Source organism: Nocardia sp. CA-151230 (assembly GCF_050942175.1).
GTDB lineage: Bacteria > Actinomycetota > Actinomycetes > Mycobacteriales > Mycobacteriaceae > Nocardia.
Map to the genome: position 1 here is coordinate 8,366,168 of NZ_CP192061.1, position 57,671 is coordinate 8,423,838.

Here is a 57,671-nt window from a genome sequence, read left to right on the forward strand (position 1 = left end):
TGGTGATGGGCAGGTCCCAGACGGGCTGCTCCTCCCCCGCCGCCAGGAAGCGGTCGAAGAACTCCAGGAACCGCGCGTGGTGACGCTCGGTCTCGTCCTCGGAGTACAGGTTGGGGTTGGTCTCGAAATCGATGTGATTCCGGGTGCCCTTCACCGACTGGTAGAAGTTGACGCCCAGATCCTCGATGGAACCGGTGGACAGCACGCTGTATTCACCGGTGATGTCACCGAGCACGACCTCGTTGTGGAACAACATGATGTTGACCCACGGGCCGAAGAACTGCGAACCCACCTCGCCGCCGGTGAATTCGCCGGTCGAGTCGCGACGAATGTCCTCGGCGCGGTAACGCTGGTGACGCAGCGCACCCGAGACCTCCACCTGCACCTGCTTGAGCAGATCGGTCACGGTCACGCCGTGGCCGACGCGCAGGCGCAGCGGCACGATGTTCGAGGCCGCGCCGCCGGAGCGGCGCATGATCGCGGTGGTGCGCGCGGTCACCGGCAGGCTGAGGATGACGTCCTCGCTGCCGGTCCACTGCGCGAGATAGGCGGCGAAACCGGCGATGAGCAGACCCGCGGGCGACGACTCGTGGCGCGCCACAGCATCGTCCAGCAGCGAGGACTGGTCCTCGGTGAGCGCTCCTGTGGCGATCCGGTTGATGGCGGCCGGCGGCGCGGAGCGGCCGACCAGGCTGGTGCCGTCCTCGAGCCCGGCGACCCGCTCGGCCCAGTACTCCTTGTCCGACTCGAAGCGGCTGCTCTCGCGGTAGGCGAATTCCTGCTCGACCAGGGTGGGCAGGTCGGTCAGCTTGTGCGGTGCGGGCTCGACGCCCAGCACGTACGCGGTGTACAGCTCGGCGACGCGGGTCATGTAGGTCACCGCGCCGAAGCCGTCCAGCACGATGTGGTGGATGCGCGCGTACCAGTAGTAATGGCCGTCGGCCAGCTTCAGCATGGCCGTGCGGATGAGGCGGTCCCGGGTGAGGTCCAGCGGGGCGCTGTAGTCGGCGCGCATCCAGGCCTGGGCCGCGGCGGCCGGATCGGCCTCATCGCTCAGATCGACGTGGTAGATGGTGCGGTCCAGTGAGTGGTCCACCATCTGCATGGGCTCGCCGTCACGCTCGACGATGCGCAGGAAGCCCGATCCGAACTCCTCCGAGCCGTGGACCATGGCGCGTTCCAGCAACTCGAGGTCGAGTTCGCCGCGCAGTTCCACGTACTGGGCGATATTGATCGGGACCTGCGGGTCCAGGTGCTGGGCATACCAGATGCCGAGCTGCGCCGGCGACAGCGGGAAAAGTTCGCCCGATCCCGGTGCGATTTCGCTGCCAGCTTCGCCGATGCCGCCGAAATCCAGCCGGTCCAACCCAAACCTCGCTTCCGGAACACCACGACACGCAGCGCTCCCCGCCGAAAACCCGAACAAAACGCCACGCTTGCTTCAGCGTGGCGTCCGGTGTTCGGGGCTCACTTCACCGTAAATTGAGACTCCCTGGGGTATCCCCCCAGCTGGCCGATCTTGTTACATGGGCGCGACCACACCCGTCGGCCGCTGCAGGGCAGCCACAGTCGCAAACTTGGTGACGGACACTCGGTCCAATCTACCGTCAGCGCGCAAGCGACAATACGAAAGGGCCATAGCCCTTAGCTATCATCGCATTTCGTACCTTCAGCCAGTGATGTGCGACCTATCGCGAGCAGGATCGTACAGATGCGACTGGGCACAGTTCAGGGTTTCGGCCAACGCGGGACCGACGAGAATCACAGCCGCCTGCCGCAGTCCGGCCGCCTCCACGCGATCGGCGATATCGGCCAAGGTGCCCCGGAGAACCTGCTGTTCAGGCTGGGTCGCGCGGTAGACCACGGCCACCGGGCAGTCCACGCCGTAGTCGGGAACCAGCTCCTGAGCGAGGGTCCGGATCCGGGTGATGGCGAGATGCAGGATCAGGGTCGCCCGGGTGCGCGCGAAATTTGCCAGCGCCTCCGATTCCGGCATCGCGGTGGACCGAGCCTGTGTGCGGGTCAACACAACCGACTGCACCTGCTCCGGCACGGTGAGCTCCGCACCCAGCAGCGCCGCGGCGGCCGCGTACGCCGGCACCCCGGGCGTCACGTCCCAGGGGATTCCCAGGGCGTCCAGCCTGCGCTTCTGCTCGGTGAGCGCCGAATACAAGGAGGGATCGCCCGAGCACAACCGTGCGACGTCCTTGCCCTCGGCGTGCGCCCGCGCACAGTGCGCGATGATCTCGTTCAGATCCAGCCGCTGCGTATCGATCAGCTCGGCATCCGGCGCGCAGTGCCCCAGCACCTCGGGATCCAGATAGGTCCCCGCGTACAGGCACACCGGCGACCGCCGCAGCAGCTCGACCGCTCGTACCGTCAGCAGATCCGCCGCCCCCGGCCCGGCCCCGATGAAGTGCACTGTCATCGGCCGAGTCTCGCACACCCGCTCAGGCGAACCGCCCGGCCGCCACCGGCACCGCGATCAGCCGCTGACCGAGAAGTCGGTGAGGATCTTGGTGGGGCGGAGGCGGACCACGAGTTCGCCGGGGACGGCATTGCGCTTGCCGAATTCGTCGGCGCGGTCGAGGCCCATGTAGCGGGCGGCGATGTCGGTGGCGGTGCGGAGGAGTTCGTCCGGGTCCTCGGAGATTTCGGCCACACCCTGGACCTGAACGAAGGAGTACGGAGGTTCGGACACGTCGACGCAGAGGGTCAGGCGGCCGTCGCGCCGGATCGAGCGGCCCTTGGCCGTGTCCTTGCCGGTGTTGAAGACGATCTCGTCACCTTCGAGGATGAACCAGACCGGCGCCACCAGGGGGCGACCGTCGCTCGCCACGAAGGCGAGCTTGCCGGTCCGGGTGCCCTCGGTCAGGAAGTCGCGTACACGCTGATCGGACAGTGAGGCCATGGGCGACACCGTACGACCTCAGATGGCCCCGCGCTCGCGAGCCCGGGCCACGGCGGAGGTTCGGGATTTGACGCCGAGCTTCGAATAGATATGGACCAGGTGGGATTTCACGGTGGTCTCGGAGAGGAACAGGCGCTTGCCGATCTCCCGGTTGGAATGGCCGTCGGCCACCAGACGGAGGACCTCGATCTCGCGGGGACTCAAGGTGGTGTCGGGCTTGCGGACTCGCGTCATGAGACGCGAGGCGACCGAGGGTGACAGGACGCTCTCCCCCTCGGCGGCCGAGCGGACGGCGGCCAGCAGTTCGGCGGGCGGGGTGTCCTTGAGGATGTAGCCGACCGCGCCCGCCTCGATCGCACCAAGGATGTCGGCGTCGGTGTCGTAGTTGGTGACCACCAGGACATTCGGCGGATTCGGGAGATCGCGCAGGGCAGCGGTGGCGTCCGCGCCGGACTTGCCGGGGCCGAAGCGCAGATCCATCAGAACCAGGTCGACGGGGGTGGTGGAGCAGAAGGCAACGGACTCTTCGGCCGTCGCCACCTCGCCCACGACTTCGATGTCGTCGGAATCGGTTTCGGCGACGCTGGAGTCCAGCAGCGCGCGCAGGCCCGCGCGGACGATGGCGTGGTCGTCGGCGAGGAGAATGCGGATCATTTCTGCTCCGAGGGGAAGGTGGGCTGCTCCTCCAGGGGGAAGGAGACGGTGACCGCGGTGTGGCCCGGCTCGGATTCGACATCCATGGTGCCGCCCTGCTGCTCCACCCGGCTGCGCATGGCATTGAGACCGAAACTGCCGGAAGGGGATTCGGCCAGCACCGCGGGATCGATACCGACCCCATCGTCGACCACGTCGAGATGCACGGCGTCATCGGCGTAGGTGAGGGTGACCCGCATGCGCTGAGCGTGGGCGTGCCGCACCACATTCGAGACCGCGCCCTGGGTGATGCGGACCAGTGCGGCCTCCATGGACATGGGCAGCGCCTGCGGCTCCCCCTCGACGAGCACCTGGGCGTCCAGGCCGGGCGCGGCGGCCCGCTCGGCAATGCGATGCAGCGCACCGGCGAGGGACTGGCCCTCGAGTGCGGCGGGTGTGAGTTCTGCTATGAGCTGGCGGGTTTCGACCAGGCTGTCGGCGGCGGTCTCGCGGGCCAGCCGGATCTTCTCCAGCGCCGGATGATCCGGGGCGGCGCGCTCGACGGCGTGCAGCAGCAGCTGAATACTGCTGAGGCCCTGGGCAACCGTGTCGTGGATCTCCTGGGCCAGGCGCTCCCGCTCGGCCATCTTGCCAGCGGTGCGTTCCTGTTCGGCGAGAGTGTTCCTGGTGGCGAGCAATTCGTCGATGAGGCGCTGACGATCGGCGGCCTCCCGGAACAGCGCCTGATAGCCGAGTCCGATGGCCACCGCGACCAAGGCACCGAGCAGCGGGCCGATCACACCCGCCACCGTCCAGCCGCGGTGCGCGGCGAACCCGACCACCGACACCACCGTGGCCGCGGTCACCGCGAGCAGCCCCCAATTGCGCGGCAGCAGATGCAGATACAGGAAGAACAGTCCGAACACCAGGTACACCGCCAGCGGGGCCACGATCACCAGGCCCAGCCACAGCAGCGTCAACAGGCCCAGCCACACCCGGGCCGCGGGAAGATTGCGGCGGAACCGGCCGCCGGCGAAGTAGACGCCGAGGAAGACGCCGGCGAGCACCACGACGAGCACCCGATGCGAACCCGTCAGGAACTCCTGCACCGCCACCACGATGGTGAGCGCCACCACCATGACATGCAGTCCCGCCTGCAGGGCGGAGAAGACCGGGGTGAGAGGCGAGCGGTGCACGCGACCAGCTTATGCCCGGCTATTGCCGCGGCATCCATCGAAAGTAGGAAACGCCACCCCACCCTTGGCTGGTCCGGGAACCGTCCTGCTCGACGATGGTTTCCGGGGTCCGCGACGACACAGTGGAATCATGTTCGTCGCACTCAGAGATCTGCGGGCCGCCCGCGGCCGCTTCCTCCTCATTTCCCTGGTGGTCACGCTGGTCGCGCTGCTGGTGAGCTTTCTCAGCGGCCTGACGGCCGGTTTGGCGCACCAGAACATTTCCGCCATTCAGTCCCTCAACACCAGCACGGTCGTCTTCTCCGACACCGGGTCCTCCCCTTCCTTCGACGCCTCCACCTTGAGCACCGACCAGGTGCAGACGTGGCAGGCGGCGGGCGGCACCGTCGATCCGATCGGCATCAGCCGCACCCGCGCCACCCTCGACGGCGCGTCGCCCACCCAGGTGGCACTGTTCGGTGTCCAGGGCACGCCTTTCGGCAAGCGTGTGGCAACCGAACCGGGTTCGGTGATCCTGTCCAAGGCCGCCGCCAAGGACCTCGACGCCAGGACCGGCGAGACCGTCGAGCTGGGCTCGGCCTCCTACACCGTGCAGGGCGTGACCGATGACGACTGGTACGCGCACACCCCCGTGGTGTGGATGACGTTGGCGGACTGGCAGTCCCTCAACCCCCACGCGGGCGCGGCCACCATCCTCGCGGTGTCCGGCGTGAGCGACCAGTCCGCGGTGAACGCGACCGCGCACACCACCACGACCAGCAGCAAGGACTCACTGTCCGCGATGTCGTCGTACCAGGCCGAGAACGGGTCGCTGACCCTCATGACCGTCATGCTGTTCGCCATCTCGGCGCTGGTGATCGGCGCGTTCTTCACGGTGTGGACCGTGCAGCGACAGCCGGACATCGCGACGCTGAAGGCGCTGGGCGCGACCACCGGGTCCCTGATCCGGGATGCCCTGAGCCAGGCGCTGATCGTGCTGCTGCTCGGTGTCGGCGTCGGTGTCGGCCTGACCGCCGTGGCGGGCGTATTCATGGGCGGTGCAGTGCCTTTCGTTCTCAGTGTGAGCACGACGCTGTTCCCGGCCGCGGCGCTGATCGCGCTCGGTCTGCTCGGCGCGGCCTTCGCGCTGCGATTCCTCGTCACCACCGATCCACTCACCGCCCTCAACCAGGCCCGCTGATGACCACACTCCCCTTGCCTCCCAGGAGCATTGCGATGACCAACGCACTGACCGTCTCCGATCTGACCCTCACCTTCCCGGACGGCACGGATCGCATCACCGCCCTCGACCACGTGAACCTGCGTGTGGGTGGCGGCGAGATCGCGGCCATCACCGGGCCGTCCGGCTCCGGCAAGTCGACCCTGCTGGCCACCGTCTCCACCCTGCTGCGCCCGGATTCGGGGCGGGTGGAGCTCGAAACCGCCACGGGCACCATCGATCTCGCCGCGCTGAGCCGACGCGATGCGGCCACCCTGCGTCGCAACTCGATCGGCATCGTGTTCCAGCAGTCCAATCTGGTCCCGGCGCTGACCGCCGTCGAGCAGCTCGAGGCCATGGTGCACCTGGGGCAGAGCTGGTTCGTCTCACCCGCCAAGCGGCGCACAGCTCGGTCGCGCGCACGGGATCTGCTGGCGGCCGTGGGACTCTCGGGGCACGAGAACAAGCGGCCGGCTCAACTCTCGGGTGGACAGCGGCAGCGGGTGAACATCGCGCGAGCCCTGATGAACGACCCGTCCCTGCTGGTCATCGACGAACCGACCAGTGCGTTGGATCAGGAGCGCGGGGCGGCCATCATCGATCTGATCGTCGGCATCGTGCGCGAGCATGGAGCGTCGACATTGCTGGTGACGCACGATCTGTCGCATTTGGATCAGATGGATAGTGTGTATCGAATGGTGGACGGTGTTCTTACACAACGGAACACAGCACTGGCTGCTTGAAATATGTAGCGATACTGGACAATTCGGGTTCCAGCGCTATTGTGGCGGCGATAGAATAGAGGTATGAATTCGAAGGGGAAAGCGCTGGAGAGCTGCGGCATCGCCGAATTGGCGACCGCAGTCCAGACCCTGTCGAACACCAGCCTGAAGCAATTCTCCGATGCCGATGTCGTGGAATTGATGCAGCGGCTCGAAACCTGCAAACGCCAGCTGTCCGCGCTGGATTCACGCCTGATCATCGAAGCCGCGAATCGCTCCCTGCCCGAAACCAGCGGAGCCCGGGACCTGGTGCCGTTCCTGCGCCAGACACTCGGGTTGTCGAAGTACGACGCGTCGGTGCGAGTGAAGATCACCCGCCAGTGCGGAGAATTCTTCGAACCCACCGGACACCTGCGCCCGCCCACCTTGGCCGCGACCGCTGAAGCCTATGAGGCAGGCAATATCTCGCGTGATCATGTCCGCAACATCGTCGATGTCATGAACCATCTGCCCGCCGATATCCCCGCTGGGACGCGCGCCGAGGCCGAGCGCATCCTGGTCGGCCATTCCCGTATCGGGTGGCCCGACGATCTGCCCAAGATCGGTCGCGACATCCTCGCTCGTGTCGACCCGGACGGCAAGGTCGTCTCCGACGCCGACCGCCGTCGCAAGCGCGGAATCATGCTGTGCCGACCCGGCATCGATGGCATGTCCTGGATCGAGGGCTGGATCACCCCCGAACTGCGGGCCCTGCTCGATGCCGTCTTCGCCAAGTTCGCGCGTCCGGGCATGTGCGACCTCGAAGACCCCGAAAGCCCCACCGCGACTGGCGGTGTCGTTGATTCGAAAGTGCTCGAGGCCGCCGCCCGTCGCGACCGTCGCGATGCCGGGCAGCGCACCCACGACGCCTTGTTCGCGCTCCTGCAGCCCGGCGTCGACCCCGCCAAACTCGGCTCACACCGAGGCCTGCCGGTACAGGCCATCCTCACCATGAACCTCGCCGACCTCGAGCGTGGGGCCGGAGTCGCGACCACCGCCTCCGGCGGCCACGTCTCGATCAACGAGGCATTGAAGCTGGCCGAGGGCACCCGCCCGGTGCTGGCCGTCCTCGACGCGAACGGGCTGCCGCTGTACCTGGGTCGCTGCGAGCGCCTGGCCACTCCGGCGCAGCGGTTGGCGTTGATCGCCCGCGACAAGGGCTGCACCCGACCAGGATGCGACGCACCCGCGAGCATGTGCGCGGTGCACCACGTCACCGACTGGGCCACAGGCGGGCCCACGGATCTGAACAACCTGACCTTGGCATGCGACCACTGCCACGCGCTCGTGAATGACAGTCTCGACGGCTGGAGAACCGTTGTCATGGGCAAAGATTCCCCGTATCGGGGGCGGACCGGATGGATTGCTCCGAAACGTCTTGACCCCACGGGCACCCCACATGTGAACGATAGACATCACGTGGGGCAGTGGGTCGCTGCTGCGATCGATTTCAGTTGCCGAAGGTGGGGTTCACGGGCAGCGTGATCCCCGGACCGTTCGTGTGCTGCTGGTGTGCGCAGGGACGGGGAGGTGTGGTTGCGTCGCCTGCCCTACCGGACTTGAGCTGACGCCGAGTTCGGGAACCGTCTCCCGCCGATCCCGGCCCACGGACTGCACGCATCACCTTCTACAGACAACCCCACCGCAAACCCCCCACTGATCCCCGAACCCACACGTCCACAGCAATATTGCCGCCGCCGCGCTCGGCACGGCCATCGCCCCTACAGCCACCATTTGGACCGCAATTACCGCCGCGACCGTAACCGCCCGCAACCAGCCCCGGGCCACCGCCAGCTCACCGGGTATCTCCGATCCCGAACGCCCGCACAGACATTCCTGCCACCGCCACTGCCTCCGCGACCACCGCCGCCACTGCCAGTGCTTCTCCGATCCCAACCGCCACTGCCACCACCACGACGCCGACAACCATCATGTGCCGACCCCAACCCCGTGATCTGAAGGAATACCTCCTGCAGCAACCCCACATGCGGCTTCAAAGGTGAGGGGGCCGGTAGGCGCAGGCGTGGACGTCAGCCCGGCCCCCTCCCTTCTCCAGGCGTCTTTGTCCTTTGTTCTTTTGATCTTTTGGGTTTTGGCTCTTATCTTTTGGCTTCTATTGCGCGGGCGGCGCGATCGCGGATCTTTCGCAGCTCGTCTGTAAGTTCTCGAGGGCTGTGCACTTCGAATTCGACGCCCAGCTCCAGGAGACGGTGTGCTACCCATTCGGGGAGGTCGTCTCGGGACATGTCGAGGGCGCAGGTGTTTGGTCCGCGCGAGATGATGTCACCGGCGCTCTCGCCCAGGCGGCCGATTACGGCTTCGGCGGAGGCGGCGATGTCGACCTGGAAATGCAGTGTCGAGGTGCCCCAGTCGGTTCGCTCGCCGGTTACGTAGGCGGCAGGATTGGCGGCGGGGAGATCACGTGGGGTGAAGCGGGCGCCGGTCGGGTGGAGGCGGTGGATTCGGTCGGCGCGGAAGACCCGCCAGTCGTTGCGATCGAGGTCGAACGCGGCCAGGTACCAGCGGTGTCGGTGGGGGACCAAGCCGACAGGCTCGGTGTTGCGGCGGGTTTCGGTGCCGTTGGCCGCTTCGTAGGCGAACCGTATTCGCTCCTTGTTGGTCACGGCCGCGGCCAGGGCGGTGAGGAGCTCCGGGTCGACGGGGGTCGCGTCGGCGCGGGGCGGGACGGTGGCGGTTCCCAGGACTCGCACCCGGCGGCGCAGTTTGGCGGGCAGTACCTGTTCGATCTTGGCCAGGGCACGGACAGAGGCTTCCTCGATGCCGGCGATGGCGGAGCCTGCGGCCGCCCGCAGGCCGACCGCGATGGCCACGGCCTCCTCGTCGTCGACCAGGAGTGGCGGCATGGCGGCCCCGGCGACCAGGCGGTAGCCGCCGGTGGCGCCCATGGTGGCCGCGACGGGGTAGCCGAGATCGCGGAGACGGTCGATGTCGCGGCGGACGGTGCGATCGGTGACGCCGAGGCGTTCGGCGAGTTCGCTGCCGGGCCATTCGCGCGGGGTCTGCAGCAGGGACAGCAGCCGCAGCAGTCGTGCCGACGTGTCGCTCATACCGCCATCCTCCGCTCGAAGTAGGACGAGAATAGTCCTATATGACTCCTACCGTGATCAGTGGATCGTTCGCCCGACGTCAGGAGTCACGATGACCAGCACCGATATCCGCCCGTTCCGAATCGACATCCCGCAGTCCGATCTCGACGACCTCCTCGACCGGCTGGCGCGAGCCCGCTGGACCCGGCAACTCCCGGGACAGGGCTGGGAGCGCGGCGTCCCGGTGGCCTATCTGCGCGAGCTGGCCGAATACTGGCGCACCGAATTCGACTGGCGCGCACAGGAAGCGGCGCTCAATGAATTCCCGCAGTTCCTGACCGAGATCGACGGGCTGGACGTGCACTTCCTGCACGTGCGCTCGGACGACCCGGACGCGCTGCCGCTCATCCTCACCCACGGCTGGCCGAACAGCTTCGTGGAGTTCACGAAAACCATTCCGCTGCTGACGAATCCGCGTGCACACGGCATGGAGTCGGCGCAGGCGTTCCATGTGGTGATCCCTTCGGTGCCGGGTTTCGGGTTCTCGGCGGCGCCGCCCGAACCGGGCATGCGGCCGCGGCACGTGGCGCGCATGTGGGTGGAGCTCATGGCCCGCCTGGGTTACGACCGCTACGGCGCGCAGGGCGGGGATCTGGGTGCGTACGTGGTGCAGGAGATGGCGATCGCCGCTCCCGGCCACCTGGTCGGCGTGCACATCGACGGTGGCATCGGCCTGCCCACCGAGGCGGACGTCCCCACCATGACGCCCGAGGAACGCGCCGAGTGGGATCTCATGCAGAAGTGGCAGTCCGGCGTGAATCACCATGTCCTGCTCCGCCAGGCGCCGCAGACCTTCGCGCACGCCTGGACCGACTCCCCCGTCGGCCTGCTCGCGTGGCTGGTCCACAAGTTCGACGAGTTCTCCCCGCTGGCCGACCAGCTGGAGGACGCCGTGGACCGCGACCAGCTGCTGACCAATGTCAGCGTCTACTGGTTCTCCGATACCGCCGCCACCTCGTCCTGGCCCATGTACAACGGGCTGGGCGACCATGGTTTCGCGTGGCCGTCCGGCCAGAAGCTGGTGCCGGTGGGCGTATACGCCGGGGGCTCGCCGCTCATGCGCCGGCTCGCCGACCGCGACAACACCATCGTGCACTGGCCCGAGGGCAACACGGGCAACCACTTCCTGGCCATGGACGTTCCCCGGGCACATGTGGCCGATATTCAGGCCTGCTTCGGCAAGATCCACCAGGCCCGCAATATTTGACCGATTGGTCTTGAAAGTCGTAGTGTCCCCGCTGTGGCGAGGACCAAGGATTTCGATCCGGACACCATGCTCCGCCGCGCTCTCGAATTGTTCTGGGAGCGCGGCTATGAGGCGACGTCCATGTCGGATCTCGTTGAGCATCTTGGGATTGCCAGGGCCAGCATCTACTCGACCTTCGGCGGCAAGCGCGACCTCTACCTGAAGGCCCTCCAGCGCTACCTCGAGACCACCGATCCGGTGATCATGGACGAGTTGTCGCAGCCGGGCCCGGTCCTGCCCGCGGTGCGCGGACTCGTGCAGCGGTTCGTGCGCGAAGCATCCAGTCCCGATTCGTTTCTGGGCTGCATGGTCGTGAACAGCGCGGTCGAGTTGGCGCACTGCGACGAGGCGGTGGCGCGGCTCGTGGAGTCCAGCTGGGCACACCTCGAAACGACGTTGACTTCCGCGCTGCTGCGCGCCCGCGCACAGGGCGAACTGGACGCGGACGCGGACCCGCGCGCACTCGCCCGATTCCTTCTCGTCTTCTTCCAGGGAGTCCGCGTCATCGAGCGCACGCCGGATTCGGCTGCACGCCTGCGGGATGCGGCCCGCGTGGTCGTATCCGTGCTCGGCTGAACAGGTTTCCCATTCATCCACAGCCTTCCCCACTGCCCACATTCGAGAACGATCATTCTTCAAAGGAGCTGCGCACCGTTATGAGCACCCGATTCGATGACAAAACTGTGCTGATCACCGGTGGCGCGGGCACGATCGCGGGCGCGACCGCCCAGGCCTTCGCCGATCTCGGCGCCACGGTGGTGCTGGCGGGCCGTGATGCGCAGCAGCTGGCCGACGCGGCCGGACGAATTCGGCCGGCGGGCGGCGCGGTGGACCGGGTGGTCGCCGACGTCACCGACGGCTACCAGGTGGCTGCCATGGTCGAGGAGGTCGTGCGCCGGCACGGCGGCCTGCATGTGGCCTTCAACAATGCCGGAATCCTGGGCACGCCCGCCCCGGTCGGCGATCTGGAGGATGCCGACTGGCACCGGGTGCTGGATGTCAACCTGACCGGCGTCTTCCTGTCCATGAAGCACGAGATCGCCCATATGCGCGGCAATGGCGGCGGCGTCATCGTGAATATGGCCTCGAATATCGGCACGCACGGCCGTCGTCCGGGTCTGGCGGCCTACGCGGCATCCAAAGCGGCGGTCAGCGTGCTGACCCAGACCGCCGCGCGTGACCATATCGGTGACGGCATTCGCATCAATGCGGTCAGCCCCGGTGCGACCGATACGAGAATGTCCTTCCGACCGGGCGAAACTCGCGCGGATCGCGATGCGCGCGTGGCACCGGCAATTCCGCTGGGCCGGGTCGGGGATCCCGCGGAGATCGCGGCCGCCGTGGTCTGGCTGGCCTCCCCGGAATCCGCATTCGTCATCGGGCACGATCTTGTGATCGACGGCGGCGCTACGGCTTGATCTCACCGTTTGCCCAACGGGTACGGCGAGGTTCCAATAGCGGAATTGAAGTGGGGTGTTGAACCGGCAGACACGTCCCTGTCATCTGCGCTGACTAACGTGCTGGGAATTCGCAGGCGCGTTATAGGAGTCGCGATGAGGGATACACTGCCATCCAAGAACCAGGTCCTTGAGGCTTGTCGAGGTTCTGGTCAGCCCGGTCATCCACTACTACGCGCGGCGCACGACCTGACCGCGCTGCACGAGCGCCTGCTCAGTGCCGAACCGGCCCAGCTGATCGAACTCGACACCATCCGGACGGACCTGGTGCATCAGATCGACTGCTGGGTGACCGCGCAGTTGCCGCCGTCGCACGGCGCGGCCCGGGTGCACACCGAAACCCTGGGCGCGGTCATCGATCGCCTGGCCCGGTTCACCGCCACCGCCTACGCGGCGCTGGCGCGCGAATCCGGACGGGAACTCACGATTGCCTGGGAGCACCTGGCCGAATTGGCGGTCGGCTACGAGGATTTGGCGTCGGAAGTGTGCACCGGGCGTCGTCGCCTGCCCGGTGCACACTGACTCGCCTCAGTTCGGCTTGCGCGCGGCGTACCAGTCCAGGAGTTCGGGGACGTCGACGGCAGTGGGGGCCACCACCGTGGACACCTCGGCGCCCTGGAACAGTTTCTTGATCGGGACTTCCAGTTTCTTGCCGGTGCGCGTGTGCGGAATACCGGGAGCCGCGATGATTTCGTCCGGCACGTGTCGCGGGGACACTTCGGCGCGAATGGTCGCATTGATGCGGGATCGCAGCTCGTCGGTCAATTCGGTCCCGGGGGTCAGCACCACGAACAACGGCATCCAGTAGCCGCCGTCCGGTTGTTCGGCGCCGATGACCAGTGCCTCGGCGATTTCCGGAATGCGCTCCACCGCCTGATAGATATCGGCGCTGCCCATCCGGATGCCCTGCCGATTCAGGGTGGAATCGGAGCGGCCGTGCACCACGATGCTGCCGCGTTCGGTAATGGTGATCCAGTCGCCGTGCCGCCATACTCCGGGGAACATCTCGAAATAGGCGTCGCGATAGCGGGAGCCGTCGGGATCGTTCCAGAACGACACCGGCATGGACGGCATCGGCTTGGTGATGACCAGCTCGCCGACTTCGTCGCGCACCGGATTGCCCTGTTCGTCCCAGGCGTCCAGGGCCACACCGAGATACGGGGCGGACAGCTCACCGGGCCAGACGGGCACGGTGCGGACGCCGCCGATGAAGGCGGACACCACATCGGTGCCACCGCTGATCGAGGCCACCGGCACCCGCTCGCCGACATTGTCGCGCAACCACAGCGAGGACGACGGGGGCAGCGAGGAGCCGGTGATGCCGACCAGCCGGAGGGCGGACAGGTCGTGGTCGGTGCGCGGCACGGATCCGGCCTTGGCGCAGGCCAGGACATAGCCGGGGCTGGTGCCGAGGACCGTCGCGCCGGTACGGGAGGCCAACTGCCACAGCGCATCCGGCGTCGGCGCGGCGGGGCTGCCGTCGTAGCAGACGATGGTCGCGCCCACCAGCAGACCGGCGACCTGGAAGTTCCACATCATCCAGCTCGGGCTGGTGTACCAGAAGAACGTGTCGTCCGGACCGATATCCGATTGCACGGCAACGGCTTTGAGGTGCTCGAGCAGCACGCCGCCGTGCCCGTGCACGATGCCCTTGGGCTTGCCGGTGGTGCCGGAGGAGTACAGCACCCACAGCGGGTGCGCGAAGTCCACCTCCTCGATCGGGAGCACGACGAACTCGTCACCGGGATCGACGCTCTCCCAGGCCAGGGTGTCGGGCACGGCGAGGCCGAGGCGGGGCACCAGCACGGTCGCCGCCAGTGAGGGCAGTCCGGCACGCAGGGCGGCGATATCGGCGGTCTTGTCGTGCGCCTTGCCGCCGAACCGGTAGCCATCGGCGGTGACCAGCACCTTCGGTTCCAGCTGCCCGAGCCGGTCGAGCGCGGCCTGGGCGGAGTAGTCCTGGCCGCAGGCGCTCCAGACGGCCCCGATGCTGGCGGTGGCCAGGAAGGCGATGACGGCCTCGGGGATGTTCGGCAGGTACCCGGCGACCCGGTCGCCCGGTCCGACGCCCAGCGCGCGCAGGGTGTGGGCGAAGGCGGCTGCGGTGGCGATCAGTGCGGCCCAGGAGATCTCGGTGATCTCACCGGTCTCGTCGACGGACAGGATGGCGGGCCGGTCGTCGCGGACCTGCCGCATCACCTGCTCGACGTAGTTCAGCGTGGTACCTGGGAACCACTGTACGCCGGGCATTTCCGTGGTCCCGAGCACTTCGTCGGACCGCTCGCCGAGATCGAAATAGTCCCAGATCGCGCCCCAGAAGCCGGGCAGGTCGTCCACCGACCACTGCCACAGGGCTCGATAGTCCGGCAGGGACAGCCCGGTGCGCTTCTCGACGAACAGCGCGAAGCTCGTCACCTGTGCCTCGGCGATGTCCTGATCGCTCGGCACCCACTGTGGTTCCACCGCAATACCTCCTACGATGCGAATCCCGCGCTGCCGGCCGTGGCGGCCCGCTGCACGATTCGCTCGGCATGCCGGATGACCGGCATGTCCACCATGCGCCCCTCGAAGGTGAAGACACCCCGATGGTTCGGCGCTTCCGCCAATAGTCTGCGCGCCCAGTCGACTTCGCCGGGCGTCGGCGCGTAGGCGGTCCGGATGACCGGCACCTGGCTGGGGTGGATGGCCACCTTGGCGTCGAAGCCGATGGCGACAGCGTCCTCCGATTCGGCCGCCAGCCCGCTCAGATCCGGAATGTTCAGGTACACCGAGTCCAGCGCGAACTTGCCGTACGCCTTGGCGGCCAGCAGGGATTGGGAGCGCACGTGCCGCGCCACATCCCGGTAGCCGCCGTCGGCATGCCGGCTGGAGTTGCCGCCGAGCGCGGCGACCAGATCCTCCGCGCCCCACATGACGCCGATGGCATTGCGCACCATGACCGCCCGCCCGACCGCGAGCGCGCCCAGCGGGGATTCGATGAGCGCGATCACCTCGTAGTCGGTCAGCCGCGTGATCTGTTCGGCCGATTCGCATTTGGGCAGCATGATGCGGCGGTACTCGGTGCGCACCAGGGCGTCCAGGTCGAGCATGTGCTCGAAGGTGCCCGCGGCATTGACGCGGACGATGGTGCGTTCCGGGTCCAGCGGGGTGGCGATGAGCGCCTCACGGGCTGCCGCCTTGTCGGCCTCGGCGACGCCGTCCTCGAGGTCGAGGATGACCACGTCGGCCGCGGCGAGAGCCTTGCCGTAGCGCTCGGGCCGGTCCGCAGGACAGAAAAGCCAAGCGGGGCCGGGCATTTCCCAACTCATGCCGGTTCCTCCAGCGGGCCGGATGTCGGGCTCCGTCTCACCAGAGTTTTCCGGGTGGCGGTGGCCACGATGTCGCCGTGCTGATTGCGCCCGGTGTGCGCGAAGGTCACGATGCCCTCGCCCGGGCGGCTCTTGGATTCCCGCAGGTCGGTCACCACGGTCTCGGCGTACAGGGTGTCGCCGTGGAAGAGCGGCTTGGGGAAGGCGATCTCGGAGAAGCCGAGGTTGGCCACGATGGTGCCCTGGGTCAGCTGCGCCACCGACAGGCCCACCAGCGTGGACAGCGTGAACATGGAGTTCACCAGCCGCTGATGGAACGGCGGCAGGGCATCGGAGAACGCCGCGTCCAGGTGCAGAGCCTGGGTGTTCATGGTCAGCGTCGTGAAGAGCACATTGTCGGCCTCGGTGATGGTGCGGCCGGGCCGGTGCTCGTACACCACGCCGATCTCGAACTCGTCGAACCACAAGCCGCGCTGGACGACCCGCTTCACCTCGACGGTGCCCGTTTCTCGCTCGCTTCGCTCGCTCACAGGCCGAGCTCCCGACCGATCAGCATCAACTGCACCTCCGTGGTGCCCTCACCGATTTCCAGGATCTTGCTGTCGCGATAGTGCCGGGCCACAGCATATTCGTTCATGAAGCCGTAGCCGCCGAAGATCTGCGTGGCGTCGCGGGCATTGTCCATGGCGGCCTCGCTGGCGACCAGCTTGGCGATGGCGGCCTGCTTCTTGAAGGGCTTGCCGGACAGCATGAGCGCGGCCGCGTCGTAGTAGGCGGTGCGGGCCATGTGGGCGCGCGCCTCCATGCGGGCGATCTTGAAGGCGATGGCCTGGTTGCTGCCGATGGCGCGGCCGAAGGCCTCGCGCTCCTTGGCGTAGCGCACGCTCTCGTCCACGCAGCCCTGCGCCGCGCCGACCGACAGCGCCGCGATGGCGATCCGGCCCTCGTCGAGGATGCGCAGGAAGTTGGCGTAGCCGCGGCCGCGTTCGCCGAGGAGGTTCTCGGCGGGCACCCGGACGTCGTCGAAGCTGAGCGGGTGGGTGTCGGAGGCGTTCCAGCCGACCTTGTTGTAGGCGGGTTCGGCGGTGAAGCCGGGAGTGTCGGTCGGCACGATGATCGTCGAGATCTCCTTCTTGCCGTCCACTCCCCCGGTGACCGCGGTGACCGTCACCAGCCGGGTGATGTCGGTGCCCGAGTTGGTGATGAACTGCTTGGAGCCGTTGATGATCCAGCTGTCGCCGTCCAGCCGCGCCGTGGTGCGGGTGCCGCCCGCGTCACTGCCCGCGCCGGGCTCGGTGAGGCCGAATGCGCCCAGCGCGCGCCCGCTGGCCAGCAGCGGCAGCCACTCCGCCCTCTGCTTGTCGTTGCCGAAGCGGTAGATCGGCATGGCGCCCAGGGAGACACCGGCCTCCAGGGTGATGGCCACGCTCTGGTCGACCTTACCGAGTTCCTCGAGGGCCAGGCACAGCGCGAAGTAGTCGCCGCCCATGCCGCCGAACTCCTCGGGGAACGGCAGGCCGAACAGGCCCATGTCGGCCATGCCCGAGACCACCTCGTACGGGAAGCTGTGCTCGGCATCGTGCTTGGCGGCGACCGGGGCCACCACCTGATTGGCGAAATCGCGGACGGTGAGGGCGAGTTCGCGGTACTCGTCCGGCAGGGTTCCGGTGGACAGGAAATCGGTCATGACTGGGTGTTCTCCTCGGCGATGATGCGAGCCAGCGGCTGTTCGAGTTTCACCTGCGTGCCGGGCTCGACCAGCAGTTCGACGCGGCCGGCAATGGGTGCGGTGAGGGTGTGTTCCATCTTCATGGCCTCCACGACCACGATGGGCGTGCCGGCGGCGACGATCGCGCCGTCGGCGGCAGGCGTGGCGATGACCGAACCCGGCATGGGGCTCTGGATTTCGGCGTCGCCGACATGGGCGTCGCCGCCGCGGACATCGGCCTCGGCGACCTCGCGCAGCAGCGCGGTGCCGGTGCGGTCGGCGACCCAGATCTGACCGGACCCGGTGGCGACCCGGAAGCGGGTGCGCAGGCCGTCGAGGGCCAGCATCAGCGAGTCACCGTCGGATTCCACTGTGAGGACGTGCTTTTCGTCGCCTTCGACCCAGGCCGTCGCCTGCTCCGGGGTCCCGGACAGGTAGACGTGTGCCGTGCGGTCGCCGCCGATGAGGCGGATGCCGACGGGTGCGTGCGCGCCGACCCGCCAGCCGGTGGGCTGTTGCCACGGATCGACCGGGGCGTCCGGCCAGCGGCGCAACCAGAGTTCGGCCGCGGCCGCGATGAACTGCTCGTCGCTGACCGGTTCCGGCGTGAAGTCCACGGCGCGGCGGTCCAGCAGACCGGTATCCAGCCGTCCCGCACGGACATCCGGGTCGGCGAGCAGGAAGCGCGCGAAATCGGTATTGGTGCGCACGCCGAGGATCTGCGTGTCCCGCAGGGCCGCATCGAGTTTGGCGATGGCGGCGGTGCGGTCGGCGGCGTGGGCGATGACCTTGGACAGCATCGGGTCGTAGTCGCTGCCGACCACGGTGCCCGCGCGCAGGCCCGAATCCACCCGCACGCCGGGGCCTTCCGGCTCCGACAGCGCGAGCACGGTCCCGCCGGTGGGCAGGAAGTCGCGGCCCGGGTCCTCGGCGTAGACGCGCGCCTCGATGGCGTGGCCGGTGAGGCGGATGTCGTCCTGCGCGGCCGCGAGCTTCTGCCCGGCCGCGATGCGCACCTGACATTCCACCAGGTCGACGCCGGTGACCAGCTCGGTGACCGGGTGTTCGACCTGCAGGCGGGTATTCATCTCCATGAAGAAGAACTCGTCCGGCTGGTCGGCGGACACGATGAACTCGACCGTGCCCGCGCCGACATAGTCGACACTGCGCGCGGTATTGCAGGCGGCCGCGCCGATCCGGGCCCGGGTCTGCGGATCCAGCAGCGGCGAGGGCGCTTCCTCGATCACCTTCTGGTGGCGGCGCTGCAGGCTGCACTCGCGCTCGCCCAGGTGCAGCACGTGGCCGAACTGGTCGGCCAGGATCTGCACCTCGATGTGCCGGGGCCGGGTGACGAAGCGCTCCAGGAACAGGGTGTCGTCGCCGAAGGCCGCGCCGGCCTCGCGGCGGGCGCTGACCAGGGCCGCGGGCAGGTCGGCCGGATCGTCGACCCGGCGCATGCCCTTGCCGCCGCCACCGGCGGACGGCTTCACCAGCACCGGGTAGCCGATCTCCGTTGCGGCGTCGATCAATTCGGCGTCGGTGAGGCCGGGCTTGGCGATGCCGGGCACCACCGGAACGCCGTATTCGGCCACCGCGTTCTTGGCGGTGATCTTGTCGCCCATCACCTCGATGGCGCGGGCGGACGGGCCCAGGAAGGCGATGCCGGCTGCCTCGAGTGCGGCCGCGAAGACCGAGTTCTCGGACAGGAAGCCGTACCCCGGGTGCACCGCCTGCGCGCCGGAGCGCACGGCGGCCGCGACCACCTTGTCGATGCTCAGGTAGGACTCGCGCGCGGGGGCGGGGCCGAGGCGGACCGCGGTATCGGCCTCGCGCACGTGGCGGGCATCGGCGTCGGCGTCGCTGTAGACCGCGACCGATCGAATTCCCATGGCGCGCAGGGTGCGAATGACCCGCACAGCGATCTCGCCGCGATTGGCGACCAGCACGGTGTCGAAGGCGACGGGTTGCGCCTTGTCGGAGATAAAAGAGGACGCTTTGTCGGAGACAGAAGTGGACACGGTGTTCATCAAGGTCATCACATCCGGAAGACGCCGTAGGAGACGGGCTCGAGCGGGGCCTGCGCGCAGACCGAGAGGGCCAGGCCGACAACGGTTCTGGTGTCGGCGGGGTCGATGACGCCATCGTCCCAGAGGCGGGCCGTGGAGTAATACGGGTTGCCCTGGTGTTCGTACTGCTCCCGGATCGGGGCCTTGAACGCCTCGAGGTCCGCCTCGGACTGGTCACCGCGCACGGTGGCCAGCACGGAGGCCGCCTGCTCGCCGCCCATGACCGAGATGCGCGCATTGGGCCACATCCACAGGAAGCGCGGCGAATACGCGCGCCCGCACATGGAGTAGTTGCCCGCGCCGTAGGAGCCGCCGATCACCACGGTCAGCTTGGGCACGCGGGCACACGCCACCGCGGTCACCATCTTGGCGCCGTGCTTGGCGATGCCGCCCGCCTCGTAGTCGCGCCCGACCATGAAGCCGGTGATGTTCTGCAGGAACAGCAGCGGGATCTTGCGCTTGTCGCACAGTTCGATGAAATGCGCGCCCTTCATCGCGGATTCGCTGAACAGCACGCCATTGTTGGCGACGATGCCGACCGGGTGGCCGTGGATGCGGGCGAAGCCGGTGACCAGCGTCTTGCCGTATTCGGCCTTGAACTCCTGGAATTCGCCGCCGTCGACCATGCGGGTGATGACCTCGCGGACGTCGTACGGGGTGCGCAGGTCCACCGGGACCACGTCGTACAGCTCATCCTGCGGCGCAATGGGATCCACGGTCGGCGCGACATCCCACGGGGTCGGGGTCTTCGGGCCGAGGGTGGCCACGATATTGCGCACGATGCGCAGCGCGTCCTGATCGCTCTCGGCCAGATGGTCGGTGACACCCGAGGTGCGCGAGTGCAGGTCGCCCCCGCCCAGCTCTTCGGCAGTGACCACCTCACCGGTGGCCGCCTTCACCAGCGGCGGGCCGCCCAGGAAGATGGTGCCCTGATTGCGCACGATGACGGTCTCGTCACTCATGGCGGGCACGTACGCGCCACCGGCGGTGCAGGAGCCGAGCACCGCGGAGATCTGCGCGATGCCCTTGGCGCTCATGTTCGCCTGGTTGTAGAAGATGCGGCCGAAGTGCTCGCGATCGGGGAACACCTCGTCCTGGCGGGGCAGGTAGGCACCGCCGGAGTCGACCAGATAGATGCACGGCAGGTTGTTCTGCAGCGCCACCTCCTGAGCGCGCAGGTGCTTCTTGACCGTCATCGGATAGTAGGTGCCGCCCTTGACCGTCGCGTCATTGGCGATGATCACGCACTCACGCCCGGAGACGCGGCCGATGCCGCCGATGACACCCGCGCCGGGTGACTCGTCGTCGTACATGCCGTTGGCCGCCAGCGGCGACAGCTCCAGGAACGGGCTGCCGGTGTCCAGCAGCTGGTCCACCCGCTGGCGCGGCAGCAGCTTGCCGCGCGCCAGGTGCCGTTCCCGGGCCCGTTCCGGTCCGCCCAGCGCGCTGACGGCCAGCCGCTCTCGCAGCTCGTCGACCAGCGCCAGATGCGCGGCCCGGTTCCCGGTCCGCGTGCCTTCGGTCAGCGTCATTCGCTCCGCCTCCCCGTTCGGCCGATCCGGCCGCTCGGTTAGTCACCAATAACTGGAAAATAAGATAATCTTCACTAACTGAGTTGTCCAGCACCGGCGAGAGGGAGCCACGGTGAACACTGCGGAAACCGTCACGCTCACCCGTCGTGAGCAGCTCAAAGCCCAGCGTAGGCAGCAGCTGCTGGAGGCGGGGGCGCGGCTCATCGCCGATCGCGGATTCCTGGGCATGCGGCTCGACGACCTGGGTGCGGCGGCCGGGATCAGCGGGCCCGCGGTGTATCGGCACTTCCCCAACAAGGAGGCGCTGCTGGTCGAGCTGCTGGTCGGCATCAGTCAGCGCTTGCTCGACGGCGGCCGGACCGTGGCCGAGCAGGCGGTGTCGCCACACGAGGCGCTGAGCGGGCTGGTGGATTTCCACCTCGACTTCGCCCTCGGCGAGCCCGAACTCATCCGGATCCAGGATCGCGACCTGGAGAACCTGCCGGAGTCCGCGCGCCGCCAGGTGCGGCGCACCCAGCGGCAGTACGTGGAGGTCTGGGTGGCGGTGCTGCGTGAACTGCGGCCCGAGCTACCCGAGCAGGCGGCGCGCGTACAGGCGCACGCGACCTTCGGCCTGATCAACTCCACGCCGCACAGCGCGCCGGCCAGCGCGACCCGTGCACGGCCGGTGCTGCGGCGCATGGCGCTCGCTGCCCTGGAGTGAGGCCGGCACCGGGTCGAAATTTGCGCTGAGCTGAATTCCGCTGGCGCGGTAGTGATGTGGCGCAGGCGACCACGCCGCGGCGCGGGGCACACGCGGCGGCGGGCCGAATCTCCCTGAGCGCGGTCAGGGACAGCGGCGCGGGCGGATGCGAATCTGCCCGCGCCACCGGGTTTCTCAGTGCTTCGAACCGGTGATCCGGGTCTGGGCCGCGGCCAGGCGCGCGGCGAATTCCGGGGATTCCAAGGAGGCCAGCTGCGGCACCACCTCGGTATTCACCGCCTCGGCGTGTGCGGCCAGGGCGCGGGTGGCGCGCATGGTGCGCTTGGTGGTGATGAGCAGCTCGCGCGGGACTTCCGCCGTGGCGGAAGCGAATTCGACGGCGGCGGCCACCAGGGCGGCATGATCGCCGTCGACGACACGGTGCACCAGACCGGCCTGCGCGGCGGCCTGCGCGTCGAGCACCTCGCCGAACAGCGTCATGGCCGTGGCCTGCTGCGGACCGACCGCGCGCTGCAGCATCCAGGTCATGCCGCCGCCCGGGTGGATGCCCAGGCGCAGGAAGCGAGCGTCGAAGCGCGCCTTGGGATTCGCGAACCGCATGTCCGCGGCCAGGGCCAGGTTCAGGCCCGCGCCGACCGCCGCGCCGCCGACCGCCGCCACGGTGGGCAGCTTGCAGCGCGCCACCGCCAGGAAGCCCTCGTAGATGGCCCGCAGGCCCTCCTCTTTCGCCTCACCCAGGGCGGTCAGGTTCGCGCCCGCACAGAAGGCCGGGGGCGTGCCGGTGACCACCAGCGCGTGTACCGAGTCGTCGGCCTCCGCGTCCGCCACCGCGTCCGCGAGATCGGCGGACAGGTCCAGCGTCAACGCATTCCGCTTGTCGGGGTCGTGCACCGTTACGAGCGCCACTGAGTTCAGGCGCTCCACCTTGATCTCCGCCATGGCCCCAGATGGTAACCCGCGTCACCGCCCGCCCAACTCGCGCTCCGCGGTTCGCAGCACCATGACGAAGCCGCCGCGCACCACCGGCAGGAAGATCCGCGTCCACAGCGGCGCGAGCACGGGCGCGGCGATCTCGAAGGTGGACGACCAGCGCACCCGGGTGCCGGACGCGACCGGCGCGCAGGTGATGGATCCCTCCTGATGCCGCAGGGGCGGAACGGAATTCAGCAGTCGGTAACGCATGAGGCGGGGCGGATCGTATTCCACGATCTCCTCGGTGAGACGCAGCAGCGGGGTCACCACCAGGCGCACCGCGCCGGCGCCGTTGCCCGCGGTATCGCCGGGACGCACCAGGGTGACGCGGCGGACCATCGGGACCCGTTGGTAATTGGCGACATCGGTGAGCCAGTCGAAGACGTCGGGCGGCGCTGCCGCGATGGTGCGTTCGACATCGACCGTGCGCATGCCGGCTCCGTTCTGATGGACGCGGATCCTGTGGGCAGCCTACGAGATCGGCGGCGCGGCGTCGACGGAAATGCCTGGTGACTACCATTGCGAATATGACCGTCGAGGAGCAGCCGCAGCGCGTGATCCGCCGCCGCCCGAAGAACCGGCGCGCCCAGATCGCCGCCACCTCGGCCGCCGCCTTCGGCTCGCTCGGCTATCACGGCGTCAGCATGGAGGACATCGCCACGCGACTCGGCATTTCCTCGGCCGCTCTTTATCGCCACTATCCGAGCAAATACGCCCTCTTCCGCGAGGAGTTGCTGCGGCTGGCGCGGCTGACCGCGGAGGCCGCCACCCCGCCCGACGAGTCCGAGGGCCTGTCCCCGCGCGAACGGCTGGACCGGGTGCTGGACCGGTTGATCGCCGAGACCATCGCCAATCGCGCCACGGTCACCCTGGTGCGCTGGGAGCGCCGCTACCTCGACGACACCGACCGGCAGACCCTCGAGGAGCAGTTCACCGCGGCGCTCACCACGCTGCGCGCGCTCATCGCGGATGTGCGGCCCGAACTGGACGGGCACAGTCGCGCGGTACGGGCGGTGTCGATACTCAGCGTCATCTCCAGCATTGGCGACCATCACGCCACGCTGCCCGCGAAATCGCTGACGGCCCTGCTACATTCGGCCTGCGACGCCATTATCGCGACCGAGCTGCCGCCCGAGGGCACCGTCGCCGAGCCGCCGCGGGCGGTGGAGATTCCGCAGAGCTTCAAGCACGAGCTGCTGCTCAAGAAGGCCGTCGAGCTGTTCCACGCGCGCGGCTATCCGAACGTCAGCGTGGAGGACATCGCGGCGGCGGCGGATCTGTCGGCGGCCTCGGCGGTGTACCGCTACTACCGCAGCAAGGGCGATCTGCTGGCCGCCGCGTTCCGCCGGGCGGCGGATCGGGTGTCGGGGGCGATCGGGCCGGCCGTGGCGTCCTCGTCGAGTCCGGCCGAGGCGATGAGCAAGCTGGTGGACCTTTATGTCGCGGGGTCGTTCGCCGAGCGCGAGCTGACCTTCGTGTACTACGCCGAATTCGGGCACGTCGCGGCGGAGGAGCGCACCATGCTGCGCAATGTGCAGCGGCTCATCGTGACCGAGTGGGTGCGACTGCTGGTGGCGGTGCGCCCGGAACTGTCCGAGGGCGAGGCGCGCATCCTGGTGCAGGCCGCCTTCGGTCTGGTGGTGGACCTGGGCCGGGAATTCGGCGGGTATCCGGCGATCTGCCCGCAGCCCAGGGTGGTCCGGCTCATGGAGGTCACCCTCTTCGGAGCCGGCACGCCGGAGTCCTGAGGGCTAACCGGTCAGGGTCTTCAGCGGGGTGAACGGCGCGTAATCGCACACGTGCCCTTTGTCCCAGTCCCACAGCGAGATCGGATCGACGGCGACGCCGCTCTGCAGGATGAGCCGCCAGCCGGCGTCCTCCCGCTGCCAGATGTCGCCGTCGCGGTCCCAGTAGAGGCCGATGGTGTTCGGTTCGACCGTGTCACTCCGACTCATGGTCTTCCTCTCATAGCTACCCGTCAGCGATTGCGTGACTCCGGGCGGCCGGCCTCCGGCGCGCATGATCGCGGCCGGCACGGCCTCGTAGTCCTCGCTCCTGCTCATTACGGTCACCATTGGCAATCCCGGTGTAGCGGTCATGCCGAAAAGCATTCGCCGCCACGCTTCCGAGACTCTTTCGTGGTGATTAGGGCTTCTCTTCTGAGCAAATATATTTGCCAAACATTCGCCGATGGTTGAAGCTGCACGCGCGAGTCGAATTCACTCACCGGTTTCCGCCGTTTGCGGCCGCGGCGCGGCGGAATAATTGCCGTCCTATGGTCGAACCGATTCACGTACTCGGCCCGATCCAACTCAGCATAGAAGACCACGCGGTGGGCGAGACCTCGCGGACCGAGCCCCACCACGCCGCCGGGTCCTACCGGACAGGACACCTCACGGGCGCCCCATCCGGTTCTGCCGGGGCAGGATCAGGAACGTCGTCGATCGTTGATGCGGGAGACCCACGCGGCCGGTAGATCGTCGGAAAGGACCGGTGCGCCGAGAATTTCATCGTCGAGGCCGAACGCGTCCAGCAGCGTCGGTAGGTTGTCGGCCAGGTTGTCGATGGCGAGGCGGAGCTGCTGCTTGATCGTCTTCACCGCGTCGATGTCGAGCAGGCCGCGGGTGAGGTACCACGTGGCGTGCTGATCGAGGTAGCTCAGTGCGAAAACGTCACGCACGGCGATGATCTCGGGATGATCGGAATACTGGTGGAGCAGCTGCAGTGCCTCTTCGGCGCTGTATGCCTCGGCCAGCTCGAGCGCCTCCGGAATGATCGCCAGCCGGGCTTCGAGCCCCGGTGTCGTCAGATAGTGCTGCGCCTCCTCCACGATCGTCAGGGTGCGTGCGCTGAACAGGCTCATGCGGTCGCCGGAATCTGCGCCGTCGTGCACGCGGACCTCGGGGACCGGCTTCCCGGCCAGGTGCTTGGCCAGGACGCGACCGGCCACGGAGCCGAGCACGTGGCAGTCGCCCTCGCCGGTGATGGCCGCGTGACAGACACCGAGATAGTCGGCGACCCGGTTGGCGCTGAACATGCCCTGGGCGGCCATCTTGAGGCGGCTGTTGGTCACGGTCTGCAAGGCGTGCGGCTGGATGTAGTGCTTGGCCAGCATCACCGAGACGACGGTGTCACGACTGGTGAGATCGCTGCCCGCGAGCGATGTCTTGATCGCGTTCCCGTAGGTCGTGCGGGCGACGGTGCCGGCCAGATCGGTCAGCAGGGTGTCGCGCACGTGCGGGATATCGGCCATGAGCGGACTGTCGAACGGTGTCAACGGCACCACCCGCTTGGAGGCGTAGCGCAGCGCGATGTAGAGCGCGGCGCGGGCGGAGGCGTTCAGGCAGGACGAGAGCGCCAAGCGTCCCACGGTGAGCTGGCTGATCGCCGAGGCGAATGCCCGCTTCTGGCTGGTCTCGTCGCGCCAGGTCAGCACGCCGTCGTCGTCGATGGTGGCCAGGTCGTTGCTCAGCCAGGCGCTGCGCTCGACCCGGAGATTGTCGAAGCCGATCACCGAGTTGTCCATGATGACCAGCGGCTGGTGGTCGAGCTGGGTGATCGTCACGCCGGGCGCCGGTTCGCCGTCGGCGCCGCGCAGGCGCGCCGTGAACAGATGCACGCCCTGATCGACGCCCGCCGAGTCGATGTAGCGGGCGCCGACGACGCAGACCCGGGACACCGGGATACCGACGCTGGGCATGAACTTGCGCGCCCGCGGGTTCGGGGTGTTGATCACGAACCCGTCGCCGTCCCAGGTCGCGCGGGTCTGCATGAACTGGATGTTGGAGCCGCACCCGTACTCGGTCAGCAGCATGACGCCGATGGCGGAGGCGTCGTCCAGATCCTCCAGATACGGTGCGGCCGAATCGGAATCGGTCAGGGTGGCGAGGCTGCCCGAGGCCAGGTTGTAGTGGCCCGAGATCAGCGGAATCAGGTCCGTCGCCAGCACTGCCGCCCAGTCGAAGACCGCGAACAGCTGCGGGAGGCTGGTAGCGACATCGCTGGTGCTACCGATCTCCTGGACCAGGTATCGCAACTGGTCGTAGGCGTTCTGCCGGCGCTCCGCCTGGCTCTGCTGCTCCGTGACGAAGTAGTCCGGGTTGCTGAGCACCTTCTGCAGATGCTGGTCGAATGCCAGGTCACCGTGCCGAAGCAGCTCGGCCAGCGATGTCCCTTCCTTGCGCCCGTGCGTATCCATAACGGCCTCCTACTCATTCACGATCCCAGCGGCGATTCGTCCACCGCCGGGCATGCGAGACGATCGCTGCCGAACTTCGATGCACCGGGGGCCACCGTTGACGCACGCTCATGCGGACACCGCGGGGACCGGAAGAAAGGAGCCGGGCGATCACCTGTCAAAAGCTCGTCGCACCACACACCTTCACGTGAGGTTCCCGCGGGGACGGTCTCCCGATCTGGTCCTGTCGCCGGGGTGGTAGGTGTGTTCGTACCGGTTGGGCAGCAGCGCATACACGCTGATGAGCCGACGTCGCGGCCGCGTCGAACTGCGGCAACACCGTTGCCGCAGAACTACCTTCGACCGACTGTGTCATGAATTGTATTGTTACACAAATCGTGTCGCGGCTCACGGTGAACAATCACAGACCACCGGCGGCCACAGGGGTCCGAGGCGCCGGAAGCTACACCTACGCAGCGGGAAACGGCCTGGTCGGCGGGAACACCACGGGCAACTCGGTCAGCGCCCGGTGGAACGGGCCGGGCCGCCACACGAGATCGTCTGCGGCGACCGCCAATTGGATTTCGGGGAGGAAGTCCAGGAGCTGATCGATGACCTCCTGCGCGAGCAGACGCCCGTACGACTGGGCGTGCACGGGGCAGGCGTGATCGCCGGAGCTGAACGCCAGGTTCCATGCGTTGCCGAGGGATTCGCCCGGGTTCAACTCCGGATCGGTGTTGCAGGCGGCCATGCTGATGATGACGGGCTGATCGGCCGGCAGCCACACGTTCTCGATCAGGGTGGGCTGCCGCGGGTAGGTGATGCAGTAGTTCGCCATGGGCGGGTCGGTGGCGAGCCGCTCGCCGATGGCGGTGCTCGTCGGCAGCGGAATCCCTTGTACGGCACTGGTGAAGCGGTTGTCGGTCATCATCAGCAACAGGGTGTTGGCGATGAGATTCAGGGGCGGTTCGACACCTGCCGCGAACAGCAGGACCAGCTGATGCACCATCTCCTCGTCGGACAGCCCGGCGGGATGCTGGACCAGTCTGGTGGTGACGTCGTCGCCGGGCTGAGCCCGCTTCAGCAGCGTGAGGTCGAGCAATGCCTCGCCCATGCTCGCGTTCACGGTCTCCGTATCCACGCCGTCGAACATCGCGGCACTGGCGGCCGCGACGCGCTCACCGATGTCCGGTGGACAGCCGAGTGACTGGCAGAAGACCGAGAAGACCAGTGGGAGGGCGTACTGGCTCAGCACGTCGGCCCGTCCGTCCGCACAGAACGTGTTGACCACGGGAATCGCGGTGCGCTCCACCATGGATCGCACCGAGTTCAGGTCGATCCCGGCCAGTGCGTCGGTCAGCGCCTTGCGGTAGCGAGTGTGCACCGGGCCGCTGGTGCGAATCGCGTTGGGCCGGTACTCGACCATCGGCATGATCGGGATATCGGCGGGCACGGACCGCTGCCAGGCACTCGGATCAGACGGAAAATGAGTGGAGTCGTTGAGAATACGCACCGCGGTCGCGTATTTGACGACCAGGGTCGCGGGTACTCCCGGCCAGATCTCGACCGGAACCAGCGCGCCATAGTCGCTGCGCATCCGACGGTAGTACCCGTGGGGATCGGCGGCGAATTCCGGGCTGTAGATCGGGATTCGCGGACCCATGTCCTCGACCGGCGACTTCGAGCTGGCGGTAGCACCCTGTTGCGTGTGCTGCGGATACACGTAGTCTCCTTGGAATCGGTTGCGGCAGAATAGTACCCAAGGCACGGTCGGCCCCCAAGGGCCCGCAGGTCCGAAACTGCCGGTTAACGAGGTTTCGGGCGGGTAAACAAATCGGGCCGGAAGGCGTTGTGTCCATGAGAATTATCGCGAAGATCGCCGCTGTCGTCGCGGGGGCGGCGGTGCTGTCGATGGGAACGGCGCAGGCTGCGCCGGATACCGGGTCCGGAAGCCGGACGCTCTCGGCCGGGGACACCATCGAGCCGGCCATCGATTGCGCGCCGACGGCCGCACACCCGGATCCGGTGGTGGTGCTGCCGGGCGGGGACGGCAGTCCGGAACAGACCGCCGCGCAATGGGACACCATGGTCGGGGCGCTGCGCGGGGCCGGGTACTGCACCCTGGTGTTCCAGGGCGGGATCGTGAACGACAAGCGGTGGAACGGCGACATGCCCGGCGAGGCGCGGCAAATCGCGGACTTCATCGCGAAGGTTCGCCAGGCCACCGGGTCCGACCGGGTCGAGATCGTGGCGCACTCGGCGGGGACCATCGTGTCGAACTACTACCTGAAGCTGCTCGGCGGAGCGCCGACGGTGAGCCACGCGGTCTTCATCACACCGGAGGCGCGCGGGTGCGATGGGGCGGGCGTCCTCGGCCTGAAGAATCCACCGATCACCCCGGTGCAGCTGCTGACCTCGGTGCCGTGGCTGCAGTCGCTGCTGGCCGCGAGTTCGCCCGATATGGCCACCGCCATGCAGATGATGCCGGACTCACCCGTGTACCGCGCGCTGTTCGACACCGCGGTCACCCAGCCGGGCGTCACCTACTCGGTGATCGCGACGCGCAACGATCAACTCGCCACCCCCGCCCCCGCCTGCTCGACCCTCGACGAGCCGGGTGTGGTGAACGCGGTGTACGAGGATCTCTTCCCGGGCGCGGAGCCGGTGGACCACTCGCTGATCCGATCCAGCTCCGAGACCGCGGGCTGGGTCCTGCAACAGCTGCAACGCTGACCCTCCGCCCGGCGCTGCCCGGGCGGGCCGGTCAGAACATGGCGCCGTTGGCGCGGACGGTCTGGCCGGAGACCCAGCCGGCCTCGGCGGAGAGCAGCCAGCCGACCACGGGGGCGATGTCGGCAGGATGGCCGAGGCGCTTGCGGGGGCTGTGCAGGGCCGCTGCGGCAATGGATTCAAGGGTTTCGGCGCCGCGGTAGAAGTCGTCGTCGACGGGGCCGGGGGCCACGGCGTTGACGGTGATGCCGCGATCGCCGAGCTCCTTCGCAGCGGCCACCACCATGCGCTCGACAGCGGCCTTGGAGCCGGAGTACAGGCCGTAGGGGCCGGTCATGACAGCGGTGAGGGTGGTGGAGAGGACCACATAGCGGCCGTCGTCGGCCAGGTGCCGGGTCGCGGCGCGCAGGGTGTTGAAGGCGCTGCGGGTGTTGCGGTCGATCAGGTGGTCGAAGTCGTCGTCGGTGAATTCGGCCAGCGGCTTCTTGATGACCGCACCTGGGGTGTGGACCACGATGTCCAGCTTGCCGTGGCGGGCAACGACATCGGCGAAGAGCGCGTCCACCTCTGCGGAGACGGTCGCGTCGGAGCGAATGACCTCCGCAGTCGCGCCCAACTCCTCGAGCGCGGCCAGCGTCGCCTTCGCCGCGCCCCCGTCACCAAGGTAGGTGATGATCGTGATCGCCCCGCGCGCAGCCACATTCGACGCGAACGCGGCCCCCTGATTGCGGCTCCCGCCGATGATCAGCGCGACCTTCCCTGCGAGATCCTGTGCCACAGAGGCCATCGCGAGCTCCTTACTTTGTGCGTACTCGATTCCGAGTGTCGCGTTCACCCCTGGCAGTTCGCTGGCAGTCCTGCGGCGGCAGCGAAGCCGTGGACCAGGGCCGCTACGGCGAACTCGAAACGGGTGTGGTCGTCGGTGCCCGCGCCGGTGCGGGCCGCCTGCAGGATCAGCGGGAATTCCTCCGGATCGAGGGTTTTCAGGTAATCGACCGATCCGGGATCGCCCGTTTCGTTGACGGGGGCGGTACGGGCTTCGGAATTGGCATGGGCCACCACGAACAGGGTGAGCGCGTTCAGGGCGTCGAGGGCGGGGCCGAGGTCGAAACCGGCCTCCACCAACAGTTTCAGGCCGCGTTCGGCGGTGTGCAGGGTCTTCGGGGTCACCGCGGGCCGGGTCGCGACCAGCGGCAGCGCGCCGGGATGCGCGAGCAGCGCGGTCCGTAGGGCGCGGGCGTAGTCGACGAGGACCGATTGCCAAGGGCCGTCGGTGAATCCGGCGTCGGCCTCGGACATGACGCGCTCGACCATGCCGTCGAGCAGGGCGTCCTTGTTCGGGACGTAGTGGTACAGGGTCATGGCTTCCACGCCGAGTTCGGCGCCGAGCTTGCGCATGGACAGCGCGGCCAGGCCGTCCCGATCGGCGAAGGCGAGCGCCGCGTCGAGCACCTGATCGCGGGAAATGCCTGCTCGTTCGGCTCGGGTGCGCTTGGCGGCCATCGGGTTTCCTTCCGGTGTTGACAACTCTTACGTCGTAAGTGAATCATAGTCCACAGCAACGAACTCTTACGACGTAAGAGTCATCGGAAAGGGGAAACACATGACCACCACTACCGTCGCCGACAACAAGACCGTCATCACCGCGTTCATAGACGCGCTCAACCACGGCCTCGAGGGTGGGACCGAGTGGGTCCGTTACCTGTCCCCGCAGGTGATCGACCACAACAAGGTGATCTTCGGGGAGGAGGACGCACCGGGCGCCGCCATCGAGGGCTTCCGTCAGCAGCTCGCGGCCTTCAGTGCGATCGACGAGCAGGAGAGCGGAATCCTGGTGCAGGAGTTGATCGGTGAGGACGATCGGATCGTGGCGCGGCTGCGGGTGATCGGCCGCCACACCGGCGCGCACGCCCGGATGCCGGAGCCGACCGGACGTACCTGCGACGTCGAGCAGATCTGGATCTTCACCCTGACCGACTCGCGCATCAGCGAGATCCGCGCGGTCAGCGACCGGCTGGGCATGTTTCTTCAGCTGGGCTGGGACTGGCCGGCCGTCGACTGAGCACCGACGGCCGGACGTCGCGGGCCCGGGGCCGCCAGGACCGGAATGTCCTGGCGGCCTTCACACCTGGCCGACCGCTACGCAGTAGTCGTGGTCTGCGGCGGGAAGGTGTACGAGGAGCCGGTGCCCAACGCCTTCGCCATCATCGCGAAGAGGTCGTTGATTGCACTGCCGCTGAACATCGCGCCTCCTAGACGACCGGCGGCGTGGTGGTGCCCCCGCCAGGCTGGGTGATCGACGTCGACGATCCAGAAGTCACGAGGTGAGCGAAGGCGAGCAGGAGGTCGGTGAAGCCGCTGCCTGTGTAGATAGGCATGGGGTGAATCCTTTCGAGATTGTTTTCTTCAGTGCGAATCTCTTCGCGAAGCGGCAATGCGAATTACTTCGCGTTGCGGCGCTTGCCCTTCGGTCCCTTGGGGTTGTAGCTCGCGGTGGAACCAGCGCCGAGGAACTGCAGCACCTGGGTCATCAGAGCGCCGATGTCCACAGTGGTGCCGCCGCCGGTTGGGGGAGGAGTGGTGGTCATGGTGTTTCCCTTTCTTTCACGACGCGGACAGACCCCCTCGATTGATGGTTTCTTCTCGGGACCGCCGCACGAGGCCATGAGCGGCCTCGGGTTCAGGTGCGGAGCTGTTGTTTCCGCGGGTTATTCGGGATCGACCGCCATCGCCTCGATGAGCGATTTGGGCCGCATGTCCGTCCAGTGCGCCTCGACGTAGTCCAGGCACGCCTGCCGACGGGAAGGGCCGTGCGCGACCGACCAGCCGCCGGGGATGGCGGCGAACACCGGCCACAGCGAGTGCTGTTCTTCCTCGTTGACCAGCACGTAGAACTGCGCGTCTTCATCGTCGAAGGGATTGCTCATTGCGGTTTACCTTTCTAGGCACGGTCTTCCGAGCCGGCTGCGGCATGCAGGCCGGGTTCGTTCGAGAGCTGCCCGTTCAGGGCGTCGGCGACCACGGCGAGCGCCTCCGGGCTCGCCATCCGCCAGTGGGTGGCCCACACCGAGTGGTTGCGCAGTTCGCCGTCGATGGCGTCGGGCCAGCCCGAGATGCCCAGGGTTCCGGTCGGATCGTCCAGGGCCGCCGTGAAATACAGCAGGTCGCCGTGGAAGGGGCGAGGCCGGTAGCGGCCGATGAGCTCGAGCGAGGCCACGCCGCTGTCGATGATGCGAGCCAGGCGATCCGCGCCGACCGACGCGAAGGGCTCGGGCAGCGCGGCCAGCCGGTCGGCCAGAGCAGCCGGGTCGAGACCCTCGAGGTCGGCCGAGTCGCCGAGCAGGCCGCCCAGCATCTCCCCGATCGGCACGGTGACCGACTGGGCCCCGGCGTCGACCATGGGGCCGTCCACATCCAGCGAGCTGTCCAGCATGGCCAGCGTCGCCACCCGCTGCCCGTCGTCCTGCAGCCGCACCGCCACCGCGTGCGCGATGACGCCGCCCAGCGACCAGCCGAGCAGGTGGTACGGCCCCTCCGGCTGCACCCGGCGGATCTCCTCGACGTAGCGGTCGGCCCATTCCTCGATCGAATCCGGCAGCGGCACCGCGCTGCCCAGCGTCGGGGACTGCAGACCGTAGATCGGCCGGTCCGCCTCCAGGTGGGCGGTCAGGCCCGCGAAGGACCAGGCCACGCCGCCGATGGGGTGGATGCAGAACAGGGGCGCGCCGGTACCCTCGCGCAGCGGCAGCAGCACGTCGAAGGCGCGGTCCACCGCGAACTCCCGACGGCGCACCCGCGCCGCCAGGCCGCCCGGGGTGGGGTCGGTGAACAGCGCCAGTACCGGCACCGTGGTGCCGAAGGCCGTGCTCAGCTCGGCGGCCAGCCGCACCGCCAGCAGCGAGTTGCCGCCCAGCTCGAAGAAGTTGTCGTCCAGGCCGATTCGCTCCGCACCGAGCACCTCGGCGAAGACGGCGCACACGGTGCGCTCCACTTCGCTGGTGGGAGAGCGGAATTCGCGGGCCGCGAACACCGGTTCCGGCAGCGCGGCGCGGTCCAGCTTGCCGTTCGCATTGAGCGGCAGGGTATCCAGGACCATGAAGGCCGAGGGCACCATGTAGGACGGCAACCGTTCGCGTAGCGCGGCCGCCACCCGGTCGGTGTCGAGCGCGACGCCCGCGGCCGGGACCAGGTAGGCCACCAGGGTGCCGCCCTGCGCGCCCCGGTCCAGCACCAGCACCGCGGTCCGCGCGATCTGCGGCAGCGCCAGCAGCGCGGCCTCGATCTCGCCCAGTTCGATGCGGAAGCCGCGCACCTTCACCTGGAAGTCGGTGCGGCCCCGGTATTCCAATTCGCCCTCGGCGTTCCAGGCCACCAGGTCGCCGGTGCGGTACATGCGGTCGCCCGGTTCGAAGGGGTTGGCCACGAAGCGATCCGCGGTCAGTTCGGGGCGACGGAAGTAGCCGCGCGCCAGCTGCGCGCCCGCGAGGTACAGCTCGCCTTCCACCCCGGCGGGGACCGGCCGCAGCCGGGCGTCGAGGACGTAGACCCGCGAGTTCCACTCCGGTGCGCCGACCGGCACCGTGACCTGATCGTCCTCGGTCACATAGTGATTGGTGATCGAGACAGCGGCCTCGGTGGGGCCGTACAGGTTGTACAGCTCGGTGTCGGGCTGCGCCACGCGGAAGCGCTGGGCCAGCGGCGCGGGCAGCGCCTCACCGATGGCCAGCACCCGCCGCAGCGGCAGCTCGGGCAGGTCGGCTCCGGCGCTGAGCAGCGCGTCCACCATGGACGGCACCGCGTGCAGGGTGGTGACCCGCTCGCGGACCATGAGCTCGCGCAGGTAGGCCGGATCGCGCTGCCCGTCGGGGCGGGCGATGACCAGCCGGCCGCCGGACGCCGCCGCCGACCAGAACTCCCAGACCGACAGGTCGAAGGTGGCGGCGGTCTTCAGCAGGGCGGCGTCGTCATCGCCGAGCGCGAATTCCGAGGTCTTCCAGAGCAACTGGTTGACGATGGCCGCGTGCGGCACGGCCACGCCCTTCGGCCGTCCGGTGGAGCCGGAGGTGAAGATGACGTAGGCGGTGTGCTCGGGCCGCAGCCGGGCGCGACGCTCGGCGTCGCTGACCGGCTCGTCGGAGTATCCGGCCAGATCCAGCAGGTCGATGCGGACCTGGGCGGTGTCCACCGACAGGTCGGTGCCGGAGGTCAGCACGGTCACCGGGTCCGCGGTCGCGAGGATGTACTCGGTGCGGTCGGCGGGCTGGTCCGGATCCACCGGCACGTACGCGCCACCGGCGACCGACACCGCGAACATGGCGACCACCAGGTCCACCGAACGCCGCAGCGCCAGCGCCACCCGGCTCTCCGGGCCGACACCCAGCGAGATCAGGTGCCGGGCCAGGCGATTCACGCGCTCGCCGAGTTCGGCGTAGGTGACGGTAACCCGCTCGTCGCCGTCACTTACGAGCGCGATGGCGTCCGGGGTGTCGGCGATGGTGCGGTTCAGCAGGCCCGGCAGGGTGAGGGTGCGATCGGTCCGGTACCCGGTCTGGTTCCAGGACTTCAGGATTCGCGACCGCTCGGCCGTGGCCAGCAGTTCCAGGTCGCCGACCGGGGTCGCCGGGCCGGCCACGACCGCGTTGAGCAGGCGGTTCAGGCGTTCGGCGAACCCGGTAGCGGTGCCCTTGTCGAACAGGGCCGTGGCGTAGGTGAGCTGGGCGCTGAGTCCGGCCGGAGCGCCGTCGGCGGCGTAGCGGTCGGCGATCACCAGGTGCAGGTCGAACTGCGAGATGACGGTCTCGAAATCGGCCGCGCCGACCCGCAATCCGTCCAGTTCCAGCTCCGGGGACTCGACATTGTTGAACGAGAAGCCGACCTGGAACAGGGCGTGGCGAGCGGTGGAGCGGACCGGGTCGAGTGCCTCCACCAGGCGTTCGAACGGCACGTCGGCATGCGAGAAGGCGGTCAGGTCGGCTTCGCGCACTCCGGCCAGCAGGTCGGTGAAGTCGGCGGCCGGATCCACCGTGGTGCGCAGCACCAGGGTGTTGACGAACATGCCGACCAGATCGTCGAGGGCCTCGTCGCCGCGGCCCGCGACCGGTGAGCCGACCGCGATGTCGGTGGTGCCGGACAGCCGGGCCAGCAGCAGCGCCCAGGCCGCGTGCAGCACCATGAACAGGGTCGCGCCGTGCGCGCGGCCCAGTTCGGTGAGCCGCCGGTGCAGGTCGGCGTCGAGTTCGAACTCGACCGCCGCGCCCTCGGTGGACAGCACGGCCGGGCGCGGCCGATCCGACGGCAGGTCCAGCTGATCGGGCAGGCCCGCCAGCGCGTCGCGCCAGAAGGTGAGCTGCCGTGACAGCAGCGACCGCGGATCGTCCGCACTGCCCAGGCGGGCCCGCTGCCACAGCGCGTAGTCCGCGTACTGCACCGGCAGCGGCGTCCAGGCCGGGGCCTGGCCCGCGTGCCGGGCGGCGTAGGCGGCCATCACGTCGCGGGCCAGCGGGGCCATGGAGGCACCGTCGGCGGCGATGTGGTGCACCACCACGACCAGCACGTACTCGCTCTCCGTGCCCGCTAGCGCGAACAGGCGACCGCGCAGCGGGATACCGCTGGTGACGTCGAAGCCGGCCGACACGAATTCGGTGATCACACCGAACAATTCGCTCTGCTCTACCGAGATCGGTTGCAGCGACGGCAGTTCCACCTGCTCCATGGGCTGGATCACCTGCACCGGACCGGACTCGGTGAGCGGGTACACCGTCCGCAGCACCTCGTGCCGGGCCGCCACATCGGCCACCGCGGCCTCCAGGGCGGGGATGTCCAGCGTGCCGGACAGCCGGATCGGAATCGGCATGTTGTAGGCCGAGGAGTCGCCGTCGAAGCGGTTGAGGAACCACATGCGCTGCTGCGGCAGCGACAGTGGCACCGGCCCGGAGCCGGTGCGCGGGGCCAGGATCGGTTCGTCGGACGGCCGCACCGCGTCGGCGTCCACAGTGGCAGCCAGACCGGCCACGGTGGAGTGCTCGAAGACGGTGCGCATGGCCACGTCCGCGCCCAGCCGCGCCGACAGGCGGGCCGAGAGCTTCACCGCGCTCAGCGAGTTGCCGCCGAGGGCGAAGAAGTCGTCGTCCAGGCCGACCCGATCCGCGCCGAGCAGTTCGGCGATGGTGTCGGCCACGGCGCGCTCGACGACGGTCTCCGGGGCGCGGAACTCCGCGGTGCGGAAGACCGGCTCCGGCAGCGCCTTTCGGTCCAGCTTGGCCATCGGGGTCAGCGGGACGGCGTCGATGACCATGATCACGGCCGGGACCATATAGGCGATGAGCGAGCGGCCCACGAAGGCGCGCAGCTCCTCGGTGTCCACCACCCGCCCGGCGGCGGGCACCACGTAGGACACCAGCGACACGTCGCCGGTGCGGCCGGTGTGGCCGACGGTGACCGCGAATTCCACGCTCTCGTGGGCGATCAGCGCGGCGTCGATCTCACCCAGCTCGATACGCAGGCCGCGCACCTTCACCTGGTCGTCCGAGCGGCCCAGGTACTCCAGGGTGGGTTCGGCGGAGCCCGGGATGGGGCTGCGCACCCAGCGCACCAGGTCGCCGGTGCGGTAGAGACGGCCGCCGGGCGCGCCGTACGGGTCGGCCACGAAGCGGTCGGCGGACAGGCCCGCACGGCCGTGGTAGCCGCGCGCCAGACCCGGTCCGCGCAGGTACAACTCGCCCGCGGTGCCGTCCGGGACGGGCCGCAGCCGGTTGTCGAGCACGACCGCGGACTGACCGTCCACCAGGTCGCCGAGCACCACGCGGCCGTGCGGCGACAGCGGGTAGCTCATGTGGCTGATGATGGTGATCTCGGTGGGGCCGTATCCGTTGTACAGCTCGCGGGTGCCGCCCCAGCGGTCCACCAGGTCCTGACCGAAGCCCTCGCCACCGACGGTGAGATACGGCATGCCGCGCAGGGTTTCGGGGTCGAGGGTGTTGATCACCGCGGGGGTGAACACGCCGTGAGTGACGCCCTCGGACTCGATGAGCTCCTTCAGCTCCGCTCCGCCGATGATCTCCACCGGGGAGATCACCATGGCCGCGCCCACCGGGAACGCCATCAGAATCTCCAGGATGGAGGCGTCGAAGCTGGGCGAGGTGCGGTGCAGGACACGGGAACTCGACGTGGTCGGCGAGTGCCGGTGGTGCACGCCGGCGATGCCGATGATGCCCGCGTTGCCGACCACCACGCCCTTGGGGCGGCCGGTGGAACCGGAGGTGTAGATCATCCAGGCGGAATTGTCGGTGTGCACCGGACGCACCAGCTCGGCGGGCGTCGGGCGCGCACCGTGCAGCGCGGCCAGCCGTGCCGCGGTGGCCGGGTCGTCGAGTACCAGCCAGGCGCAGGTGCCGTGCGGCAGCCGGTCGGCGTACTCGGCGATCGTGATGCCCACGGGCGCGCCGGAATCCGACAGCATGAAGCCGATGCGGTCGGCCGGGTAGGTGGGGTCGACGGGCAGGAACGCGGCCCCGGTCTTGGCGACCGCGAACAGCGCCACCACCGAGTCCACCGAGCGCGGCACCGACAGGGCCACGAAATCCTCGGCCCCGACGCCATATTCGATGAGCAGTCGCGCCAGGCGCGAGGACCGCTCGTCGAGTTCCCGGTAGCTGATCTGCTCGCCTCGGTACACGAGCGCGGTGGCTGCTGGGTTGAGATCCACTGCCGCGCGCAGGATTTCGGCCAGCGACATCGGTTCCAGCGCCGCCGGGCCGCGGCGGGCCAGGATGGCGCTCCGCTCACCGGGCGAGAGCACCTCGACGCCGCCGAGGGGGCGGGTCGGGTCCGCGGTGACGGTGCCCAGCACCCGGCCGAAGCGGCGCAGCAGGTCGCGGGCGGTGTCCTCGTCGTAGAGATCGGTGGCGTAGACCAGTTCGACCACCAGGTTGCCGTCGACGTCGAGGTCCTGGCCGACGGAGAAGGTGAGGTCGAATTTGGCGACGGTGTCGTCGAAGTCGACCGGTTCCAGCACCAGGCCGGGCACGGCGTGGGTGCCGTTGTCCAGGTCGAGATAGTTCAGCGACACCGTGAACAGCGGATGCCGGGAAGTCTCGGGGGTCACCTCGAGAGCGCTGACCACCTGCTCGAACGGGACAGCGGCGTGCGCGAAGGCAGCCAGATCCGCCGCCCGGGTCTCGGCCAGCAGTTCGGCGAAGGTGCGGTGCGCGGCCGGTCGGGTCCGCAGCGCAAGGGTATTGACGAACATGCCGACCGCGCGATCCAGCACGGGTTCGTCCCGGCCCAGTACCGGTGTGCCGACGACGATGTCGTCGCTGCCGGACAGCCGTGCCAGCAGCGTGGACAACGCGGCGTGCAGCACCATGAACGGAGTGGCGTGTTGCCGGCGCGCGATCTCGCGCACCCGTTCGCCGATGCCGCCGCCGATGCGGCCGCGCACCACCGCGCCCCGGAAGGAGGCGACAGCCGGGCGGGGACGGTCCGCGGGCAGGGTGATCTCGTCGGGGACGCCGGCGAGAGTCGCACGCCAGTAGTCCAACTCGGTCTCGCCGACCGCCTCCAACACCCGGTGCCGCCATAGCGAGTAGTCGGCATGCTGGACGGGCAGAGGCTCCCAGGCGGGCTCGTTCCCGGCGGTGCGGGACAGGTAGGCCAGCACCACGTCGGCCAGCAGCGGATCGGTGGACGCACCGTCACCGGCGATGTGGTGCAGCACCGCGACCAGTACGTGGCTGGTCTCGGATTCGCGCAGCAGCATGGCGCGCAGCGGCAGTTCGGTGGTGACATCGAAACCGGCGGCGGCGAATTCGTAGAACCGCTCCACCACCGACCCGGTGACGAACTCCATGGGCAGGTCGATGAGGGTGCCCACGGGCAGGATCACCTGGTGGCCCACGCCCTCGGCGTCCATCGGGTAGACCGTGCGCAGCACCTCGTGCCGGGCCATGACATCGGCCATGGCCGCCCGCAGCGCCTCGAAGTCGAGGTCGCCGATGAGCCGCACCGCGAACGGGATGTTGTAGGCGGGCGAGGCCGGATCCAGCCGGTTGAGCAGCCACATGCGGGTCTGAGACGGCGACAGGGGGATTCGCGTCGGGCGCTCGACCGCCACCAGCGGCGGCAGCGTGCGCCGGCCCGCACCGGTGACCACCGGGGCCAGCAGGGCCACGGTCGGGGCCTCGAACACCGTGCGCACGCCGAGATCGCAGCCGAAGGCGGCATTGATCCGGGCGACCAGGCGCATGGCCAGCAGCGAGTTGCCGCCGCGTTCGAAGAAGTCGTCATCCGCTCCGATGGGGTCCGCGCCGCCTCCCCGCGCTTCCCCGAGCAGCTCTCCGATGAGGTCGGCCAGCAGTGTTTCCGCCCCGGGGTTCGGGAGGCGGTAAGCCGTTGCCGCGGCGGTGAATTCGACCTTCGGCAGGACGGACCGATCGAGCTTGCCGACGCTGGTGCGCGGCATGTCCTCGAGCACCACCAGGTGCGCCGGAACCATGTAGGAGGGCAACCGATCCCGGGCGTGGTCCAGGACGGCCGCAGCGGAAAGGCCGGGACCGGAGACGTATCCGATCAGGCATTCGGTGCCCGCGCTGTCGCGGTCGAGCACCACCACGGCATTGGCGACATCGGCGGCCGACAGCAGCGCGGCCTCGATCTCGCCGAGCTCGACGCGCTGGCCGCGCAGCTTCACCTGGAAGTCGTTGCGGCCCAGGTACACCAGGTTCCCGGCGCGGTTCCAGCGCACCAGGTCGCCGGTGCGGTACATGCGCGCGCCGGGCACGCCGAACGGGTCGGCGACGAAGCGTTCGGCGGTGAGCCCGCCGCGCGCCTGGTAGCCGCGCGCCAGCTGGGTGCCCGACAGGTAGAGCTCGCCGATGACGCCGGTCGGGACCGGCCGCAGGCGGGCGTCGAGCACGTAGACGCGGGTGTTCCAGTTGGGCAGGCCGATGGCGACCTCGTAATCCGGGTCGGCATCGGTGAACTCGTGGTACACCGCCGAGATGGCCGCCTCGGTGGGGCCGTAGGCGTTGTGCACCGCACCGGAGACGTGGGCGCGCAGCGCGCCCAGCAGTTCGGCGGGCAGTGCCTCACCACCGGTGTGCAGGTGGCGGAACGACCGCAGTGCCTCGCCGTGGCCCTCCGCGACCAGCGCGGCCAGCACCGACGGCACGTGCTCGGCGATGGTGACGCCGTGCTCGCGCATGCGGGCAGCCAGGTAGTCCAGGTCCTGGTGGCCGCCGGGCCTGAGCAGCGCCAGCGGCGCGCCGGTGAGGGCGGGCAGGAAGCACTCCCACACCGAGACGTCGAAGGCCAGCGGCGCGCGCTGCATGATGCGGTCGGATTCGGTGACGCCGTAACGGTTCTCGAGCCAGCGCAGCTGGTTCATGATGGCGCGGTGGCTGGTGCCGACGCCCTTCGGCTTGCCGGTGGAGCCGGAGGTGAACAGCACGTAGGCCAGGTTGTCCGGACGCAGAGGGCGGGCGCGTTCGGCATCCGTGATCGGGGCGGCCGAGAATCCGGAGGTGTCGGCGTCGGTGACCGACAGGGTCCGGATGCCTTCCAGCTCGCGCAGTTCCGCGCCGCCGACGGTGAGCACCAGGCGGGCGTCGGAGGTGGCGAGCACGTGGGCGAGGCGGTCGGCCGGGTGCTCGGGATCGACCGGGACGTAGGCCGCGCCCGCGTGCACGATGCCGTAGAGGGCGACCATCAGGTCCAGGCCGCGTACCGCGGTGACGCCGACGATGTCGTCAGGGCCGATGCCGTCGCGAATCAGCAGGCGCGCCAGCCGATTCGCGCGCTCGGCGAGTTCCGCCCAGGTCATGGTCGCGCCGTCGAGTTCGACGGCGACCGCGTCGGCCGACAGCTCGGCGCGGCGGTCGAGCAGGTCGGCCAGAGTCTCGCGGGGCAGCGCCCGCACGGTGGCATTGCGGTCCGACAGCAGCAGGCCGCGTTCGGCCACCGACATGAGCTCCAGCTCCGCCACCGCCGCGCGCGGGTCGGTGACGAGCGCGCGCAGCACCCGCTCGTACCAGGCCAGGAAGTCGCCGATGGTCTCGGCGTCGAAAAGGTCTGCGGCGTAGTGCAGGTGGACGTCGATCCCGGCAGGCGCGCCGTCGGCGTAGTGGTCACTGAGCGTCCAGTCCTGATCGAACTGGGTGGGCAGCATCCCGGCGTCCAGGCCGCTGATGGCCAGGCCGCGTAGCCGGATATCGGGCTGGGCCAGGTTCTGCATGGTGAAGCCGACCTGGTAGATCGGCGAATGCGACTGGGAGCGCACCGGATTCAGTGCGTCCACCAGCGTCTCGAACGGCACCGTGGCGTGGTCGAAGGCGGCCAGGTCGTGCTCGCGCACCTCGGCCAGCACCTCCGCCAGGCTGGCGTCCGCCCGCACCCGGGTGCGCAGCACCACGGTATTGACGAACATGCCGACCAGCTCGTCGAGGGCCTGATCGCCGCGCCCGGCGACCGGCGTGCCCACCACGATGTCCGCTTGCCCGGACACCCGCGCCAGCAGCACGGCCAGCGCGGTGTGCAGCACCATGAACGGGGTGACGCGATGTTCGGCCGCGAATTCCACCACGGCCGTGTGCAGTTCGGCGTCGAGCACGGCGGTCCGGGCCCCAGCCCGGCCGGTGGCCACGGCGGGGCGCGGCCGATCGATCGGCAGGGCCAGCACATCGGGGGCTCCGGCCAGTTCGCGCTGCCAGAAGCGCAGTTGGCGGGCCAGCACCGAGGTCACGTCCTCGGGCTCGCCCAACACGCGGCGCTGCCACAGGGCGTAGTCGGCGTACTGCACGGGCAGGGGCCGCCAGTTCGGCGCGGTGGACGCGCAGCGGGCCACGTACGCCTGGGCCAGATCGCGGGTGAGCGGGGTGAGCGACCAGCCGTCGGCGGCGATGTGGTGCACCACGATCAGCAGCACGTAGGTGTCGGCCTCGTCGGTGACGCGCAGCAGCCGGGCGCGCAGCGGCACCTCGGCGGTGACGTCGAAGGCGGTGCGGGCCAGACCCTCCGCCAGCGCGGGCAGTTCGGCCGCTGCCACCGGCCGCGGTTCCAGGTCCACCAGGCGGGTCCCGGCGGGCAGCACCACCTGACGGCCCACGCCGTCCTGCTCGGGGTAGATGGTGCGCAGAGTCTCGTGCCGGTCGATGAGGTCGTCGACCGCGGCGCGCAGCGCCTCGACGTTCAGCGATCCGGTGAGGCGCAGCGCGAACGGCAAGTTGTAACCGCCGCCGGCGGTGTCGAACCGGTTGAGGAACCACATGCGCTGCTGGGCGATGGACAGCGGGACCACATCGCCGCGATCCTGCGGAACCACCGGCGGCAGTGCCGTATTCGCGTCGACCTCGGTGTCGTGGGCGTCGAGCCGGGCGGCCAGATCGGCCACGGTGGAGGCTTCGAAGACCATGCGTACACCGGCGGCGATGCCGGTGGCCTTGGAGACGCGCGCCACCAACTGGGTGGCGATGAGCGAATTGCCACCCAGGGTGAAGAAATCGTCGTCCAGGCCGACCCGCCCGGTGCCGTTCTCCGTCCCGGAGATGCCGAGCACCTCGGCGAAGACGGCGGCCACGGTCCGCTCGGTCGCGGTCTGCGGCGAACGGAAGGCGCGGACCTGCGCGGCCGGGGCAGGCAGGGCGCGGCGATCCAGTTTCCCGTTGACGGTCAACGGGATCCGGTCCATGACCACAATGGCCGTTGGCACCATGTAGGACGGCAGCGACTCGGCCGCGCCGTCGCGCACGGCGTCCCCGGTGAGCGCGGCACCGTCCTCGGGCACCACGTAGGCCACGATGCGCTGATCGCCCGGCTGATCCTCGCGCACGACGACCGCGGCCTGGGCCACGCCCGGCTGAGCCAGCACGGCCGACTCGATCTCACCGAGCTCGATACGGAAACCACGCACCTTCACCTGATCGTCGGCGCGACCCAGGTATTCCAGCTCACCGAAACGGTTCCAGCGCGCCACATCACCGGTGCGGTAGAGGCGACCGCCGGGCGTGCCGAAGGGCGAGGCCACGAAGCGGCCCGCCGACAGATCCGGGCGGCCCAGGTAGCCGCGCGCCAATTGCGGTCCGGCCACATACATTTCGCCCGCGACACCCACCGGCACCGGGTGCAAGCGGTCATCGAGGACATACACGCTCAGACCCGCGATGGCCCGGCCGACCACCGAACCAGTCGCGGCGGCGATGGTGTCGGCATCGAGCACCCGCACGGACACGTGCACGGTGGTCTCGGTAATGCCGTACATGTTCACCAGATACGGAGTGGAATCACCATGACGGGCAACCCAATCCGAGAGGCGCCGCAGCTCGAGCGCCTCACCACCGAAGACCACATAACGCAGCGCCAGCGACTGCTCGTCACCAACAGCCGAATCCGATTCCCGGCTCGCCGAAGACGCGATCCGGTCCGCCTCGGCCAACTGATAGAAGGCCGACGGAGTCTGGTTGAGCACCGTGACCCGTTCACGGCGCAACAGTTCCAGGAACTGCTCCGGCGAGCGAGACACGTAGTAGTCGACCACGACCAACTTGCCGCCATAGAGCAGCGGACCCCACAACTCCCACACCGAGAAATCGAACGCATACGAGTGGAACAGCGTCCACACATCATCAGGCCCGAAACCGAACTCACGATCGGTATTCGCCATGAGCCGCACCACATTCCGATGCGCCACCGCCACACCCTTGGGGCGACCGGTCGAACCGGAAGTGTAGATCACGTACGCGACGTGATCCGGGCGCAACGCGACCCGGCGATCGGCATCGGTGACCGGGGCATCGGATACAGTGGTCTCCGCGGCGGAGTCCTCGATCAGGACGACCGGAAGCGCCTCCGGCAGCTCGACTTCCACGGCGCTATCGGTCAGCACGCCGGTCGGCTGCGCGTCCGAGAGCACGTAGGCGATGCGGTCGGCCGGGTAGGTCGGATCGATCGGCACGTAGCCCGCACCGGTCTTGACGACCGCGAGCAAGGCCACCACCAGGTCCGCCGAACGGGGCAGAAGCACCGCCACCAACGACTCCGGACCCGCGCCCGCACTGATCAGCCTGCGCGCCAGCACATTCGCGCGCCGATCCATTTCGCCGTAGGTGAGCTCCTGGTCACCGAAGCGCACCGCGACCCGCTCAGCATTCTCCGCCACGGCGGCGTCGAACAGGCTCGACAGCGTCGCCTCCGAGTCGGCGGCGGGCTCGCCCGACGCCACCCAGGTCTCGACGACCGCGCTTCGCTCCTCGGCGTCGAGCAGGTCGACATCGCCTACGAGCACCGAGGGATCAGCTGCCACCGCGCGCAGCATGCGGTCCCAGCGGACCGCGATCGCGGCGGCGGTCTCGGCGTCGAAAAGCTCATCGGCGTAGCGCAGTACGCCGTCGAGCGCGCCCTGCCCGTCGTCGTCGACCACCAGGTGCAGATCGAACTTGGCGGTCGGGTCGGTGAGCGGCACCGGGCTCACGGTGAGTCCCGGCAGGCGCAGGTCCGCCAACCGGCCCTCGCCGCCGCCGAAGCTCAGCATGGTCTGGAACAGCGGATGCGCGCCGGTGGTGCGATCGATGACGAGCTCGTCCACGATCTGCTCGAAGGGCAGTTCGGCATTGGCGAAGGCCGCCAGATCGGCGTCCCGTACCCCGGCCAGCACCTCGGTGAACGAATCCGCCGCCGCGACCGTGGTGCGCAGCGCCAGGGTGTTCACGAACATGCCGATGAGGCCGTCCAATTCGCGTTCGCCGCGCCCGCCGACGGGCGTGCCGATCACGATGTCCGAGGAGCCGGTCAGCCTGGCCAGGGTGGCGGCGAAGACCGCGTGCACCACCATGAACAGGGTCACGCCCTGCGCTCGGGCCAGCTCGCGCAGGCCGGTGGCCACCTCGGCGGGAATGCTGAAATCGACTGTGCCGCCGGTGTTGCGCGGCTGCGCGGGACGGGGGCGGTCGACCGGCAGCGGCAGCTGGGCGGGGGCCGCGGCCAGCGCGTCGCGCCAGAACTCCAGCTGCTGATGTGCGAGATCGCCGGGCGTGCGGGTGGATCCGAGGACTTCGCGCTGCCACAGGCTGTAATCGGCGTACTGGACCGGCAGCGGCTCCCACTCGGGGGCGACGCCGGCCAGCCGGGCGTGGTAGGCCGACATCAGGTCGGTGACCAACGGACGCAGTGACAAGGCGTCACCGGCGATATGGTGCACCACCACGACCAGGACGTACTCATCGGCGTTCAGGGGGGAGTCGGGGCCGCGATCGACCACGAGCAGCGCGATGCGCGAAGGCAATTCGCGGGTGACGTCGAAGCCGGCCTGCGCGATGGCCGTGACGGCTTCCGTCACCTCGTCCTGCCGCACCGGGACCGGGGTCAGGGTGAGTCCGATATCCGCGGCGTCCAGGACCTGCTGGTAGGGGCCGGTCTCGTCCTCGGGGTACTGGGTACGCAGCGATTCGTGGCGCGCCAGCACATCCATGACGGCCGTCTCCAGGGCGACCGCGTCGAGGCGGCCGGACAGCCGCAGCACCAGCGGGAGGTTGTAGAGGCTGGGGCCGTCCAGCTCGTTCTCGAGCCGGTTGAGGAACCACAGCCGCTGCTGCGCGGGCGAGAGCGGAATCCGCTCGGGCCGCACCCGCGCGGTCAGCGTGGGACGCGATGCGGTGCTGGACAGCCGGCTCGCGGCGGCGGCGAACCCGGCCACCGACCCGGCCTCGAACAGCATCCCGACCGGCACCCGCACGCCGAGTTCCGCGCCGGCGCGCGCGGTCACCTGGGTGGCCAGCAACGAGCTGCCGCCGAGGGCGAAGAAGTCGTCATCCAGACCGACCCGGTCGAGGCCGAGCACCTCGGCGAAGACGCGGGCCACCACCCGCTGCGCCGCGTCCACCGGGGCGCGGAAGCGCTTGGCGGCCAGGGCCGGAACGGGCAGGGCCGCGCGGTTCAGCTTGCCGCTGGTGCCCAACGGAAACTCGGTGAGCTCCACGACGGCGGTCGGCACCATATAGGGCGGCAGCAGCGCGGTCAGCCGCTCCCGCAGCGCCTCGGTGTCGATCTCCGCTTCCTCCGCGGCGATCACGTATCCGGCCAGGTAGTCGCCGGTGTCGGCGGTGATCAGCCGGACGGCGGCCTGCGCCACCTCCGGCGCGGTGAGCAGCGCGCTCTCGATATCGGCCAGTTCGATGCGCTGACCACGGAACTTGATCTGGAAGTCGATGCGGCCCAGGTAGGCCAGTTCGCCGTCGCGGGTCCACTTCACCAGGTCGCCGGTGCGGTACATGCGCGCGCCCGGATTGCCGAAGGGGTTGGCCACGAAGCGATCCGAGGTGAGGTCGGCGCGATCGTAGTAGCCGCGCGCCAATTGCACACCGGCCAGGTACAACTCGCCGGGCACCCCGATCGGGGCGGGGCGCAGCCGCGCGTCCAGCACGTAGACCTGGGTGTTCCACTCGGGCTCGCCCATGGGCACCGCGGGGGCGAGCTCGTCGGCCTCGCGGTAGGTGACGGTGATGGCGGCCTCGGTCGGGCCGTAGAGGTTGTGCAGGGTCGCGTCGGAGACGGCCCGGAAGGCCGCGACGGTCTCGGCCGGGAACGCCTCGCCGGCGACGAAAACGTCACGCAGCGAATCCAATTCGCCCGGCTCGGCGTGCGCGGCGAACACCGACAGCATCGAGGGCACGAAGTCGGTCAGCGTGACGCCCCGCGCGGCAATGGTTTCCGCCAGGTAGCGGGCGTCGCGGTGGCCGTCCGGGGCGGCCAGCACCAGCGTCGCGCCGACCCGCAGCGGCAGGAAGTAGCCCCACAGCGAGACGTCGAAGGTGCTGGGCGTCTTCTGGAGGTAGACATCCGACCGGCTGATGCCGTATTCGGCCTGCATCCAGGCCATCTGGTTGGCGATGGCGCGGTGGCTCACGGCCACGCCCTTGGGGGTGCCGGTGGAGCCGGAGGTGAACAGCACGTAGGCCGGGTGCTCGGGGTGGACGGGGGCGCGGCGCTCGCGGTCGCCGATCTTGCCCGCCGCGAAGCCGGACAGGTCGGCCTCGTCCACACGCAGCACCGGGGCGGCGTCGGTGTGGAAGGCGTCGACGGCGGTGGTGAGCACCAGCGCCGGGCGTGCGGTGTCCAGCACGGTGGCGATGCGCTCGGCCGGGTGGCTCGGATCGATCGGCACGTAGGCGGCCCCGGCGCGCAGCACGGCGTACATGGCCACCACCAGCTCGGCCGAGCGCGCCATGGCCAGGACCACCAGCGACTCCGGGCCCACGCCCGCCGCGATGAGCCGGCGGGCCAGGCGGTTGGCGCGCTCGGAAAGCTCGGCGTAGGTGAGGGTTTCGTCACCGGAGACCAGGGCGACGGCGCCCGGGGTGCGCTGCGCCTGGGCGTCGAAACCGGCGTGCAGCAGGGTGTCGGCGACCTTCGCGCCGGTGGCGTTCCAGCTGCCCAGCACGTATTCGAGCTCACCGGCGTCCAGCAGCTCGATATCGCCGACGGCGCGTTCGGCGTCCGCGGTGGCCGCGCTCAGCAGGCGCAGGAACTTGGCGGCGAACTCCGCGACCGTGCCCTCGTCGAAAAGGTCGGTGGCATAGGTGAAGTCGACCCGGTAGCCCGCATCCTCGTCGGTGATCTCGAGGTTCAGATCGAATTTGGCGACGGCCTGGTCGAATTCGACCAGCTCGGCGGACATGCCCGGCAGCGCGAGCGCCGGAATGCCCTGGTTCTGCATGAACAGCGCCACCTGGAACAGCGGGTGCCGGTTGCGGGCGCGCACCGGGTTGAGCACCTCCACCAGGCGCTCGAAGGGCACCTCGCGGTGGGCGAAGGCGCGCAGGTCGCGATCGCGGGCGTGGTCCACCAGGTCGGCGAAGGACCGGTCGCCGCGCACCTCGGTACGCAGCACCAGGGTGTTGACGAACATGCCGATCAGGTCGTCGAGGGCGGCCTCGCCGCGCCCGGCGACCGGGGTGCCGATGGCGATGTCGGTGGTGGCGGACAGCCGCGACAGCAGCGCGGCCAGGGCGGCGTGCAGCACCATGAACGGCGTGGCCTGGCGGCTCGCGGCCACCGCCTCGACGGCGGCGCGGAGGTCGGCCGGGACCGAGGTCCGGTAGGTCGCGCCGCGGTAGCTCGACACCGCCGGGCGGGGCCGGTCGGCGGGCAGGTCCAGCTGCGCCGGCAGCTCGGCGAGTTCGGCGGTCCAGAAGGCGAGCTCGCGGGCCGCGGTGGACTCCGGGTCGGCCTCGTCGCCCAGCACCGCGCGCTGCCACAGCGCGTAGTCGGCGTACTGCACTGTCAGCGGGTGCCAGCCGGGCAGCATCCCGGCCTCACGCGCCGCGTAGGCGACCACCAGGTCGCGCACCAGCGGGCCCAATGAGAACCCGTCGGCGGCGATGTGGTGCACCACCAGCACCAGGGCGTGGTCGTCCGCGCCCAGGCGCAGCAGCCGCAGCCGCAGCGGGACTCGTGCGGCGACGTCGAAACCGCGTGCGGCCGCGTCGATCACGGCCCGCAACAGCTCTCGCTCGTCCGTCTCGACCGGGGTGAGATCCAGCTCGGCGAGCCCGGATTCCCCTGCCGCACCGATCATCTGAACCGGGCCGCCGGTGGTCTGCGGGTAGTGGGTGCGCAGAATCTCGTGCCGGTCGACCAGGTCGGCGACCGCCGCACGCAGAGCGGTGACATCGAGGGAGCCGCGCAGGCGCAGGGCCGCGACCACGTTGTCCACGGCGGCAGGATCGAAATCGGCCGTGCCCGAACCGTCCTGCGCCAACTGGTTGAGGAACCACATGCGCTGCTGCGCGGGCGACAGCGGCAGCGCCTCGGGCCGCGCGCCGGACGCCAGCACCGGCACGGAATCCGCACCGGAAGTGGCATTCTCGGCCAGCGCGGCGAGCGCCGCCACGGTCGGCCGGTCGAAGAAGTCACGCACGTCCACGACCACGCCCAGCGATTCGCGGATCCGGGCGATGACGCGGGTGGCGACCAGGGAATTGCCGCCCAGCATGAAGAAGTCGTCGTCGGCGCCGATCCGCTCGACACCGAGCAGGTCGGCGAAGGCCACCGCTACCGCCCGCTCGGCGGGCGTCGCGGGCTCACGGTAACCGACGGCCAGGTCCGCGTACACCGGTTCGGGCAGTGCCCGCCGATCCAGCTTGCCGTGCGCGCTCACCGGCATCTCCGGCAGCGACACCAGCAGCGAGGGCAACATATAGCCGGGCACATGCGCCTGGGCGGCGGAAAGCACCGCGGCGGTATCGATCTCGGCACCACGGGCCGGCACCACATAGCCGACCAGCGCCTGCTCACCGGTCGCCCGGGTGTGCAGCACGACGACCGCCTGCGCGACGGTCTCGTCGCGCAGCAGCGCGGCCTCCACCTCCCCGAGCTCGATGCGCTGGCCGCGCAGCTTGACCTGGAAGTCACTGCGGCCCAGGTACTCCAGTTCGGTGGGACCGCCATCGATCCCGGCCACCCAGCGCACCAGGTCACCGGTGCGGTACATGCGATCACCGGCCGGCCCCTCCGGGTTGGCCACGAACCGTTCCGCGGTCAACCCCGGACGGTTGAAATAGCCTCGGGCCAACTGACTTCCGCCCAGATACAGCTCACCCACGACACCCGGCGGCACCGGGCGCAGATCCTCGTCGAGCACCAGCAGTTCGACATCGTCTCCGGGCATGCCCAGCGGCACCGAATCGACGTCCGCGGCGGTCACCTCGTGGGTGGTGACCATGATGACGGCCTCGGTCGGACCGTAGATGTTGTACAGGGTCGCGCCGTTGACGCTGCGGAAGCCAGCGGCGGTGGCGGCGGGCAGTGCCTCGCCGCCGGCGATGATGAAGCGCAGCGAATCGCTGAGCCCCTCGGAATCGGCCTCGGCCGCGGCGATGAGCACCGACAGCATGGACGGCACGAAGAAGGCCGCGGTGATCTGCGCCTCGCGCATGGTGCGGAGCAGATAGTCGGTGTCGCGGTGGCCCTCGGGCTCCGCGATCACCAGCCGGGCGCCGTTCTGCAGGGGCAGGAAGATCTCCCACATCGAGACGTCGAAGGTGTAGGGAGTCTTGAACAGCATGATGTCCGTGGATGACAGCGTCATCAGCCGCTGCTGCCAGTGGAACACCGACTGGATCGCCTGGTGCGTGATGGCCACACCCTTGGGGCGGCCGGTGGAGCCGGAGGTGAACAGCAGGCAGGCGAGGTTGTCATTGCCCGGCTGCGCTAGCCGCGGGTCGTCGGCCGGGGACGGCACCCGGGCCGGGTCCGCCGCCAATTCCCTTGCGGTGGCCTCGAATTCGTCGATTCGCAGCACCGGCACGCTGCCGTCGAAATCGGGCTGGTCGGCGGTGGTGGTGAGCAGCAGCGCGGGCGCGGACACCTCGAGCACGTAGCTGATGCGATCGGACGGGTGATCCGGGTCGATGGGCAGGTACGCGCCGCCCGCCTCCAGGATCGCGTACATGCCGACCAGCATTTCGAAGGAACGCCGGGCCGCGATGGCCACCAGCACGTCCGGGCCCACGCCCAGGTCGCGCAGGTGCCGCGCCAGCACCGTGATCCGCGCCGCGAACTGCGCGTAGGTCAGCCGCTCGCCCCTGAACTCCAGGGCGACCGCGTCCGGAGTGAGCCGAGCCTGCTGGCGAAACTGCGTGGTCAGCGTCTCGACCGGGGCCAGATTCGGTTCCAGCACATCGGAAGCGGCGGCGACGGCGTCATCGATGAGCGCCTCCAGCACCGCCGTCAGCTCGCCCGCCGGACCGTCCATGAGCGCGGGCAGCTGCCCGGACACCACGACCTGGATCAGCGCCTCCGGTTCGAGAGCACCGCCCATGGCCTCGGTCAGCACGGCCAACTCGGCGGCCAGCGCACCGTAGGCGACGGTGTCGCCGGCGTACCGGAGGGCCACGCGCTCGGGGTCCAGCTCGGCCACGACCGCTATGAGGTTCGGTAGATCGCCGGCGCCATAGGCCCGGCGCAGGACTGCGAACCGGCCGGTCCGGCTGACAGCGATCGACTCCGCATAGTGCATCAGAGGTTTCCTTCCGACGAGCTTTCCGAGCTCCGGACCAGGGTCTGCGTCTGGTCGACCAGCGTGCTCAGAACTTGGCCGAGACCGGCCCCGCCGAGGGCGGTCAGGATGCCGGGCACCAATCCGGCGAGTGCGACGTTCACCAGGGCTTCCGGTTTGGCGGCGGGACCCATGGCCCGGGCGGTGGTGCCGATCTTTTCGGCGAAGGCCCGGTAGGTGACGGTGCGATCGCCGTGCTCGAACGCGATCGCCTCGGGGGCGATCACGGCCGCGGCGGCGATCAGGGCGGGCAGGTCGGCCGGGGCGTGCCCGGCCGAATCTCCCTCGGGCAAGGCGGATCCGGTCGCGGTCGCACCCGCGCGACCGATCCGCTCGGCATCGACACGAATGTCGATGGTGCGCACCTGGGCGGTCGCGTCCGCGACCACGGTGCGCAGGACCAGCAGCAGCCGCTGCGCCAGCAGCCGCACGGTGTGTTCACCGAAAATATCGGTGGCGTAACCGAACCGCATGCTCAGGCCGGTGACCCGGCCGCCGTCGTCACGGCGCTCGACGACGGTGAGCTGGAGGTCGAACTTGGCCTCCTCGAGCTGCGCCTCCAGCGCCTCGACCACCAGGCCCGGCAACTCCACCGCGCCCGCCGCGATGTTCTGGAAGGCGAACATGACCTGGAACAGCGGGGTCACCGCAGCCGAACGCGCGCTGCCGGTGGCGGCCGAGACCGCCTCCACCACCCGTTCGAAGGGCACCTCGGCGTGGGCGAAGGCCGCCAGATCGCGGTCGCGCACCTGGCGCAGCAGCTCCTGGAAGGACAGCTTGCCGTCCACCTCGGTGCGCAGCACCACGGTATTGACGAACATGCCGATCAGGTCGTCCAAGGCCCGTTCCCCGCGACCCGCGACCGGGACGCCGACCGAGATGTCGCGCTGGCCGGACAGTTTGGCCAGCAGCACCGCGAAAGCGGCGTGCACGACTCCGAACAGGGTGGCCCCGTGTTCGCGGCCCAGCCCGCTCAGGCGCTCGGTGGTGTCCTGGTCCACCTCGAATTCGACCGTCGCGCCCTGCATATCGCGGCGGGCCGGTCGCGGCCGATCGGTGGGCAGTGTCAATTGCTCGGGCGCGGAGGACAATTCGTCGACCCAGAAGCGGAGCTGACGCGATATCAGGCTCTCCGCCACGGTGTCCGAGCCGAGCAGCTCGCGCTGCCAGGCCGCGAAGTCGCCGTACTGCACCTCGAGCGGCAACCAGCCGGGTGCCCGGTCCGCGGCCCGGGAGGTGTAGGCCAGCACCAGGTCCCGGGTCAGCGGGACCACCGAGTAGCCGTCGGCGCTGATGTGGTGCACCACCACGACCAGCACGTGCTCGTGCGGGGTCAGCCGGAACAGCCGCATCCGCACCGGCGGGGCGGCGGTGACGTCGAAGCCGCCGGCCACCACCTCGGCCACCCGATCGTGAATCTCGCTCTGCGATACAGCGATCGGGGAGAGACCGGCGTCGAGTTCGTCGGGACCGAACACCAGCTGCACCGGCTCGCCGTTCTTCTCCGGGTAGCTGGTGCGCAGGATCTCGTGGCGCTCCAGCACATCCCGCAGCGCGGCGTTGAGCGCGGGCACGTCCAGATCACCGGTGAGGCGGATAGCGGCGGGGACGTTGTACGCCCCCGACTCCGGATGCAGCCGGTTGAGCACCCACATGCGCTGCTGGGCCAGCGAGACCGGGGCCGGACCGGTGTCGGTCCGGCGGACCAGGGCGGGCCGGAACTCGGCCGGATCCGCGGTGTCCAGCCAGCGCGCCAGCTCGCCCACCGTCGGGGCCTCGAAGATCGCGGCCACCGGGACCCGCAGGCCCCGGTCCGAGCCCAGCCGCGCCGCCAGCCGCGTAGCCATGAGCGAATTGCCGCCCAGGGCGAAGAAATCGGTGTCCAGTCCGACGGTCCCGGTCTCGGAGAGTCCGACCACCTCGGCGAAGCCCTCCGCGACGGCGAGTTCGAGCTCGGTGACCGGGGCGCGGTACTCGGCGACGGTGAACACCGGCGCGGGCAGCAGCGCGCGATCGACCTTGCCGTTGGCATTGAGCGGCAGGGCATCCAGCACGGTGATCGTCGCCGGGACCATGTACTTGGGCAGCTCCACGGTCAGCGCCGATCGCAGGGTCGCGGCGATCTCGACGCGGCGATCGAGGTCGGCGTCCGGTACGGCGGCGTAGGCCACCAGCCGGGCGCCCGCGTCGGCGGCGGTGTGCGCCACGGCCACCGCGGCGGTCACGCCGGGCTGCCGACGCAGGGCGGTCTCGACCTCACCGAGCTCGATGCGGAAGCCGCCGATCTTGACCTGGAAGTCGGCGCGCTCGACGTATTCCAGGGTGCCGTCCGCCAGCCAGCGCACGATATCGCCGGTGCGGTACATGCGGCCGGGCGAGAACGGGTCGGCCACGAAGCGATCGGCGGTCAGCGCGGCCCGGCCGTGGTAGCCGCGCGCCAGCTGGTCGCCGGACAGGTACAGCTCGCCGGGCACGCCGACCGGGACCGGCGACAGGCGGCCGTCGAGCACATACACCCGGCTGTTCCAGGCGGGCGCGCCGATCGGCACGGCCAGCCGGTGCCGCTCCCGCACCTCGAACGCGGTGATGGACACCGCGGCCTCGGTGGGACCGTAGAGGTTGAAAAGTCTTGCGCCACCGGCACTCCGGCCCAGGAACTCGGCGGCCGTGGCGGCGGGCAGCGCCTCGCCGATGGCCAGCACAGCCCGCACCGAGGCAGGCAAATCGCCGCCGGTGAGCAGCATGCCCAGCAGTGACGGCACCGGGTGCAACACCGTCACACCGCGGTCAGCGATGATGGCGCGCAGCCGATCCGGGTCGCGCTCGTCACCGGCGGAGGTCACCACCAGGCTGCCGCCGCTGGTCATCGGCGACCAGAACTCCCACACCGACAGATCGAAGGTGGCGGGCGTCTTCAGCAGGGCGCGGTCGCCCGCGCCCAGCTCGAAAGTGTCCCGTAGCCAGTGCAACTGGTTGACGATTGCGGCGTGCGCGACCGTCACGCCCTTCGGCCGTCCGGTGGAGCCGGAGGTGAAGATGACGTAGGCCGGGTGCTGCGGGCGTAGCGGGTGCACCCGCTCGGCGTCGGTGATCGGCGCGGCCGAGAAGCCGTCCAGGTCGAGTCGATCGATCTCCAGCACCGGCACCTCGGTCGCGAAGGACACACCATCGGCGGCCGTGGTGAGAACCGCTGCGGGAGCCGCGGTCTCGACGATGTAGGCGATGCGGTCGGCCGGGTGGTCCGGGTCGATCGGCACGTACGCGCCGCCCGCCTTGACCACCGCGTACATGGCCACCACCAGCTCGATACCACGCCGCATGGCCAGCACCACGCCGGTCTCCGGGCCGATGCCCGCGGCGATGAGCCGTCGCGCCAGGCGATTGACCCGGGCGTCGAATTCGGCATAACCGAGCTCGATCCCGGTGTGCGCGTCCAGCAGTGCCACCGCGCCGGGATCGCGCGCGACCTGCGCGTCGACCAGGTCCACCAGCGTGCCGGGGGCGACCGGGTGGGCGGTGGCGTTCCAGTCCACCAGCATCCGCTGCCGCAGCTCCGGACCCAGCAGATCGATATCGCCGATCACCCGATCCGGTTTCGCCGCAACGGCTTCCAGCACCCTGGTCAGTGCCGCCAGGAACTCGCCGGCGGTGGCCTCGGTGAAGAGATCGGTGGCGTAGGTGAGGGCCAGGTCCAGTCCCGCGGGCGCGCCGGAGTCGAGGTAGCGGTCCCACGCGTACAGGTGCAGGTCGAATTGCGCTATGTGGGTGTCGAATTCGACCACCGACACCGTCAGCTCGGGCAGCACCAGCTCGGCCTGCTCGAAGTTCTGGAAGGACAGGCCCACCTGGAACAGCGGGTGCCGGGCCTGCGAACGCACCGGGTTCAGCACCTCGACCAGGCGCTCGAAGGGCACGTCGGCGTGCGAGAAGGCGGCGATGTCACCGGCCCGCACCCGGCCCAGCAGCTCAGTGAACGGCGCGCCGGAATCCACCCGGGTGCGCAGCGCCAGCGTATTGACGAACATGCCGATCACGTCGTCGAGACCGCTGTCGCCGCGACCCGCGATCGGGGTGCCCACCGCGAGGTCGGCCACGCCGGACAGGCGCGACAGCAGCGCACTATAGGCTGCGTGCACCACCATGAACAGGGTCGCGCCCTGGGCGCGGCCCAATTCGGTGAGCTCGGAGTGCAATTCGGCGTCCAGGCTCAGCTTCAGCTGGCGGCCGCGCAGGCTCTGCCGCGCCGGACGCGGGAAGTCGGTGGGCAGGTCCAGCTGGTCGGGCAGCCCGGCCAGGGTCTCGCGCCAGTACCCGAGTTGCGCGGCCGCAACCGAGGTCTCATCGTCATCGGAGCCGAGCAGCGCGTGCTGCCACAGCGCGTAGTCCGCGTACTGCAGGCTCAGCGGAGCCCACGCCGGGGCGGCGCCCGCGCGCCGGGCGTCGTAGGCCACCATCAGATCCCGGACGAACGGGACCACCGAGGAGCCGTCGGCCGAAATATGGTGCAGCACACCGGCGAGCACGTGTTCGCCGGTGAACTCGCCCGCGGCGCCCACCAGGCGCAGCAGCTCCACCCGGATCGGCACCTCGACGGTCACGTCGAAGACGGTGTTCAGGATTTCCGGAATCCGCACGGCCAGTTCTGATTCGGTGACCTCGATCGCCTTCAGGCCGGCATACGCCTGCGCCACCGGCAGGATCACCTGGGCCGGGCCTTCGGCGGTCTCGGGGTAGACGGTGCGCAGCGCCTCGTGCCGGTCCAGCACGTCACCCAGCGCGTCGGAGAGCGCGGACGCGTCCAGCTCGCCCGAGAGCCGCAGCGCCACCGGCAGGTTGTAAGCGGTGGACTCGCGGTCGAAGCGGTTGATGAACCACATGCGCCGTTGAGCGGGCGAGAGCGGCAGCGAGTCCGGCCGCTCCCCCGCCACCAGCGCGGGCCGCCGGGTCTCGCCGGTACCCGCGAGCACACGCGCGGCCAGCCCGGCCACCGTCGGGTCCTCGAACAGCAGGCGCACCCCGACCGTCGCGTTCAGCAGGGCACCGACGCGCGCCGCCGCCTTGGTCGCCAGCAGCGAACTGCCGCCCAGTGCGAAGAAGTCGTCGTCGGCCCCGACCCGTTCCACCCCGAGCAGTTCGGCGAAGACCCCCGCCACCACCTCCTCGGCCATGGTGCTCGGCCGCCGGTAGCCGGCCGACTCGAACTCCGGTGCGGGCAGGGCGTTTCGGTCCAGCTTGCCGTTGGTGGTGACCGGGAACTCGTCGAGCACCACGAAAGCGGCGGGCACCATGTACGAGGCCAACCGGCCCGCCAGGCCCGCGCGGACCGCCGCCGGATCCAGCGGCTCGCCCTGCGACACCAGGTAGGCGACCAGCTGCTCACCGCGGGCCGGGTCGGTGCGCAGCAGCACCGCTGACTGGCGCACGCCGGGCAGCGCGGTCAGCGCGGCCTCGATCTCGCCGAGCTCGATGCGGAACCCGCGCAGCTTCACCTGGAAGTCGTTGCGCCCCAGGTACTGCACGTCACCGGCCGCGCCCCAGCGGACCAGATCGCCGGTGCGATACATGCGTTCACCCGGGATCCAGGGGCAGGCCACGAAGCGGTCGGCGGTGAGGCCGGGCCGCCCGCGATAGCCGCGCGCCAGCTGGTCACCACCCACGTACAGCTCGCCCGGCACGCCGATCGGGACCGGGCGCAGCCGCTCGTCGAGCACCCACTCCCGCACACCCGACATCGGGCCGCCGATGGAGACCGGGCCCTGGGCCGGCAGCGGCGCGCTGGCGTTCACGATGATGGTGGTCTCGGTCGGGCCGTAGGCGTCGATGAAGACGCGATCGGCACCGGCCCAGCGCCGCAACAACTCCGGCGGGCAGGCCTCGCCGCCGACCACCACCACGCGCACGTCCGGCACCTCGGCCGGGTCGAT

35 protein-coding genes (2 of these 35 running past the window's edge) are annotated in these 57,671 nt (G+C 69.3%); 11 read left to right on the top strand and 24 right to left on the bottom strand.

From position 1 onward, the window contains the following. From ACQP1O_RS39200 to ACQP1O_RS39220, 5 genes are all read right to left on the bottom strand, one after another. A protein-coding gene (locus ACQP1O_RS39200; protein ID WP_433563342.1) for a non-ribosomal peptide synthase/polyketide synthase crosses the window boundary here: on the bottom strand, positions 1 to 1,366 show its 5' end (the start). The gene continues 43,187 nt to the left of window position 1, outside the view; only the first 1,366 of its 44,553 coding nucleotides appear in the window; the start codon lies at positions 1,364 to 1,366; its stop codon lies beyond the left edge, outside the window. A 303-nt stretch (positions 1,367 to 1,669) separates the two neighbouring features. Continuing rightward, positions 1,670 to 2,428 (bottom strand): precorrin-4 C(11)-methyltransferase, encoded by a 759-nt coding sequence (cobM, locus tag ACQP1O_RS39205; RefSeq protein WP_433563343.1) that lies wholly within the window; start codon positions 2,426 to 2,428, stop codon positions 1,670 to 1,672. Between the two features lie 57 nt (positions 2,429 to 2,485). Then, the gene (locus ACQP1O_RS39210) at positions 2,486 to 2,911 is read right to left on the bottom strand and encodes a PPOX class F420-dependent oxidoreductase (RefSeq protein ID WP_433563344.1); all 426 of its coding nucleotides are present in this window, start codon (positions 2,909 to 2,911) and stop codon (positions 2,486 to 2,488) included. A gap of 18 nt (positions 2,912 to 2,929) precedes the next feature. Continuing rightward, positions 2,930 to 3,565: a LuxR C-terminal-related transcriptional regulator gene (locus ACQP1O_RS39215; protein ID WP_402780112.1), complete on the bottom strand. Its 636-nt coding sequence runs from the start codon at positions 3,563 to 3,565 to the stop codon at positions 2,930 to 2,932. After that, entirely contained in the window at positions 3,562 to 4,740 is a 1,179-nt protein-coding gene (locus ACQP1O_RS39220; protein ID WP_433563345.1) for a sensor histidine kinase, read from the bottom strand. The genes ACQP1O_RS39215 and ACQP1O_RS39220 overlap by 4 nt, the downstream gene beginning before the upstream one ends. Positions 4,741 to 4,870: 130 nt before the next feature. On the opposite strand from ACQP1O_RS39220, the gene ACQP1O_RS39225 reads away from it, so the two are divergent. From ACQP1O_RS39225 to ACQP1O_RS39235, 3 genes are all read left to right on the top strand, one after another. Further along, a complete protein-coding gene (locus ACQP1O_RS39225; protein WP_433563346.1) occupies positions 4,871 to 5,920 on the top strand; it encodes an ABC transporter permease in 1,050 nt (349 codons plus the stop codon). Positions 5,921 to 5,955: 35 nt separating this feature from the next. Then, positions 5,956 to 6,681 carry an ABC transporter ATP-binding protein gene (locus ACQP1O_RS39230; RefSeq protein ID WP_433563347.1) on the top strand — a complete coding sequence of 242 codons (726 nt, stop codon included), beginning with the start codon at positions 5,956 to 5,958 and terminating at the stop codon, positions 6,679 to 6,681. A 63-nt stretch (positions 6,682 to 6,744) separates the two neighbouring features. Further along, a complete protein-coding gene (locus ACQP1O_RS39235; protein ID WP_433563348.1) occupies positions 6,745 to 8,184 on the top strand; it encodes a DUF222 domain-containing protein in 1,440 nt (479 codons plus the stop codon). A gap of 614 nt (positions 8,185 to 8,798) precedes the next feature. Here ACQP1O_RS39235 and ACQP1O_RS39240 read toward each other — a convergent pair. Next, positions 8,799 to 9,767, bottom strand: a complete 969-nt coding sequence (locus ACQP1O_RS39240) for a helix-turn-helix transcriptional regulator (RefSeq protein ID WP_433563349.1) — start codon at positions 9,765 to 9,767, stop codon at positions 8,799 to 8,801. Positions 9,768 to 9,858: 91 nt separating this feature from the next. Here ACQP1O_RS39240 and ACQP1O_RS39245 point away from each other — a divergent pair, with 91 nt between their 5' ends. The 4 genes from ACQP1O_RS39245 (at position 9,859) to ACQP1O_RS39260 (ending at position 13,031) form a co-directional block, all read left to right on the top strand. After that, entirely contained in the window at positions 9,859 to 11,013 is a 1,155-nt protein-coding gene (locus ACQP1O_RS39245; protein ID WP_433563350.1) for an epoxide hydrolase family protein, read from the top strand. A gap of 33 nt (positions 11,014 to 11,046) precedes the next feature. After that, complete coding sequence (locus ACQP1O_RS39250; RefSeq protein ID WP_433563351.1) at positions 11,047 to 11,628, top strand: TetR/AcrR family transcriptional regulator; 582 nt, start codon at positions 11,047 to 11,049, stop codon at positions 11,626 to 11,628. A gap of 80 nt (positions 11,629 to 11,708) precedes the next feature. Continuing rightward, positions 11,709 to 12,470: an SDR family NAD(P)-dependent oxidoreductase gene (locus ACQP1O_RS39255; protein ID WP_433563352.1), complete on the top strand. Its 762-nt coding sequence runs from the start codon at positions 11,709 to 11,711 to the stop codon at positions 12,468 to 12,470. 135 nt (positions 12,471 to 12,605) lie between these two features. Beyond that, on the top strand, positions 12,606 to 13,031 hold the full coding sequence (locus ACQP1O_RS39260; RefSeq protein WP_433563353.1) for a DUF4254 domain-containing protein: 426 nt from the start codon (positions 12,606 to 12,608) through the stop codon (positions 13,029 to 13,031). Between the two features lie 6 nt (positions 13,032 to 13,037). Here the strand turns inward: ACQP1O_RS39260 and ACQP1O_RS39265 are convergent, their stop codons facing one another. Genes ACQP1O_RS39265 through ACQP1O_RS39290 form a run of 6 tightly spaced genes read right to left on the bottom strand, consistent with a single transcriptional unit; the run spans position 13,038 to position 21,123 of the window. After that, positions 13,038 to 14,972 (bottom strand): acetoacetate--CoA ligase, encoded by a 1,935-nt coding sequence (locus ACQP1O_RS39265; RefSeq protein WP_433563354.1) that lies wholly within the window; start codon positions 14,970 to 14,972, stop codon positions 13,038 to 13,040. A gap of 11 nt (positions 14,973 to 14,983) precedes the next feature. Then, positions 14,984 to 15,817 (bottom strand): HpcH/HpaI aldolase/citrate lyase family protein, encoded by an 834-nt coding sequence (locus tag ACQP1O_RS39270; RefSeq protein WP_433563355.1) that lies wholly within the window; start codon positions 15,815 to 15,817, stop codon positions 14,984 to 14,986. After that, positions 15,814 to 16,347 carry a MaoC family dehydratase gene (locus ACQP1O_RS39275; protein ID WP_433563356.1) on the bottom strand — a complete coding sequence of 178 codons (534 nt, stop codon included), beginning with the start codon at positions 16,345 to 16,347 and terminating at the stop codon, positions 15,814 to 15,816. Before ACQP1O_RS39275 ends, ACQP1O_RS39270 begins: the two co-directional genes overlap by 4 nt. Then, positions 16,344 to 17,504 (bottom strand): acyl-CoA dehydrogenase family protein, encoded by a 1,161-nt coding sequence (locus ACQP1O_RS39280; RefSeq protein ID WP_379389332.1) that lies wholly within the window; start codon positions 17,502 to 17,504, stop codon positions 16,344 to 16,346. Before ACQP1O_RS39280 ends, ACQP1O_RS39275 begins: the two co-directional genes overlap by 4 nt. Beyond that, a complete protein-coding gene (locus ACQP1O_RS39285; protein ID WP_433563357.1) occupies positions 17,501 to 19,552 on the bottom strand; it encodes an acetyl/propionyl/methylcrotonyl-CoA carboxylase subunit alpha in 2,052 nt (683 codons plus the stop codon). Before ACQP1O_RS39285 ends, ACQP1O_RS39280 begins: the two co-directional genes overlap by 4 nt. Before the next feature lie 8 nt (positions 19,553 to 19,560). Beyond that, the gene (locus ACQP1O_RS39290) at positions 19,561 to 21,123 is read right to left on the bottom strand and encodes a carboxyl transferase domain-containing protein (RefSeq protein WP_433563358.1); all 1,563 of its coding nucleotides are present in this window, start codon (positions 21,121 to 21,123) and stop codon (positions 19,561 to 19,563) included. Positions 21,124 to 21,235: 112 nt separating this feature from the next. On the opposite strand from ACQP1O_RS39290, the gene ACQP1O_RS39295 reads away from it, so the two are divergent. Further along, complete coding sequence (locus ACQP1O_RS39295; RefSeq protein ID WP_433563359.1) at positions 21,236 to 21,826, top strand: SACE_7040 family transcriptional regulator; 591 nt, start codon at positions 21,236 to 21,238, stop codon at positions 21,824 to 21,826. A 174-nt stretch (positions 21,827 to 22,000) separates the two neighbouring features. On the opposite strand, the gene ACQP1O_RS39300 is transcribed toward ACQP1O_RS39295, so the two are convergent. After that, positions 22,001 to 22,765, bottom strand: coding sequence for an enoyl-CoA hydratase (locus ACQP1O_RS39300; RefSeq protein ID WP_433563360.1), 765 nt, complete (start codon positions 22,763 to 22,765; stop codon positions 22,001 to 22,003). 21 nt (positions 22,766 to 22,786) lie between these two features. Then, on the bottom strand, positions 22,787 to 23,230 hold the full coding sequence (locus ACQP1O_RS39305) for an SRPBCC family protein (protein ID WP_354836440.1): 444 nt from the start codon (positions 23,228 to 23,230) through the stop codon (positions 22,787 to 22,789). A 95-nt stretch (positions 23,231 to 23,325) separates the two neighbouring features. Here ACQP1O_RS39305 and ACQP1O_RS39310 point away from each other — a divergent pair, with 95 nt between their 5' ends. Further along, the gene (locus ACQP1O_RS39310) at positions 23,326 to 24,546 is read left to right on the top strand and encodes a TetR/AcrR family transcriptional regulator (RefSeq protein WP_433567943.1); all 1,221 of its coding nucleotides are present in this window, start codon (positions 23,326 to 23,328) and stop codon (positions 24,544 to 24,546) included. A 3-nt stretch (positions 24,547 to 24,549) separates the two neighbouring features. On the opposite strand, the gene ACQP1O_RS39315 is transcribed toward ACQP1O_RS39310, so the two are convergent. The 3 genes from ACQP1O_RS39315 to ACQP1O_RS39325 all read right to left on the bottom strand — a co-directional run bounded on the left by ACQP1O_RS39315 (position 24,550) and on the right by ACQP1O_RS39325 (position 28,698). Next, entirely contained in the window at positions 24,550 to 24,861 is a 312-nt protein-coding gene (locus ACQP1O_RS39315; protein WP_433563361.1) for a hypothetical protein, read from the bottom strand. A 365-nt stretch (positions 24,862 to 25,226) separates the two neighbouring features. Next, the gene (locus tag ACQP1O_RS39320) at positions 25,227 to 26,996 is read right to left on the bottom strand and encodes a hypothetical protein (RefSeq protein WP_433563362.1); all 1,770 of its coding nucleotides are present in this window, start codon (positions 26,994 to 26,996) and stop codon (positions 25,227 to 25,229) included. Between the two features lie 448 nt (positions 26,997 to 27,444). Next, a complete protein-coding gene (locus ACQP1O_RS39325; RefSeq protein WP_433563363.1) occupies positions 27,445 to 28,698 on the bottom strand; it encodes a cytochrome P450 in 1,254 nt (417 codons plus the stop codon). Between the two features lie 134 nt (positions 28,699 to 28,832). On the opposite strand from ACQP1O_RS39325, the gene ACQP1O_RS39330 reads away from it, so the two are divergent. Next, entirely contained in the window at positions 28,833 to 29,708 is an 876-nt protein-coding gene (locus tag ACQP1O_RS39330; RefSeq protein ID WP_433563364.1) for an esterase/lipase family protein, read from the top strand. A gap of 31 nt (positions 29,709 to 29,739) precedes the next feature. Here the strand turns inward: ACQP1O_RS39330 and ACQP1O_RS39335 are convergent, their stop codons facing one another. Then, positions 29,740 to 30,492: an SDR family oxidoreductase gene (locus ACQP1O_RS39335; protein ID WP_433563365.1), complete on the bottom strand. Its 753-nt coding sequence runs from the start codon at positions 30,490 to 30,492 to the stop codon at positions 29,740 to 29,742. 44 nt (positions 30,493 to 30,536) lie between these two features. Then, positions 30,537 to 31,208: a TetR/AcrR family transcriptional regulator C-terminal domain-containing protein gene (locus ACQP1O_RS39340; RefSeq protein WP_433563366.1), complete on the bottom strand. Its 672-nt coding sequence runs from the start codon at positions 31,206 to 31,208 to the stop codon at positions 30,537 to 30,539. Positions 31,209 to 31,308: 100 nt separating this feature from the next. Here ACQP1O_RS39340 and ACQP1O_RS39345 point away from each other — a divergent pair, with 100 nt between their 5' ends. Then, the gene (locus ACQP1O_RS39345; protein ID WP_433563367.1) at positions 31,309 to 31,767 is read left to right on the top strand and encodes an ester cyclase; all 459 of its coding nucleotides are present in this window, start codon (positions 31,309 to 31,311) and stop codon (positions 31,765 to 31,767) included. Positions 31,768 to 31,957: 190 nt separating this feature from the next. Here the strand turns inward: ACQP1O_RS39345 and ACQP1O_RS39350 are convergent, their stop codons facing one another. The 5 genes from ACQP1O_RS39350 to ACQP1O_RS39370 form a co-directional block, all read right to left on the bottom strand. Next, entirely contained in the window at positions 31,958 to 32,083 is a 126-nt protein-coding gene (locus tag ACQP1O_RS39350) for a hypothetical protein (RefSeq protein ID WP_433563368.1), read from the bottom strand. Positions 32,084 to 32,146: 63 nt separating this feature from the next. Continuing rightward, positions 32,147 to 32,293 carry a hypothetical protein gene (locus tag ACQP1O_RS39355; protein WP_364614151.1) on the bottom strand — a complete coding sequence of 49 codons (147 nt, stop codon included), beginning with the start codon at positions 32,291 to 32,293 and terminating at the stop codon, positions 32,147 to 32,149. A 120-nt stretch (positions 32,294 to 32,413) separates the two neighbouring features. Beyond that, positions 32,414 to 32,632: an MbtH family protein gene (locus ACQP1O_RS39360; RefSeq protein WP_433563369.1), complete on the bottom strand. Its 219-nt coding sequence runs from the start codon at positions 32,630 to 32,632 to the stop codon at positions 32,414 to 32,416. 14 nt (positions 32,633 to 32,646) lie between these two features. Continuing rightward, positions 32,647 to 51,708, bottom strand: coding sequence for a non-ribosomal peptide synthase/polyketide synthase (locus ACQP1O_RS39365; RefSeq protein ID WP_433563370.1), 19,062 nt, complete (start codon positions 51,706 to 51,708; stop codon positions 32,647 to 32,649). Continuing rightward, positions 51,708 to 57,671, bottom strand: the 3' portion of a protein-coding gene (locus ACQP1O_RS39370; RefSeq protein ID WP_433563371.1) for an amino acid adenylation domain-containing protein. The gene runs 5,352 nt beyond the window's last position; 5,964 of the gene's 11,316 nt are visible here — the last part of the coding sequence; its start codon lies beyond the right edge, outside the window; its stop codon occupies positions 51,708 to 51,710. The genes ACQP1O_RS39365 and ACQP1O_RS39370 overlap by 1 nt, the downstream gene beginning before the upstream one ends.

Coding starts and splice junctions, on each gene's coding strand:
- cobM (WP_433563343.1), bottom strand. CDS start 2,428: ATGACAGTGCACTTCATCGGGGCCGGGCCGGGGGCGGCGGATCTGCTG.
- ACQP1O_RS39210 (WP_433563344.1), bottom strand. CDS start 2,911: ATGGCCTCACTGTCCGATCAGCGTGTACGCGACTTCCTGACCGAGGGC.
- ACQP1O_RS39215 (WP_402780112.1), bottom strand. CDS start 3,565: ATGATCCGCATTCTCCTCGCCGACGACCACGCCATCGTCCGCGCGGGC.
- ACQP1O_RS39225 (WP_433563346.1), top strand. CDS start 4,871: ATGTTCGTCGCACTCAGAGATCTGCGGGCCGCCCGCGGCCGCTTCCTC.
- ACQP1O_RS39230 (WP_433563347.1), top strand. CDS start 5,956: ATGACCAACGCACTGACCGTCTCCGATCTGACCCTCACCTTCCCGGAC.
- ACQP1O_RS39235 (WP_433563348.1), top strand. CDS start 6,745: ATGAATTCGAAGGGGAAAGCGCTGGAGAGCTGCGGCATCGCCGAATTG.
- ACQP1O_RS39240 (WP_433563349.1), bottom strand. CDS start 9,767: ATGAGCGACACGTCGGCACGACTGCTGCGGCTGCTGTCCCTGCTGCAG.
- ACQP1O_RS39245 (WP_433563350.1), top strand. CDS start 9,859: ATGACCAGCACCGATATCCGCCCGTTCCGAATCGACATCCCGCAGTCC.
- ACQP1O_RS39255 (WP_433563352.1), top strand. CDS start 11,709: ATGAGCACCCGATTCGATGACAAAACTGTGCTGATCACCGGTGGCGCG.
- ACQP1O_RS39260 (WP_433563353.1), top strand. CDS start 12,606: ATGAGGGATACACTGCCATCCAAGAACCAGGTCCTTGAGGCTTGTCGA.
- ACQP1O_RS39270 (WP_433563355.1), bottom strand. CDS start 15,817: ATGAGTTGGGAAATGCCCGGCCCCGCTTGGCTTTTCTGTCCTGCGGAC.
- ACQP1O_RS39280 (WP_379389332.1), bottom strand. CDS start 17,504: ATGACCGATTTCCTGTCCACCGGAACCCTGCCGGACGAGTACCGCGAA.
- ACQP1O_RS39285 (WP_433563357.1), bottom strand. CDS start 19,552: ATGAACACCGTGTCCACTTCTGTCTCCGACAAAGCGTCCTCTTTTATC.
- ACQP1O_RS39290 (WP_433563358.1), bottom strand. CDS start 21,123: ATGACGCTGACCGAAGGCACGCGGACCGGGAACCGGGCCGCGCATCTG.
- ACQP1O_RS39300 (WP_433563360.1), bottom strand. CDS start 22,765: ATGGCGGAGATCAAGGTGGAGCGCCTGAACTCAGTGGCGCTCGTAACG.
- ACQP1O_RS39305 (WP_354836440.1), bottom strand. CDS start 23,230: ATGCGCACGGTCGATGTCGAACGCACCATCGCGGCAGCGCCGCCCGAC.
- ACQP1O_RS39310 (WP_433567943.1), top strand. CDS start 23,326: ATGACCGTCGAGGAGCAGCCGCAGCGCGTGATCCGCCGCCGCCCGAAG.
- ACQP1O_RS39315 (WP_433563361.1), bottom strand. CDS start 24,861: ATGAGCAGGAGCGAGGACTACGAGGCCGTGCCGGCCGCGATCATGCGC.
- ACQP1O_RS39320 (WP_433563362.1), bottom strand. CDS start 26,996: ATGGATACGCACGGGCGCAAGGAAGGGACATCGCTGGCCGAGCTGCTT.
- ACQP1O_RS39330 (WP_433563364.1), top strand. CDS start 28,833: ATGAGAATTATCGCGAAGATCGCCGCTGTCGTCGCGGGGGCGGCGGTG.
- ACQP1O_RS39335 (WP_433563365.1), bottom strand. CDS start 30,492: ATGGCCTCTGTGGCACAGGATCTCGCAGGGAAGGTCGCGCTGATCATC.
- ACQP1O_RS39340 (WP_433563366.1), bottom strand. CDS start 31,208: ATGGCCGCCAAGCGCACCCGAGCCGAACGAGCAGGCATTTCCCGCGAT.
- ACQP1O_RS39345 (WP_433563367.1), top strand. CDS start 31,309: ATGACCACCACTACCGTCGCCGACAACAAGACCGTCATCACCGCGTTC.
- ACQP1O_RS39350 (WP_433563368.1), bottom strand. CDS start 32,083: ATGCCTATCTACACAGGCAGCGGCTTCACCGACCTCCTGCTCGCCTTC.
- ACQP1O_RS39355 (WP_364614151.1), bottom strand. CDS start 32,293: ATGACCACCACTCCTCCCCCAACCGGCGGCGGCACCACTGTGGACATC.
- ACQP1O_RS39360 (WP_433563369.1), bottom strand. CDS start 32,632: ATGAGCAATCCCTTCGACGATGAAGACGCGCAGTTCTACGTGCTGGTC.
- ACQP1O_RS39365 (WP_433563370.1), bottom strand. CDS start 51,708: ATGCACTATGCGGAGTCGATCGCTGTCAGCCGGACCGGCCGGTTCGCA.